Source organism: Streptomyces sp., assembly GCF_050698815.1.
In the GTDB taxonomy this organism is placed as follows: domain Bacteria; phylum Actinomycetota; class Actinomycetes; order Streptomycetales; family Streptomycetaceae; genus Streptomyces.
On record NZ_JBOHCV010000385.1, the window covers coordinates 1 to 41,820 of the forward strand.

The 41,820-nt window shown below is 69.1% G+C and carries 29 protein-coding genes and 3 pseudogenes; 19 read left to right on the forward strand and 13 right to left on the reverse strand.

Annotation, left to right across the window (positions count from 1 at the left end):
• The 3 genes and pseudogenes from ACRDP3_RS14090 to ACRDP3_RS14100 form a co-directional block, all read right to left on the reverse strand.
• Positions 1 to 986, reverse strand: a 986-nt coding sequence (locus ACRDP3_RS14090; RefSeq protein ID WP_431517292.1) for a maltokinase N-terminal cap-like domain-containing protein, incomplete at its 3' end; no start/stop codon positions are given.
• 46 nt (positions 987 to 1,032) lie between these two features.
• A complete protein-coding gene (gene treS, locus ACRDP3_RS14095; protein ID WP_431517266.1) occupies positions 1,033 to 2,763 on the reverse strand; it encodes a maltose alpha-D-glucosyltransferase in 1,731 nt (576 codons plus the stop codon).
• A 1-nt stretch (position 2,764) separates the two neighbouring features.
• Positions 2,765 to 4,826: pseudogene (locus ACRDP3_RS14100) on the reverse strand (alpha-1,4-glucan--maltose-1-phosphate maltosyltransferase); the annotation flags it as partial.
• 290 nt (positions 4,827 to 5,116) lie between these two features.
• Between ACRDP3_RS14100 and glgP the strand changes: the two are divergent.
• A complete protein-coding gene (gene glgP, locus ACRDP3_RS14105) occupies positions 5,117 to 7,699 on the forward strand; it encodes an alpha-glucan family phosphorylase (RefSeq protein WP_431517267.1) in 2,583 nt (860 codons plus the stop codon).
• A gap of 122 nt (positions 7,700 to 7,821) precedes the next feature.
• Here the strand turns inward: glgP and ACRDP3_RS14110 are convergent, their stop codons facing one another.
• From ACRDP3_RS14110 to ACRDP3_RS14120, 3 genes are all read right to left on the reverse strand, one after another.
• The gene (locus ACRDP3_RS14110; RefSeq protein WP_431517268.1) at positions 7,822 to 9,423 is read right to left on the reverse strand and encodes a M4 family metallopeptidase; all 1,602 of its coding nucleotides are present in this window, start codon (positions 9,421 to 9,423) and stop codon (positions 7,822 to 7,824) included.
• Positions 9,424 to 9,651: 228 nt separating this feature from the next.
• A complete protein-coding gene (locus ACRDP3_RS14115; RefSeq protein ID WP_431517269.1) occupies positions 9,652 to 11,586 on the reverse strand; it encodes an ABC transporter ATP-binding protein in 1,935 nt (644 codons plus the stop codon).
• On the reverse strand, positions 11,583 to 13,469 hold the full coding sequence (locus tag ACRDP3_RS14120) for an ABC transporter ATP-binding protein (RefSeq protein WP_431517270.1): 1,887 nt from the start codon (positions 13,467 to 13,469) through the stop codon (positions 11,583 to 11,585). Before ACRDP3_RS14120 ends, ACRDP3_RS14115 begins: the two co-directional genes overlap by 4 nt.
• Positions 13,470 to 13,633: 164 nt before the next feature.
• On the opposite strand from ACRDP3_RS14120, the gene ACRDP3_RS14125 reads away from it, so the two are divergent.
• The 5 genes from ACRDP3_RS14125 to ACRDP3_RS14145 all read left to right on the forward strand — a co-directional run bounded on the left by ACRDP3_RS14125 (position 13,634) and on the right by ACRDP3_RS14145 (position 18,591).
• On the forward strand, positions 13,634 to 14,833 hold the full coding sequence (locus ACRDP3_RS14125) for an Ig-like domain-containing protein (protein WP_431517271.1): 1,200 nt from the start codon (positions 13,634 to 13,636) through the stop codon (positions 14,831 to 14,833).
• A gap of 193 nt (positions 14,834 to 15,026) precedes the next feature.
• A complete protein-coding gene (locus tag ACRDP3_RS14130; protein ID WP_431517272.1) occupies positions 15,027 to 16,331 on the forward strand; it encodes a L,D-transpeptidase in 1,305 nt (434 codons plus the stop codon).
• A 62-nt stretch (positions 16,332 to 16,393) separates the two neighbouring features.
• Positions 16,394 to 17,161, forward strand: a complete 768-nt coding sequence (locus ACRDP3_RS14135) for an enoyl-CoA hydratase/isomerase family protein (RefSeq protein WP_431517273.1) — start codon at positions 16,394 to 16,396, stop codon at positions 17,159 to 17,161.
• 297 nt (positions 17,162 to 17,458) lie between these two features.
• A complete protein-coding gene (locus tag ACRDP3_RS14140) occupies positions 17,459 to 17,965 on the forward strand; it encodes an ATP-binding protein (protein ID WP_431517274.1) in 507 nt (168 codons plus the stop codon).
• A gap of 44 nt (positions 17,966 to 18,009) precedes the next feature.
• Positions 18,010 to 18,591 (forward strand): hypothetical protein, encoded by a 582-nt coding sequence (locus ACRDP3_RS14145; protein ID WP_431517275.1) that lies wholly within the window; start codon positions 18,010 to 18,012, stop codon positions 18,589 to 18,591.
• Positions 18,592 to 18,644: 53 nt separating this feature from the next.
• On the opposite strand, the gene ACRDP3_RS14150 is transcribed toward ACRDP3_RS14145, so the two are convergent.
• Together ACRDP3_RS14150 and ACRDP3_RS14155 are read right to left on the reverse strand one after the other, a co-directional pair.
• On the reverse strand, positions 18,645 to 20,015 hold the full coding sequence (locus ACRDP3_RS14150; protein WP_431517276.1) for an ABC transporter substrate-binding protein: 1,371 nt from the start codon (positions 20,013 to 20,015) through the stop codon (positions 18,645 to 18,647).
• A 397-nt stretch (positions 20,016 to 20,412) separates the two neighbouring features.
• The gene (locus tag ACRDP3_RS14155; protein WP_431517277.1) at positions 20,413 to 21,105 is read right to left on the reverse strand and encodes a class I SAM-dependent methyltransferase; all 693 of its coding nucleotides are present in this window, start codon (positions 21,103 to 21,105) and stop codon (positions 20,413 to 20,415) included.
• A 438-nt stretch (positions 21,106 to 21,543) separates the two neighbouring features.
• On the opposite strand from ACRDP3_RS14155, the gene ACRDP3_RS14160 reads away from it, so the two are divergent.
• Positions 21,544 to 22,269, forward strand: a complete 726-nt coding sequence (locus ACRDP3_RS14160; RefSeq protein ID WP_431517278.1) for a DUF899 family protein — start codon at positions 21,544 to 21,546, stop codon at positions 22,267 to 22,269.
• Between the two features lie 214 nt (positions 22,270 to 22,483).
• Here ACRDP3_RS14160 and ACRDP3_RS14165 read toward each other — a convergent pair.
• Positions 22,484 to 22,842 (reverse strand): annotated as a pseudogene (locus tag ACRDP3_RS14165) (tyrosine-type recombinase/integrase); the annotation flags it as partial.
• 934 nt (positions 22,843 to 23,776) lie between these two features.
• Positions 23,777 to 24,541, reverse strand: a complete 765-nt coding sequence (locus ACRDP3_RS14170; protein WP_431517279.1) for an IS5 family transposase — start codon at positions 24,539 to 24,541, stop codon at positions 23,777 to 23,779.
• A gap of 460 nt (positions 24,542 to 25,001) precedes the next feature.
• Here ACRDP3_RS14170 and ACRDP3_RS14175 point away from each other — a divergent pair, with 460 nt between their 5' ends.
• The 12 genes from ACRDP3_RS14175 (at position 25,002) to ACRDP3_RS14230 (ending at position 38,327) form a co-directional block, all read left to right on the forward strand.
• Entirely contained in the window at positions 25,002 to 25,799 is a 798-nt protein-coding gene (locus tag ACRDP3_RS14175; RefSeq protein ID WP_431517280.1) for an SDR family NAD(P)-dependent oxidoreductase, read from the forward strand.
• Positions 25,796 to 26,848, forward strand: a complete 1,053-nt coding sequence (locus ACRDP3_RS14180) for a LacI family DNA-binding transcriptional regulator (RefSeq protein ID WP_431517281.1) — start codon at positions 25,796 to 25,798, stop codon at positions 26,846 to 26,848. Before ACRDP3_RS14175 ends, ACRDP3_RS14180 begins: the two co-directional genes overlap by 4 nt.
• Positions 26,849 to 26,882: 34 nt before the next feature.
• Positions 26,883 to 28,496, forward strand: a complete 1,614-nt coding sequence (locus ACRDP3_RS14185; RefSeq protein WP_431517282.1) for an FAD-dependent oxidoreductase — start codon at positions 26,883 to 26,885, stop codon at positions 28,494 to 28,496.
• A gap of 369 nt (positions 28,497 to 28,865) precedes the next feature.
• Positions 28,866 to 29,204 (forward strand): hypothetical protein, encoded by a 339-nt coding sequence (locus ACRDP3_RS14190; protein WP_431517283.1) that lies wholly within the window; start codon positions 28,866 to 28,868, stop codon positions 29,202 to 29,204.
• A 141-nt stretch (positions 29,205 to 29,345) separates the two neighbouring features.
• On the forward strand, positions 29,346 to 30,272 hold the full coding sequence (locus tag ACRDP3_RS14195) for an ABC transporter permease (protein WP_431517284.1): 927 nt from the start codon (positions 29,346 to 29,348) through the stop codon (positions 30,270 to 30,272).
• A 119-nt stretch (positions 30,273 to 30,391) separates the two neighbouring features.
• The gene (locus tag ACRDP3_RS14200) at positions 30,392 to 31,168 is read left to right on the forward strand and encodes an ABC transporter permease (protein ID WP_431517285.1); all 777 of its coding nucleotides are present in this window, start codon (positions 30,392 to 30,394) and stop codon (positions 31,166 to 31,168) included.
• Between the two features lie 34 nt (positions 31,169 to 31,202).
• Positions 31,203 to 32,774, forward strand: a complete 1,572-nt coding sequence (locus ACRDP3_RS14205) for an ABC transporter substrate-binding protein (RefSeq protein ID WP_431517286.1) — start codon at positions 31,203 to 31,205, stop codon at positions 32,772 to 32,774.
• 41 nt (positions 32,775 to 32,815) lie between these two features.
• Positions 32,816 to 33,853, forward strand: a complete 1,038-nt coding sequence (locus tag ACRDP3_RS14210; RefSeq protein WP_431517293.1) for an ABC transporter ATP-binding protein — start codon at positions 32,816 to 32,818, stop codon at positions 33,851 to 33,853.
• On the forward strand, positions 33,843 to 34,877 hold the full coding sequence (locus tag ACRDP3_RS14215) for an ABC transporter ATP-binding protein (protein WP_431517294.1): 1,035 nt from the start codon (positions 33,843 to 33,845) through the stop codon (positions 34,875 to 34,877). Before ACRDP3_RS14210 ends, ACRDP3_RS14215 begins: the two co-directional genes overlap by 11 nt.
• Positions 34,874 to 35,524, forward strand: coding sequence for an SDR family NAD(P)-dependent oxidoreductase (locus ACRDP3_RS14220; RefSeq protein WP_431517287.1), 651 nt, complete (start codon positions 34,874 to 34,876; stop codon positions 35,522 to 35,524). Before ACRDP3_RS14215 ends, ACRDP3_RS14220 begins: the two co-directional genes overlap by 4 nt.
• Complete coding sequence (locus ACRDP3_RS14225; RefSeq protein ID WP_431517288.1) at positions 35,521 to 36,579, forward strand: LacI family DNA-binding transcriptional regulator; 1,059 nt, start codon at positions 35,521 to 35,523, stop codon at positions 36,577 to 36,579. The genes ACRDP3_RS14220 and ACRDP3_RS14225 overlap by 4 nt, the downstream gene beginning before the upstream one ends.
• Before the next feature lie 368 nt (positions 36,580 to 36,947).
• Positions 36,948 to 38,327, forward strand: a complete 1,380-nt coding sequence (locus ACRDP3_RS14230) for an FAD-dependent oxidoreductase (protein WP_431517289.1) — start codon at positions 36,948 to 36,950, stop codon at positions 38,325 to 38,327.
• 66 nt (positions 38,328 to 38,393) lie between these two features.
• Here the strand turns inward: ACRDP3_RS14230 and ACRDP3_RS14235 are convergent.
• The 3 genes and pseudogenes from ACRDP3_RS14235 to glyA form a co-directional block, all read right to left on the reverse strand.
• Positions 38,394 to 38,929: pseudogene (locus ACRDP3_RS14235) on the reverse strand (DUF4913 domain-containing protein); the annotation flags it as partial.
• Positions 38,930 to 39,531: 602 nt separating this feature from the next.
• Positions 39,532 to 40,914 (reverse strand): L-serine ammonia-lyase, encoded by a 1,383-nt coding sequence (locus tag ACRDP3_RS14240; RefSeq protein ID WP_431517290.1) that lies wholly within the window; start codon positions 40,912 to 40,914, stop codon positions 39,532 to 39,534.
• A gap of 132 nt (positions 40,915 to 41,046) precedes the next feature.
• The coding region (glyA, locus tag ACRDP3_RS14245; RefSeq protein WP_431517291.1) for a serine hydroxymethyltransferase at positions 41,047 to 41,820 on the reverse strand (774 nt) is incomplete at its 5' end.

Below are 41,820 nucleotides of genomic sequence, written 5' to 3' on the forward strand. Positions count from 1 at the left end.
GCCTCGGCCGCCGCCGCCAGCCGCCCGGCCATGTCCGCGGCCGTCCGCTCCAGTTCGCGGCGGCCGAGCACGGCGGTGGGCAGCGCGTCGGCGAGACCCGTGTGCACCTCGGCGGTGGCGCGGCCCAGACCGCGCGCCTCGTCGGTGAAGTCGCGCCGGCCGGCGAGGGCGTTCAGGGCGAGCTGCCAGCCGTCCCGGCAGCCGTCAAGGAACGGCTGCAGGACGCCGAGCGTCAGCGGAGCCGACGCGTCGCCAGCCCCCGTCTCCGCCTCGAAGCACGCCGTCGCCTCGAACCACGCCGTTGGCGCCGGCACCCGGTCGGAGCCAAGCCGGGCGAGCGCGAGCGGCAGCTCGAGATCGGGGTTGATCCCGCGCTCCACGCGGCGGAAGAGCTTGAGGATGCACGTACTGCCGTAGACCACCGAGGAGTTCGACTGCTCCGCGGCCAGCGGGCGGGCCGGCAGCCCGGCCGGGATGACGGTCTCCTCGTCCGGCCCGTGCCGGAAGCGGAGCGTGCCGAGCCGTCCGGGGACGCGCAGCCGCTCCAGCAGCACCCCGGCCAGTCGCGGGTCGTGCAGCGCCTCGTAGACGGTACGGCCGCGCAGCGGACCCGCGGACGGGCGGCCGATCAGCGAGGGCGCCAGCTCGGGCGGCAGGACGTCCCGTACCCCGAGCAGGAGTTGATAGCAGTCGGCCGCATCGTCGGCACGGGCCTCCGGGGGCTCCGTCGCGGCGGCCGGCACCACTGCCGCGCCGGCACCGGGCTGCCGCGCCCGTACCAGCAGGTGCAGCAGCCCCGCTGTCGCTCCGTCGGCCGGGCAGGGCAGCAGCTCGGCCGCCGCGACGAGGCCGAACCCGCTGACCGGACGGCCCTTGCCGGCGAACCAGCGCTGCCGGGGAAGCCAGTCGGCCAGCAGCGGCGCGAGGGAGTCGAGCAGGTCGGCACCGTAGGGGCGGGGAACCGGCAGGACCGGCCGGACCGGCAGGACCGGCGGGCCCGCCGCGGGGGACAAGGCGCTTTCCGGCACGCCGTCACCCGGCGGCCGCGGAGGCCGGCTGTTGGCGCAGCCGGAACCAGTAGAAGCCGTGCCCCGCCAGCGTCAGCAGGTACGGCCACTCGCCGATCGGCGGGAAGCGCACACCGCCGATGAGTTCCACCGGCGCCCGTCCCGCGAAGGTCCGCAGGTCCAGCTCGGTGGGCTGCGGGAAGCGGGAGAAGTTGTTCACGCACATCACCAGGTCGTCGCCGCCGTCCGGCAGTTTCACCTCGCGCAGGTAGGCGAGCACGGCCGGGTTGGAGGAGGGCAGTTCGGTGTACGTGCCGAGTCCGAAGGCCGGGTTCTGCTTACGGATCTCCACCATCCGCCGCGTCCAGTGCAGCAGCGAACTCGGCGAGCTCATCGCCGCCTCCACGTTGGTGACCTGGTAGCCGTGCACCGGGTCCATGATCGCGGGCAGGAAGAGCCGGCCGGGATCGCAGGAGGAGAAGCCCGCGTTGCGGTCCGGCGTCCACTGCATCGGCGTCCGTACCGCGTCCCGGTCGCCGAGCCAGATGTTGTCGCCCATCCCGATCTCGTCCCCGTAATAGAGGATCGGCGAGCCGGGCAGCGAGAGCAGCAGCGCGGTGAACAGCTCGATCTGGTCGCGGTCGTTGTCCAGCAGGGTCGCCAGCCGCCGCCGGATGCCGATGTTGGCGCGCATCCGCGGGTCCTTGGCGTACTCCGCGTACATGTAGTCGCGCTCTTCGTCGGTGACCATCTCCAGCGTCAGCTCGTCGTGGTTGCGCAGGAAGATGCCCCACTGGCAGCCGGACGGGATCTGCGGGGTCTTGGCGAGGATCTCCGAGACCGGGTAGCGCGACTCGCGGCGTACGGCCATGAAGATCCGCGGCATCACCGGGAAGTGGAACGCCATGTGGCACTCGTCGCCGCCCTTGGCGTAGTCGCCGAAGTAGTCGACGACGTCCTCCGGCCACTGGTTGGCCTCGGCGAGCAGGACCGTGTCGGGGTAGTGGGCGTCGACCTCGGCGCGTACCCGCTTGAGGAAGCCGTGCGAGCGCGGCAGGTTCTCGCAGTTGGTGCCCTCCTCGGCGAAGAGGTAGGGGACCGCGTCCAGCCGGAAGCCGTCGATGCCCAGGTCCAGCCAGAAGCGCAGGGCGGCGATCATCTCCTCCTGCACGACCGGGTTCTCGTAGTTCAGGTCGGGCTGGTGGGAGAAGAACCGGTGGAAGTAGTACTGCTTGCGCACCGGGTCGAAGGTCCAGTTGGACGCCTCGGTGTCGACGAAGATGATCCGGGCGTCCGGGTACCGGGTGTCCTTCTCGTCCCAGACGTAGTAGTCGCCGTAGGGACCCTCGGGGTCGCTGCGGGACTCCTGGAACCAGTGGTGCTGGTCGCTGGTGTGGTTCATCACCATGTCGATGATGATCCGCATGCCCCGCTGGTGCGCGGCGTCGACGAACTCGACGAAGTCCGCCAGGTCCCCGAACTCCGGCAGCACCGCGGTGTAGTCGGCGACGTCGTAACCGCCGTCACGCAGAGGTGAGGTGAAGAAGGGCGGCAGCCACAGGCAGTCGACGCCCAGCCACTGGAGATAGTCCAGTTTGGAGGTGAGGCCCTTCAGGTCTCCGACGCCGTCACCGTTGCTGTCCTGGAACGAGCGGACCAGGACCTCGTAGAAGACCGCACGCTTGAACCATTCCGGGTCGCGGTCCCGTGCGGGGGTGTCCTCGAAGGTGTCGGGGACGGGATCGTTGACGCTCATGAGTGGGTGACCCTCCGCTCTGCTCGGTGAGGTCGCAGGGTGAGGATGTGCGCGGCGGTGGCGGGGGGGCCGGAGCCGGTGCCGGGGTCACCGCCCGGCGTGAGGCGCACGTAGTTGGCCCTGCCCCAGTGATAGGTCTCGCCGGTGAGCTCGTCGCGCACCGGGAAGGACTCGGCCCCGCTCGTCACGGCGGCGGAGAGACCGAATCTCACAAGATCCGACGGATCCAGCGACACCGTCGCCTCGTGGGTGTGATGCGGGTCGAGGTTGACCACGACCACGACCGTGTCCGTACCGGTGTCCGGCTGGACGCAGGTCTTGGAGTACGCGATCACCTGGTCGTTGTCGGTGTGGTGGAAGGTGAGCGAGCGCAGCTGCCGGAGCGCCGGGTGGCTGCGGCGCAGCCGGTTGAGGTCGCCGATCAACGGCGCGATCGAGGCGCCGGAGCGCTCGGCGGCGGCCCAGTCGCGGGGGCGCAGCTGGTACTTCTCCGAGTCCAGGTACTCCTCGCCGTCCGGCCGCAGCGCGTCGGCTTCGCACAGCTCGTAGCCGGCGTACACGCCCCAGGTCGGGGAGAGCGTCGCGGCCAGCACGGCGCGCGTCTGGAAGGCGGCCCGCCCGCCCCGCTGGAGGCCGGCGGGCAGGATGTCGGGGGTGTTGACGAAGAAGTTCGGACGCATGTACGCGGCGGCCTCGCCCGTCAGCTCCGTCAGATAGCCGGTCAGCTCCTCCTTGGAATCGCGCCAGGTGAAGTAGGTGTAGGACTGCTGGAAACCGGCCTTGGCCAGGGTGTGCATCATCGCGGGCCGGGTGAAGGCCTCGGCGAGGAAGAGCACATCGGGGTCGGTGCGGTTGATCTCCGCGATGACCTTCTCCCAGAACACCACCGGCTTGGTGTGCGGGTTGTCGACACGGAAGATCCGCACGCCGCGCGCCATCCACAGGCGCAGCAGGCGCAGCGTCTCGCGCAGCAGGCTCCAGTACGCGGACGGGTCGCCGTCGAAGTCGAGCGGATGGATGTCCTGGTACTTCTTCGGCGGGTTCTCCGCGTGGGCGATGCTGCCGTCGGCGCGCTGCCGGAACCACTCCGGGTGCTCCTTGATCCATGGGTGGTCGGGCGAGCACTGCAACGCGAAGTCGAGCGCCACCTCCAGCCCCAGCGACCGCGCGCGCCGCACGAAGTAGCCGAAGTCCTCCGGGGTGCCCAGATCCGGATGGAGCGCGTCGTGACCGCCCGCCGCCGAGCCGATCGCCCAGGGGGAGCCGACGTCGTGCGGGCCGGCGGACAGCGCGTTGTTCGGACCTTTGCGGAAGGTGTCCCCGATGGGGTGCACCGGCGGCAGGTAGACGACGTCGAAACCCATCGCCGCTACCGCATCCAGCCGCGCGGCGGCGGTGCGGAAGGTGCCGGAGACGGGCGGCTCGCCCTCGGTGACCACGGCGCCCTCGGAGCGCGGGAACATCTCGTACCAGGACCCGAACAGGGCGCGCTCCCGCTCCACTTGGAGCGTCAGCGGGCGGGTCGCGGAGACCAGCTCGCGCAGCGGGTGCCGGTTCAGCACGGCAGTGACCTCCGGGGTCAGGGCCGCCGACAGCCGCGCCGCGATGGTGCGGGTCGTGTCGCGGAGCCCGGCCACCGCGCCCAGCACCACCGTACGGTCCACGCTCCTGGGCACCCCGGCCGCCGCCCGCTCGTGCAGGACCGCGCCCTCCTCCAGCGTCAGTTCGGTGTCGACGCCGGCCGGAATCCTGGCCTTCGCCTGCTGCCGCCAGGTGCCGACCGGATCGCCCCACGCCTCCACGGCGTAGGTCCATCTGCCCTCGCTGTCCGGCGTGACCTCGGCTCCCCAGCGATCGGTGCCGGGGGCCAGTTCGGACATGGGCGTCCAGGGGCCGGAGCGTCCGGTGGGGTCACGCAGTACGACGTTGGCGCCGACCGCGTCATGGCCCTCGCGGAAGACGGTGGCCGAGACGAGGAAGGTCTCGCCCGGCACGGCCTTGGCCGGGTGACGTCCGCAGTCGACGAGCGGCTGGACGTCGAGGACGGGGATGCGTCCGATCATGGGCTCACCTGTGTGCGTTGCGGGAGAGGCGGGCGTTTTGCGGGCTTCCGCCCGTTCTATCTGCTCCGCCTGCCGCATCCGTGTTGCGCACACGGGGCCCCGGTGCGCGTCACCCGCCCGGGGGCGTGCGACGCGCATCCGGGCCGGGCCGTCGGCCGCATGCCCCAGGCCTCGGGGAGCACCGGGAGGACTGCGGTGGAGGCCGGGACGATTAGCCCAGATCGGGGTGGACATCACACGGAAGGCGGGTGAATCTCCGCAATGTGTCCGGGCGTCGATACGGTCGCAGCGTGAAGGCCATTCGTCGTTTCTCCGTGCATCCCGTCCTTCCCGAACCCCTACGTCCGCTCAGTGAACTGGCCCGCAATCTGCGCTGGTCCTGGCACCCCGAGACCCGTCAGCTCTTCCGGTCGGCCGACCCGGACGGCTGGCAGGCGGCGGACGGCGACCCCGTCCGGCTGCTCGGCTCCGTCGCGCCGGAGCGGCTCGCGCAGCTGGCGGCCGACAGAGGCTTCCTGCGGCGGCTCGCCGTCGTCAGCGGCGACCTGCACGACTATCTGGCGGAGCCGCGCTGGTACCAGGAGGAGTCCGGGAGCGGCGACCTGCCGCAGGCGGTCGCCTACTTCTCCCCGGAGTTCGGGCTCACCGGTGCGCTGCCCCAGTACTCCGGCGGCCTCGGCATCCTCGCCGGCGACCACCTCAAGGCGGCCAGTGACCTGGGCGTTCCGCTGATCGGGGTGGGACTGCTCTACCGGCACGGGTACTTCCGGCAGAGCCTGTCCCGGGACGGCTGGCAGCAGGAGCACTACCCCGTACTGGACCCCAACGAGCTGCCGCTGCAACTGCTGCGTGAGGACGACGGCACGCCCGTGGTGGTCGCGCTCCGGCTGCCCGCCGGGCGTTCGCTGCGCGCGCACGTCTGGCAGGCGCGGGTGGGGCGGGTGCCGCTGCTGCTGCTCGACTCCGACATGGAGGACAACGCCCAGCGGGAACGCGACGTCACCGACCGGCTCTACGGCGGCGGCAGTGAGCACCGGCTGCTGCAGGAGATGCTGCTCGGCATCGGCGGGGTGCGGGCGCTGCGCGCGTACTGCCGGCTGACGGGCCATCCCGAGCCGGAGGTCTTCCACACCAACGAGGGACATGCCGGCTTCCTCGGGCTGGAGCGCATCCGCGAACTGGGGGATCAGGGGCTCGAATTCGCGAGCGCGCTGGAGGCGGTGCGGGCCGGCAACGTCTTCACGACACACACGCCCGTGCCGGCCGGCATCGACCGGTTCGACCGCGAGCTCGTCGCCCGGCACTTCGGCGAGGACGGCGAACTGGCCGGGATCGCCACGGACGACCTGCTGGCGCTGGGCACCGAGAACTACCCGGGCGGTGAGCCCGGCCTGTTCAACATGGCCGTGATGGGGCTGCGGCTGGCGCAGCGCGCCAACGGCGTGAGCACCCTGCACGGCTCCGTCAGCCGCGAGATGTTCGCGGGCCTGTGGCCGGGCTTCGACCCGGCCGAGGTCCCCATCACCTCGGTCACCAACGGCGTGCACGCCGCGACCTGGCAGGCCCCCGAGGTGCCGGCCGACGCCGCCCGGCTGCCGGACGCCGGGCTGTGGGAGCTGCGGCGCACCCTGCGCGAGCAGCTGGTGCAGCAGGTACGGACGCGGCTGCACGCCTCCTGGCGTGAGCGCGGCGCCGCGCAGGCCGAACTCGGCTGGGTGGACGGGGTGTTCGACCCGGATGTGCTGACGATCGGCTTCGCCCGCAGAGTGCCCTCCTACAAGCGGCTCACTCTCATGCTGCGCGACCGGGACCGGCTGCGGGACCTGCTGCTCAACCCGGACCGCCCGGTCCAGATCGTGGTGGCGGGCAAGGCGCACCCGGCCGACGACGGCGGCAAGCGGCTGATCCAGGAGCTGGTGCGCTTCGCCGACGATCCGCGTGTGCGCCACCGCATCGTCTTCCTGCCCGACTACGGCATGGGGATGGCGCAGAAGCTCTACCCCGGGTGCGACGTCTGGCTCAACAACCCGCTGCGGCCACTGGAGGCGTGCGGTACGAGCGGCATGAAGGCAGCGCTCAACGGCTGCCTCAACCTCTCCGTACGGGACGGCTGGTGGGACGAGTGGTTCGAGCCGGACTTCGGCTGGGCGATCCCCACGGCGGACGGCGAGGCCGCCGAGGACGAGACGCGGCGCGACGACATCGAGGCGGCGGCGCTCTACGAACTGCTCGAGGATCACGTCGCGCCCTGCTTCTACGACCGGGGTGCGGGCGGCAACGGCGTGCCTGAGCGGTGGGTCGAGATGGTGCGGCAGACCCTCAACCGGCTCTGCCCCAAGGTGCTGGCCGGCCGGATGGTGCGCGAGTACACCCACCGGCTGTACGCTCCCGCCGCCCGCGCCCAGCGCGAGCTGACCCCCGAGGCTGCCCGCGACCTGGCGGCCTGGAAGGCGCGGGTGCGTGCGGAGTGGCCACGGGTGGCGGTCGACCACGTCGAGGCGGCCGGTGATGTGGGTGACGCGCTGGAGATGGGTTCCTGTCTGGCGCTGCGGGTGCGGGTGGCGCTGGGGGCACTGGAACCCGGTGATGTGGAGGTGCAGGCCGTGGCGGGCCGGGTCGACGCGGCGGACCGGATCGCGGGCGCCGACGCGGTGCGCGTACCGCTGAAGCCGACGGGCGGTCCGGACATGGAGGGGCGCTGGCTCTACGAGGGGCCGCTGGCGCTCGACCGTACCGGCGCCTTCGGGTACACCGTGCGGGTGCTGGCCGCGCATCGGCAGCCGGCCGCCGGGGGCGCCGAACTCGGCCTGGTCGCCGCCCCGCCGGAGGACGGCCCGGCCGCCGGGACGGCGGCGGGAGTGCTGACGCGGTGAGAACGACGAGGGGGCGGGTGCCGCGGCGCCTGAGTGCGCGCGGTGCCCGCCCCGCCGTCCTTCAGCGGTGAGCTGCCTGAGCCGGCTGAGCTGCTTGATCCGGCTCAGCCGGCTCGGTCACCTCACTTGACTGCGACGGCCGTCCAGGCGGCCTCGACGGCCTTGGACTCGGCGCCGCCGGCGCCGTAGAGGTCGTCGGCGGCCTTGACCGTCGCCTTACGCGCCTTCGCGTAGTCGGTGTTGGGGTTCATGTTCTCGGTGAGAGCCTTGAACCAGATCGCCTGCGCCTTCTCGATGCCGATGCCGGTGAGCGTGGAGCCGTCGGCCGTCGGCGAGTCGTACTGCACGCCGTTGATCTCCTTCGCGCCGCTGCCCTCGGCCAGCAGGTAGAAGAAGTGGTTGGCGATGCCGGACGAGTAGTGGACGTCGGTGTTCCCGGCGTTGGAGTCCCAGGAGTCGAGCGAGTTGCCGTCCTTGCTCGGCTTGTCCATGTACCGCAGCGGCGAGCCGTCGCCCCTGATGTCGATGAGCTCGCCGACGAAGTAGTCGGCGACATCGGTGGAGCCGTTGGCGTGGAACTCGGTGGCTGCGGCGAAGATGTCCGAGGTGGCCTCGTTCAGGCCGCCGGACTCACCGGCGTAGATCAGGCCGGCGGTGGTGGAGGTGACGCCGTGCGTCATCTCGTGGGCCGCCACGTCGAGGGAGGTGAGCGGCTTCTGGTTGCCCTCACCGTCGCCGTAGGTCATGCAGAAGCAGCTGTCGTCCCAGAAGGCGTTGACGTAGCTGTTGCCGTAGTGGACGCGGCTGACCGCACCCTTGCCGTCGCCGGCGATGCCCTCGCGGCCGAGGACGTTCTTGTAGAAGTCCCAGGTCGTGGCCGAGCCGAAGTGCGCGTCGACGCCCGCGGTCTGCGGGTTGCCGGGCTTACCGTCGCCCCACTTGTCGTCGTCGTCGGTGAACTCCTGGCCGCCGCCGCTCTGACCGCCGTTGAGGTTGGTGGTCTTGTTGCCGCCGCGGGAGGCGTCGGTCAGCGTGAAGGCGCCGGCCGAGCCGGAGGTGCCCAGCTCGACGGAGCCGCTGTACATGCTCTCGCCGGTGCCTTCCTGGATGCCCTGGAACTCGAAGATCTTCTTGCCGCTGGTGGCGTCGGTGATGACGTGCATCCGGTTCGGGGCGCCGGACTTCTGCGTGCCGCCCTCGACCGTCTCCCAGGCCAGTACGGGCTTGCCTTCCATGGCCCAGACGACCTTGCGCGGGGCGACGCTGCCCTTGGCCTTGGGAGTGGCCGGCTTGGCGGCCTTGCTCGCCTTGGTGCCGACGGCGATGTCGGCCTTGGTGGCCTTGGTGACGCCGGTGTGCTTGCCGGACTTGGACTTGTGCACGATCAGGTCGCCGCCGAGGACGGGCAGGCCGTCGAAGGTCCGCACGTAACGGACGTGCGTGGCGCCGTTCTTGTTCTTGACGACGTCCTTGACCCGCAGCTCTTCCTTCGAGCCCAGGCCGAGCTTCTTGGCGTCCGCCGCCTTGGCGTCGGCCGAGTCGGCCGCCTTGACGAGCTTGGTGTGCTGAGCGGCGGTCAGCTTGACGGGCATGGCGCCCGAGCCGGCCCCGGAACCCTGCGGGGCGGGGCCGGCGCCGGCCGTCCCCGCGGTGACGCCGGCCACGACGAGGGCGGCGGTGGCGGCGAGGGCGGATATCCGCTGCTTCTTGGTAATGGATCTCACGCGGTGGCTCCTTCTGCCGTGGGGGCCGGACGGCGACGTGGGGCGACCGTCCGGGCAGAACTGTGGAACGGGAATGCGAATTGACGCGCAACTGTGCGATTGTGCGGATGCGTAAAGCTCGACCAGCCTGCCACTGAGAGCGTGTGCATGTCACCGTTGGGGCAACAGGTCTTCACAGCTTGGCCGGTTTTTGTTCGTTGACACGAAGTGCGGGTCCGGATAGCGGACTCAGGTCTTGTCGTCCGGGAGACTTCCCTGGACCAGGCTGTCCCGCCATGCCTGATGCAGAGACGCGAACCGGCCGGTCCCGGCGATGAGCCGGCCTGGCGCACCGTCCTCCACCAGCCGCCCGTCCTCCATCACCAGCACCCGGTCGGCGATGCGAACCGTCGAGAGCCGGTGCGCGATGACCACGGCCGTACGGCCCCGCAGCACCGTCGACATCGCCTGCTGCACGGCCCGTTCGCCCGGCACGTCGAGTGACGAGGTCGCCTCGTCCAGGATCAGTACGGCCGGATCGGCGAGCAGCGCACGGGCGAACCCCACCAACTGCCGCTGTCCGGCCGAGATGCGGCCGCCCCGCTTGCGCACGTCCGTGTCGTACCCGTCGGGCAGGGCGGCGATGAAGTCGTGGGCGCCGATCGACTTCGCGGCCTGCTCGATCTCCGCGCGGGTGGCGTCGGGACGGCCGATGGCGATGTTCTCCGCGACCGAGCCGGAGAAGAGGAACGCCTCCTGGGTGACCATCACGACGTCGCGCCGCAGGGTGGGGCCGTCCAGGTCGCGCAGGTCGACGCCGTCGAGGAGAACGCGCCCCGAGGTCGGGTCGTAGAAGCGGGAGAGCAGCTTGGCGAGGGTGGACTTGCCCGCTCCGGTCGCTCCGACGACGGCCACGGTCTGCCCGGCGGGCAGCGTCAGGCCGAAGGCGGGCAGCACCTCGCCGCCGGTGCGGTAGCCGAAGGAGACACCCTCGAAGACGACCTCCCTGCCCTGCCCGTCGCCGCGGCGGGCGGGCAGGGCGCGGGGTGCGCGGGGCTCGGGCACCGCGGGCCGCTGGGCCAGCAGCCCGGCGACCTTCTCCAGTGAAGCCGCCGCCGACTGGTAATAGTTGAGGAACATGCCGAGCCGGTCGATCGGCTCGTAGAGCCGGCGCAGGTACAGCGCCGCGGCGGCGAGCACACCCAGCGCGAGCTCCTCCGAAGCGACGCGGTAGGCGCCCCACAGCACGATGGCGGCGAGGGCGGTGTTCGCGGTGAGCCGGGAGCAGACCACGTACCGCGCCATCTCCAGGAGCGTGTCGCCGTTCACCTTCAGATGGCGGCCGTTGAGGCGGGCGAAGGCCGCGTCGTTGGCCCGCTCGCGGCGGAAGGTCTGCACCGGGCGGATGCCGTTGACGGTCTCCGCGAACTTGACGATGACGTCCGCGATCGCTGTGGACCGGGTGCGGAAGACACGCATGGAGCGGTTGCGGAAGTTCCGCAGCAGCAGCGCCAGCGGAACGAAACTGAGCAGCGCCACACCGCCGAGCCCGAGATCCAGCCAGAGCAGCGTCGTCACGATGTAGAGCACGGAGACGATGACGGCGAGCAGCTCCTGCAGCCCCTCGTCGAGGAGTTCGCGCAGCGCCTCGATGTCGGTGGTCGAGCGGGAGATGAGGCGGCCGGAGGTGTAGCGGTCGTGGAAGTCGACGTCGAGGGCCTGCGCGTGCCGGTAGATCCGCCCGCGCAGCTCCATCAGCACCCGCTGGTTGACCCGGGCGGCCGCGATGATGAACGCGTGCTGGAACCAGCCGGAGGCGACCGCGCAGCAGATGTAGGCGGCGCCGACGGCCAGGAGCGGGCCGTGATCGGGCGAGCCGCTCTCGCCGCGCAGCGCGGGGACGGCGCGGTCGATGGCGAACCCGACCAGGAGCGGGCCCGCCTGGGCGGCGACCTGCTGGAGCAGCAGCAGTACGGCCGCGGCGCCGACGCGGCCACGCTGCGGCCGCAGCAGCGAACCGAGCAGTGCGCGCGAGGCGTTGGCGGGTGCGGGCAGGGCGTCGCTGCTGAACGGGTCGGCCTCCGGCCCGGGGGCGACGGGCGAGCCGCCCGGTCTCCCTTTGACCGGCGGGTCGTCGCTCTCTGGGTCGTCCTCGCGCCTGGACGGCCGTACGGTACTGGTCAACTCCGCGTCCCCCCATCGTGGTCGTCGCTATCGCCGGACATCAGGTGGCGGTACTCCGCGCTGTCGCACAGCAGTTCGTGATGCGTGCCGACCGCCGCGATCCGGCCGGCCGAGAGGAGCGCCACCCGGTCCGCGAGCAGCACGGTCGAGGGACGGTGCGCGACGACCAGGGCGGTCGTCGTCGCCAGCACCTCCCGCAGTGCGGCCTCGACGGCGGCCTCCGTGTGCACGTCGAGCGCCGAGAGCGGGTCGTCCAGTACGAGGAAGCGGGGGCGCCCGACCACGGCGCGGGCGAGCGCGAGCCGCTGCCGCTGCCCACCGGAGAGGCTGTGCCCCTGTTCGCCGACCTGGGTGGCCGGGCCGTGCGGCAGGACGGCGACGAAGCCGGCGGCCTGGGAGACCCGCAGGGCCCTCTCGAGGTGCTCGGGCGGTGGCGCGTCCTCGGCTTCCGCTTCTGAACGGTCCGCGCCCATCAGCACGTTCTCCGCGACGCTGGCGGAGAAGAGCGTCGGCTCCTCGAAGGCGAGCGCGACCCGGGCCCGTAGCTCACCACGGCTCAGCGTCGCGATGTCGGCGCCGTCCAGGGTGATACGGCCGGCGCTCACCTCGTGCAGCCGCGGAACCAGCGCGGTCAGCGTCGTCTTGCCGCTGCCGGTCGCGCCGACGAGAGCCATCGTCTCGCCGGGCCGTACGTGCAGATCGATCCCGTCCAGCACGGGCGGGGTGTCCGCGGGCGCGTCGGGATAGCGGAAGCGGACCCCCGCGAAGCGCAGCCCGCCGCCGGCCTCGTCATCCCTGGGCTCGTCATCCTCGCCGTCGTCGCCGGGCTCGTCGGGAGCCGCCTCCCGCAGCACCTCCGGCGGCACCGGCTCGTCCATGACCTCGAAGAAGCGGTCGGTCGCCGTCGCCGCCTCGTTGCTCATCGCCAGCAGGAAGCCGATCGACTCCACCGGCCAGCGCAGCGTCAGCGCCGTCGAGAGAAAGGCGACGAGGGTGCCCGCCGACAGCTCACCGTCGGCCACCTGCAGCGTGCCCAGCACCAGCGCCGCGCCGATGGCGATCTCCGGCAGCGCCATGATCAGCGCCCAGATCCCGGCCAGCAGCCGCGCCTTGCGCAGCTCCGTGCCCAGCAGCCGCTCCGACAGTTCGTGGAAGGCCCGCGCCTGGCTGCGGTGCCGGCCGAACCCCTTGATGACGCGGATGCCCAGCACGGCCTCCTCGACCACGGTCGTCAGGTCGCCGATCTGGTCCTGCGCCCTGCGCGCCGCCAGCGCGTACCGCTGCTCGAAGACCGCGCAGAACAGCACCAGCGGGATGGTGGGGATCATGATCACCAGGCCCAGCGTCCACTGCTGGGTCAGCAGGATGATGCAACCCACGGCGATGGTCGCCCCGTTGACCAGCAGGAAGGTCACGCCGAAAGCGAGGAACATCCGCAGCAGCTGAAGGTCGGTCGTCGCCCGGGACAGTAACTGCCCACTGGGCCAGCGGTCGTGGAAGGAGACCGGCAGCCGCTGAAGATGCCGGAAGATGTCGGCCCGCATAGCCGCTTCCACCCCTGCCAGCGGGCGGGCGGCCAGCCATCGGCGCAGCCCGAACAGCCCCGCTTCCAGCACCCCGACGCCCAGCAGCAGCGCCCCGCCGAGCCACACCCCGCCCGTATCGCGTGCCGCCACCGGGCCGTCCACCAGCCACTTCAGAACGAGCGGGATCACCAGCCCCATGCACGAGGCGACGATCGCCACGAAGGCGGCAGCGAACATCCGCACCCGCACCGGCCGTACGTAGGGCCACAGCCGCAGCAGTGAGCGGACCGCCGACCGCTCGCCGCCGCCCGGCTCATCGGCGCGGCTCTCCCCACTGGTCCCCATCGTGGCAGTCATCAGGAGTGAGACTACGGTTCACCCCTGACATCCCTCATCTGCTTTTCCCGCGGGAGGGACGCACGGGGACGCACGGCCCCCGCGGTCGGCCCACGTGAGGCGTTTCCCCTGCGGCGGCGGGTCGTTGGTCTCCGCGTACGGGCGATCTCTGCGGGGTGACGGGCATGGAACGGGCGGGGCGGGCAGGCCGGACGGCGGCGCTGCGGGCAGGTGCGCTGTGTCTTCTCGGCGCGCTCCTGACGGGCTGCGGCGTGGTGGGCGCCGCGAAGGCACCCGCGCAGGCGATCGAGGTGACACCCCGGGACGGGGTCTCGGGTGTGGGGGCGCACGACAGGCTCCGCGTTTCGGTGCCGGAGGGCAGACTGGAGCGGGTGCGGGTGGCGCGTACCGGCGGGGCGGCCGGGCGGCCGCTGCCCGGACGCGTCTCGTCCGACGGCCACACCTGGGAGCCCACCGGCACCAGCCGCAAGCTCAAGCTCAGCAGCGAGTACACGGTCCACGTGGTCGCCCGCGACAGGCGGGGGCGGCGCGTGGCCCGGCACACCACCTTCGCCACCAAGGTGCCCGACCGGCACTTCATCGGCTTCTTCACCCCCGAACACCGGCAGACGGTCGGCACCGCGATGATCCTCTCGATCAAGTTCAGCCGGCCGATCGCCCGGCGCGCCGCGGTCGAGCGCGCCATCCGCGTGACGGCCGACCCGGAAGCGCGGGTCGCGCCGCACTGGTTCGGCCGCTCCCGGCTCGACTTCCGTCCCAGGACGTACTGGAAGCCCGGCACCCGCGTCACCCTCGATCTGCGGCTGCGTCATGTGCGGGCCGCCCGGGGGGTGTACGGGGTGCAGCGCAAGCGGGTCCACTTCACCGTCGGCCGTGACCAGCGCTCCGTCGTGGACGCCCGCACCCACACGATGACGGTGCGGCGGGGCGGCGTCGTCGTGAACACCGTGCCGGTCACCGCGGGCTCGGCCGAGAACCCCACGTACACCGGCCGCATGGTGATCAGCCAGAAGTTCCGGGTGACCCGGATGAACGCCAGCACCGTCGGGTTCGGCGGCGAGTACGACATCGAGGACGTGCCGCACGCCATGCGGCTCACCGACAGCGGCACCTTCCTGCACGGCAACTACTGGGCCTCGAGGAGCACCTTCGGCACCGCCAACGTCAGCCACGGCTGCGTCGGACTGCGGGACAGGAAGGGCGGCGACGACAACAGCCCGGCCGGGTCCTTCTACCACCGCTCGCTGATCGGGGACCTGGTCAAGGTCAAGGGCTCGGGCGAACGCACCCTCGGCGCGGACAACGGGCTGGGCGGCTGGAACATGTCCTGGCGGGCCTGGCGGGCGGGCTCCGCGCTGAACTGAGGCCGGCCGGGCCGCGGACCCCAGGAGGGCGGGGCCGCCCAGCATCGCGCGCCGCGAAATCGCGACGGAACGGTGACACGCGTGGGGGTCCCCACGTCACTACCGTGTGATTATCTAGCGGCGAAGAGACGTGTTGGCGCGTCGGGGGCGCACCCGTGGTGCGCGACCACGCGTGGGAGGGGAGCAGCCCGCAGTGGATCTGAAGTCCGTCGCCGCAGGAGCAGTGAAGCAGGCCCGGGAGAAACTGAACCCGGAGGCGATACGGGGGGACAGCCGGGCCCAGCTCATAGGCGGGTCCGCGGTGGGTCTCGTCGTACTGGCCGTGGTGATGGTGCTGGTGCTGACCACCTGCGGCAGCGGTGCGGGCGCCGGCGGCGAGCAGGGCGCGGGCAAGGACGACGCCCCGAAGAAGTCGCAGGCCCGCGTCACGGTCACTCCTGAGAACGGGGCGGACAAGGTCAGGACGTCCGGGGCGCTGAAGGTGACGGCGGCCAAGGGCAAGCTGGTCAGCGTCGAGGTCAAGGACTCCAAGGGCAAGCAGGTCGAGGGGAAGTTCGCCGAGGGCAGGACGGCCTGGGAGCCGGACACCCACCTGGCGACCCGCACGAAGTACTCCGTGCGCGCCCTCGCGCGGGACTCCGAGGGGCGTACGAAGAAGAAGAACACCGACTTCACCACGTTCACGCCCGACAGCACCTTCATAGGCCGGTTCACCCCGGAGGACGGCGACAAGGTGGGCGTCGGAATGCCCGTCTCCCTCAACTTCGATCACGCCGTCACCGACCGCGCGGCCGTCGAGAAGGCGATCTCGGTCAGCGCCGAACCCGAAGTCGATGTCCAGGGCCACTGGTTCGGCGACAGCCGCCTCGACTTCCGGCCGGAGGAGTACTGGGACGCGGGCACCAAGGTCACCCTCGACCTGAACCTCGACGGTGTCGAGGGCTACGACGGGGTGTACGGGACGCAGGACAAGAGCGTGAGCTTCACCGTCGGACGGCGTCAGGTCAGCGTCGTGGACGCGAAGAAGAAGACGATGACGGTGAAGCGGGACGGCAAGAAGATCAAGAAGTACGGGATCTCCTCGGGCAGCCCCGAGAACCCCACGTACAACGGCCGCATGGTGATCAGCGAGCGGCACAAGGTGACGCGGATGGACGGCGACACCGTGGGCTTCGGCCGCAAGGAGGAAGCGGGCGGCTACGACATCAAGGACGTGCCGCACGCCATGCGGCTGTCCACCTCGGGCACCTTCATCCACGGCAACTACTGGCTCGCTCAGTCCTCCTTCGGCCAGGTCAACGCCAGCCACGGCTGTGTCGGCCTGTTCGACAAGAAGGGCGGCGGCGACAAGGGGACGCCGGGGGCGTGGTTCTTCAGGGAGTCGATCGTCGGCGACGTCGTGGAGATCAAGAACTCCAAGGACAAGACGATCCAGCCGGACAACGGATTCAGCGGCTGGAACATGGACTGGGACAAGTGGACGGCTGAACAGAAGTAGCCGCGCGCCAGGGGGCGGTCCTCCGCCTGCCCCCTGGCGCGAACGGGCGTTAACCTTCCCCCATGACTGTGAATCTCGAAGTCGCCGACGGTGTCGCCACGATCCGCCTGGACCGTCCGCCCATGAACGCCCTGGACATCGCCACGCAGGACCGGCTGCGTGAGCTCGCCGAAGAGGCCACCCTGCGCGACGATGTGCGCGCCGTCGTGATCTACGGTGGCGAGAAGGTGTTCGCGGCGGGCGCGGACATCAAGGAGATGCAGGTCATGGACCACGCCGCCATGGTCGTGCGGTCCAAGGCCCTGCAGGACTCCTTCACCGCCGTGGCCCGCATCCCCAAGCCCGTTGTCGCCGCCGTCACCGGCTACGCGCTGGGCGGCGGCTGTGAGTTGGCACTCTGCGCCGACATCCGGATCGCCGGCGAGCGGGCCAAGCTGGGGCAGCCGGAGATCCTCCTTGGCCTCATTCCCGGCGCCGGCGGCACGCAGCGGCTCGCCCGGCTGGTGGGACCCGCCAAGGCCAAGGACCTCATCTTCACCGGGCGGCAGGTCAAGGCGCCGGAGGCGCTGCAGATGGGACTCGTGGACCGGGTGGTGCCGGACGAAGAGGTCTACGAGCGGGCCAAGGCGTGGGCCGCCTCCCTGGCCCAGGGCCCCGCGATGGCGCTGCGCGCCGCCAAGGAGTCCGTCGACGCGGGTCTGGAGACGGACATCGACACCGGGTTGACGATCGAGCGCAACTGGTTCGCCGGGCTGTTCGCGACCGAGGACCGCGCGACCGGGATGCGCAGCTTCGTGGAGGAGGGGCCCGGCAAGGCCAAGTTCCGCTGACGTAGCCCCGGTAACCCCCGGTACGGGGTGGGGTGGTGGGGGGTGGCGCACCGGATGTCCGGAGTGCGCCCCACCGTGTGGGGGAACCGGTTTTCCGTTGAATGACCGCGCGCGGCGGCCCGGCCGTGGCTGATCGTGATCACGTACGTACACGGTGTCACGCCTGGTCAGGGTCGCCCGCGCCGGGCCTCGCCGCTCGGCACCTTCCCAACCGCCCCTGCGGAAGGGCCCGTTCCGTATGATCCGATCCCCCCGAACCGCCCCACAATTCCCCCTGCCGCCGCCATGATGGTGGCCATGGCGGGACAGCGAGAAGTGGTGAGCGTGGCCAACTGGGTACCGGAGATCCCGGAGGAGCCGCCGACGGCCGACGACTTCGGGAACGGGGTGCTCGACCTCGTGGGCGACCCGACGATCGACGAGGTACGCCTCCCCAACCGCCCCGAGTCGGCGCGCACCGCACGCCAACTCGCCCGCACCGTTCTGCGACTGCACTGGGGCCTTCCCCGCCAGACCACGGACGACGCCGTCCTGCTCGTCTCCGAACTCGTCGGCAACGCCGTGCGCCACACCGGCGCGCACGTCTTCGGCCTGCGGATGCTGCGCCGCCGCGGCTGGATCCGCGCCGAGGTGCGCGACCCGTCCCGCGGCCTGCCCTGCCTCCTCCCGGTGCAGGCTCTCGACACCAGCGGCCGCGGCGTCTTCCTCGTCGACACCCTCTCCGACCGCTGGGGGGTCGACCTGCTGCCCCGCGGCAAGACCACGTGGTTCGAAATGCGGATTATCGACAGCAGGGCGGAGTAGTTTCGACGCGACCGCACAACAGCACAGCACAGAGACGGGGAAGCATGACGCGTCGGGTTCGGTATGGACGATCGAGGATTCCGCTGCGCTGCGCACCGCTGCTGGTGCTCGCACTGCTGGCCGGATGTGGTGGGGGAGCGGACGGCGCGGCCGGCGACGGCTCGGACAAGGGCGGCGTGCAGACGTCGTCCCAGGCCTCCCAGACCTCCCAGGCCTCCCAGGCCTCTCTCGCGTCCTCCCCTTGGGATTCGGGGTCGCCAGCGCCGCGGCAGCTGACCGCGCTGCCCCAAGCCGCGGACGGCAAGGACACCGGCTCCTGCGCCGACGGGAACTGCGAGGTCGAGCTGGCCGCGGGCGACGAGCTGTTCCCGAGCACCGCCTACGGGGTGCAGCGGTTCACCGTCGAGTCCATCAAGGACCGAATGATCTCCTGGCGGGCGGTCATCAAAGGCGGGTCCTCGATGCGGACGAGCGCCTCGGAGGTCTCCCGGATGAGCTGTGCGGGCGGCGAGTGCCACGGCCTCCTCGGCCGGACCACCGGCGAGCTCACGATGAACGATCTCACCGTCTCCTTCACCGCCATCGTCGAGGACCGCGCCATCGCCCAGGTCACCAGCGGCACGTAGCGCGGCCGGGGCCCCGGCTCCCGGACCCGGGCTCGCGGACGCCCGGGCCCGGGTCAGCGCCTCTTGTACGTGTCGCCGACCTCCTGGGCGTCCTTCTGCGCTTTGCGCAGGGCCGTCTTGACGGACTGTTCGCCCTCGATTGCCGCGCTGAGCTCGCGGGAGACCTTGCCGCCCAGCTCGCTGAATTCGGGGATGGCGACGAACTGGATGCCGAGGGTGGGCCGCTGCTGCACGCCCGGGTCCCGCGGGTCGGCATTGCGGATCGCGTCCCTGGAGACCTTGTGGAAGGCCTTCGCGGCCCGCTTGTACTCGGGGTTCTCGTACGTCGACGCTCGCTTGCCGGCGGGAACGTCCGCCCAGCCGGACGTCTCGCCGACCAGCCGCTCGTAGTCCTTGCCGGAGGCCCAGGATATGAACTTCCAGGCGGAGCGGGTGTTCTGGGACGCCTTCTGCATGCTCCACGCCCAGGTGTGGAGCCAGCCGGCGGACTCGGTCTTCTCCACCGGGGCCGGTACGTACCCGACCTTGCCCTTGACGGGCGAGGTGTCCGCCTCCAGGGAACCGGCACCCGCGGTCGTGTCGTACCACATGGCCGACTTGCCGTCGCGCATGGTGCTGAGGCACTCGGCGTAACCGGCCTGTGCCGCGCGGGACTCGCCGTGCTCGCGCACCAGCCCGACGTAGAACTCGGCCGCCTGGGTGAAGCCGGGAGAGGTGAGCCGGGCGTTCCAGTCCTTGTCGAACCAGGTGCCGCCGAAGGTGTTCACGAGTGTGGTCAGCGGGGCGATCATCTCGCTCCAGCCGGGCAGTCCGCGCAGGCAGATGCCCCGCATGCCCGCCTCCGCGCCGTCCGTCCGCTGCGCGAGCCTCGACACCTGCCGCCAGCTGGGATTGGCGGGCATCTCCAGGCCGAGCCTCGCGAAGACGTCCTTCCTGTACATCAGCATGGAGGACTCGCCGTAGAAAGGCTCCGCGTACACCTTGCCGTTCGCCCCGCTGAGGGAGAGCTGCATGGGCAGCAGGATGTCGCTCTGGTCGAAGGACTCGTCCTTGCTGATGTAGGAGTCCAGCGGGCGCAGCCAGCCTTTGCCGGCGTAGTTCCGCGCCTCGTAATTGCTGATCGTGGCGACGTCGTAGCGGCCGGTCTGGTTGGCGAAGTCCTGGGAGATCAGGCCGCGGACCTCGTTCTCCGGCAGGGTGGTGAAGTCGACCTCGATGCCGGTCCGGCCGGTGAAGTGTTTGGCGGTCAGCTTCTGCAGCCGGAGCATCTGAGGGTTGTCGACCATCAGGACCGTGATGGCCTTGTCGTCCCGCGGCGTTTCGCCGCCGCCCGGTCCGCCGGATCCGCCGCAGGCCGCGAGCACCCCCGCGGCGAGGACCGCGGCCGCGGCGATCCGTACTGTCCTTCCCCTGGGTATGGACATGAACGCAGCGCACTCCTCGTGGTGGTCCTCAATGGCCCAACGAGGGTTGTCCGTCGGCACCCCGGCGCCTGATGCGGAACCGTGCGGAGAGTTTTACAAGCCATCCAGCGCCGGGAACAGGCCCGAATGGCCGTCAATCGTGACTGTTCCTGCCCGCATTGCGCGTGCGCCCTCGCGCTGTGACCAGCAGTCATGTGAACGGCGACTGGCCGGTGTTGCCCGTTTGCCGTGTCACGTCTGCCCGTTTCATGCCCGAAGACGGCTGGAAACCGGAATACGTCGGGGCCCGGGAAGCACACCGTCCTGGCCGGACCCGCTTCCCGCGCCGACATCACGGCGACGGGTACACGGGCCGCAGGTTCGCGAGGGGTCGTCGCGTACTCCTCCGCGAGTGACGCTAGGCCCGCTCGGAGGTCTGTCCGGACACGGATGTCTGTCCGGAGAGCGTGAAACCTTCCAGGTGCGGGTCCACGCGCCGTGCGGAGCGCCCGGGCGGGGTGCCGGTCCGCGGGCGCCGGCCGTGATAGACGAAGGCCGGCGGCAGGTTGCCCCACACCGTGCGGCCCTCCACCACTTCTTCGAAGCTCATGCGGAGCATCTCGCGGAAACGCAGCGCGGAGGAGAGCCGCATCGCGTGGACGTAGCCGAACGTCGTGAACGCGCCGTCGGGCGCCAGCACACGGCTGACGGCCGAGAGTATGTCGTGCTGGACCTCGGGGGAGAAGGACGCCCAGGGCAGGCCGCTGACGACCACGTCCGCCTTGTCGTGGCCGCGCTCGGCGAGGAGTTGCGGCAGCTTCGACGCGTCGGCGTTGAGGACGTCGACACGCTGGAAGCGCCAGCTCAGATCGTCGGCCAGCCGCGGGTTCGTCTCCACCGCCAGCTGATGGCCGCGGCCGCCCAGCTGCTCTTCGATGGTGCTGGTGAACGCACCGGTACCGGGGCCGAGTTCCACCACCACGGGATCGCCGAGTTCGGGCACGGGAGCGGTCACGGCTTCGGCGAGTCTGCGGGAGCTGGGTGCCACGGCGCCGGTGCGGACGGGCGCCCGCAGGAACTCACGGAGCATGGTGCCGGTCTCGCTCGTCAAAGCTCATGCCTCTCGGGGTCGTCACGTGCTGCGACCGGCCGGGTGTGCGGGCACCCTCGGCAGCGGGGCTCGAGGGCCGCAGCCGTGGCCGGTACGGCCCTTGCGGCGACCACCGTACCTACGGTCCCCCGGGGCCCGACAGCGGGTGCCCGTATGATCGCCCGGCGACGGACCCGCACGCTCCTGTCCTGCGGAGATGACCGAAACGGTGCCGTCGGGGCAGCCGCCGGGCCGGGTGTACGTGGCGAGGATCTCTCCGTGACCGTCACTTCACCGTGGGCGAAATCAAGCCGCCGCTGTCCGGTCACGGCGGGACTCGGACCGGCCCGTTCCGGGCCCGGTGCCCGGCGACCCGCCGGGCACCGGTGATCCTTGCCGGTTGCCGTTGCCGGGCGCACGCTGACGGCCAGTCGCCGAATCCCAGGAGGGTCCGTGAGCATGACGTTTCCAGGCGAGTCACCGGAGTACCGGGCGGCCCGCGACCGGTTGCTCGGCCAGGAGATCGAGCTGCGCAGGGCCACCGAGGCGGTAGCCGCCGCGAGACGTGAGCTGCCACCGGGCGGCGTGGTCACGGAGGACTACGTCTTCCAGGGCGCCGGAGCCGACGGGGCCCCCGTCGACGTACGGCTGTCGGAGCTCTTCGCGCCGGGCAAGGACTCCCTGGTGATCTACAGCTTCATGTTCCCCCGGCACGCCGGTGACGACCGGCCGGGGCCCGCGAGCGGGCAGACGGCGCGGCTGAAGCGCGAAGAGGGTCCGTGTCCTTCGTGCACGACCTTGCTCGATCAGTTCGACGGCGCCATGGAGCACGTCACCCAGCGCGTCAACTTCGCGGTCGTCGCCAAGGCGCCGCTGCCGCGACTCCTCACCTTCGCCGAGGAGCGCGGCTGGCGGCACCTGCGCCTGCTGTCCTCGGCCGCGAACACCTACGGCCGTGACTACCTCGCCCAGACGGCGGACGGGTCGAACATGCCGATGCTGAACGTCTTCCGGCGCGACGGCGGCAAGATCCGCCACTTCTGGGGTTCGGAGATGCTCTACGCGCCCACCGACAACGGACAGGACCCCCGCCACGTCGGCACGCTCGAGCCGCTCTGGAACATCTTCGACCTCACACCGGAGGGCCGCGGAGCGGACTGGCAGGAGCAGCTGACCTACGCCTGAACAAGTCCGCCCTGGCGCGTGTACCTCCGGGGCCGCGGGTTGTCCTGCGGGTGGCCGTGGCGGTCCGAACCCCGGCGGGCCCTCGATGAGGGAGAGTCGCCGGAGTGCCGGGCGGCGCGCGACGGATGCGTCAACCAGCGCGTCAGCTTCGCAGTCGTCGCGAAGGCGCCGCCGCCGCGCTGAATGTGTTCCGGCGTGACGGCGATCAGCGTCCTCAGCACTCGATGACGTTGACCGCGAGCCCGCCCCGCGCCGTCTCCTTGTACTTGACCTTCAATGCGGCAGACTCCTGGAGGACCTTCTTGACCTGCGGTTTCAAAGCCCGCTTGGTGATTGGCCGCGTCGCCAGGGATTTCTCAGAGACTCTCTGCGCCTCGGCCTGAGGGGCGAGCCAGAAGTCCGTGGCGGCCAGGCCGCGCCTGCCAGCCTCCGGCATGAAGTGAGCGTAGTGGTCAAGCGTGATCTTCGGTGTGAAGTGTCCCAGCCACACGGCGAGACTGACGACAGACTCGCCTGCTTCGAGCTGCACCTGGCATATGTGTGGCGCAGCACGTGGAACATGTCCTCGCGGGACAGGTCGAACACCGGGTGGCGACGTACGCGGTCGCCGTGCTTCTGCTCCTTGTGACCGATGACCGTCAGGAGCCCGGCAGCGGCAAGCGCAGGCTTCCAGCTGCGTTCGTTCCATGTGCGGTAGTTGATGCGGTTGCCCTGGCCGGTGGTGAGGACAAGCCGGACGGTCACTGGCTTCCGCTGGCGCTCCTCCAGTGCCGACTCCGGGGCTTCTGGGTTGCGCCAGGGCAGGGTGCACTCGATAGACGGGAACTCGCGGAGGTACTCCTTCGCGCGACGCGCGAGGTTGGGGGAGAGGGGGACGGTGCGCGTCTTGTGCCCTTTTGGCAGGCAGAAGTAGGGGCGTCCCTTGATGTCCCAGCGCATCTGCCGCCGGACATGCAGCACCCCAGCCTCGGAGTCGAGGTCGTTTTCAGCCAGCCCGAACGCTTCGCCTTGGCGTAGCCCGGCGCCGAGCCCCAGATCGACCGCGGACTGATAGCGGCGGTGGAGCGTCGCGGACGGCTTCGACTGTGGAACGACCCCATGCCTTGGCCTTCTTCTTCGTGCGCCTCGGGGCCTTGACCGTCCGATACGCCTTACAGGGGCTCTTCGCGAGCCGCATGTCGTCAACGGCGGTGTTGAAGATGGTCGTCAGGTGGATCCATAGAGTCTCCGCTGTTGATGTCTCGACTCGCGAGAGCAGCTTGCTCTTGAACGTGCGAAGGGTGGTGGCGTCGATATCCCGCAGCGGGTACGCGCCCAGCAGGGGGACGATGTGGTTCCAAATCCGGCTGCCCATCGGCCCGGAGGTGGACGGCTCATCGGATCGACTTGGCCACCAGTGGTCTTCTATGTAGTCGACAAGGAGGATCTCCCCATCTCGGGGGTCTACGCCCCCCCCCACGCCGCCCGTCAGTTTGCGCGGCCGCCAGCCACTGAGCCTTTTCCAACCTCAGTTTGAGCAGGTCAGATGCAGGGTGAGGACGGCCTGAACGAGGTTGGTGATGCGGGTGGTGCTGCTGCGGATCTTGCGCAGGAGTCGCCAGGTCTTGAGGGTGGCCATGGCCTGCTCGACGAGCGCGCGGATCCTCGCGTGCGAGCGGTTGACAGCTTGCTGCCCTGCGGAGAGCGTCTCCCAGCGACCCCAGTAGGGCAGTCGTACGGTGCCGCCGGCGCCCCGGTAGCTCTTGTCGGCCCAGCATTCCACGCCGGCTTCCTCCAGTGCGTCGATGATGTCGTGGGTTCGCGCGGCCTTGATGTCGTGGACTGCTCCAGGCAGCGCGGGAGATGCCCACAGCAGCCGCCCCGCCGGATCGGTGATCACCTGCACGTTCATGCCGTGCTTCTTGTGCTTCCCGGAGTAGAAGGGCCGGTCGGCGGCGATTCGGTCGATCGGCAGCAGCGTGCCGTCCAGCATCACGAATGCCTTGGTGGAGGCGGTCTTCATCGCTTCGGCGAGTGTCGGTGCGAGGGCGGCCAGGACATCGATGGCCTCGGCGATGTACCGGTAGGCGGTCGTGGTGCCAACGCCGAAACCGGCGGCCAGCTGGGCGTAGGTATGGCCGGAGCGCAGGTGCGCGAGAACGAGCAGGGCCTGGCGGCCCGCGCTCACGCGGCGCCATCGTGTTCCACGTTCCTGGCGGCGGGCCCGCAGGAGAGCGGACAGGTAGCGCAAGGTCGAGGTGGACACAGAGATGCCGGACGGGTAGACGAGCACGCGGAAGCTCTTCCCGGGGTGCTCGCGTCGATGGCACGGTCATCCAAGGACGGGACTTCTCCGGCTCCATCCACTTCGGCAAGTAGCGTCGCCACCCAATGGATGGCGCACCGCCGGTGAGGTCGGCGGCGTGGCGTGTGGGCAGGTCATACGGCGGGGGCTTCGGGCGGGAGCTCGGCGTCGAGCCAAGAGATGAAGAACATTACTGAGCCGCCGAAGTGCTCGCGTACCCGTGCCTGGATGGCTCGCAGCTCGGGCCCGGGGACGAAGTCGTGCGTGGTGCTTCCCCCGCATCTCCATAGGCACGGACGTGTGCGGTGGGGGCCCGCGCACGCGTTTGAGTTTCCGTCCAGGGGATTGACAACCGCAGTGTGCGTGATCAAGCTCGTGTCCAGTCTCCTATTAATACGTATTAATAGGAGACTGGAGCCAAGCGACACCATCTGTGAGTGAGGTTGGTATGGGCACGGCGACCGACGAGGCCGTACAGGCGCGGGCCTGGGAAGTGTTCTCCCCGTCTGCTTTCGACGGTGAGGTTGTATTCGTCACCGGGGCGGCTGGCGGCATGGGCTTCGAGACCGCGCGGGCGTTCGCGGCCTGCGGTGCCAGCGTGGTCCTCGCCGACCGGGATGCAGACGGTGTGCAGAGGGCTGCCGCGCAGATTCCCGGCTCCTGCGGCGTGGTGCTGGATATCACCGACGAGGAGTCGGTCGTGCAAGTGATGGAGCAGGTCGCGCAGGATTTCGGGCGCATTGACCACGTCGCGCACTGCGCTGCGGTGATCACCTCACAGCACACTCGGGAGGCCGACGCCGGGCACTGGCGTCGGGTGCTTGACGTGAATCTCGTGGGTACCTTTGCCGTGGCCCAGCAGGCCTTGCACCACATGGAATCGGCCGGCCGTGGCTCAGTAGTGCTGGTTGCCTCGGACGCTGGGTTCCGCGGCGGTGGCGGTCTGATCTGCGATTCAGCCTATGCGGCGAGCAAGGCCGGCGTGCTGTCCCTAGTGAAGTCCCTGGCCCGCGAGTTCGCCTCTTCGGGCGTGCGCGTCAACGCCGTCGTGCCCGGGCCCAGTGACACTCCCATGCACACCGGAGTTGCCGACGAACTCAAGCAACGTATCGCTTCGAATATCCCGGTTGGCCGGATGGGCCGGGCTGAGGACATGGCCGCCGCGATCCTGTTCCTGTGCTCGCCGGGCGCCGCCTTTGTGCAGGGCGCCGCCTTCGACGTCGACGGCGGGTTGATGCTGCGATGAGCTCCCAGGGCGGAGGGCAGCGATCCGGGAGGCCCCGACAGGCGGACATCGCCCGCATCGCCGGGGTCTCGCAGGCGACGGTCTCGCTGGTACTCAACGGCAACGAGGCGGGCCTCGCGTTGGCGCAGTCAACCCGGGCGCGGGTGCTGGGCGCTGCCCGACAGCTGGGCTATGTCGCGGATCCCGCAGCGCGCCGGCTGGTGGCGCGCAGCAACCGGCTGCTCGGCGTTTACACCTTCATGGCCACCTTCCCGGTAGATTTCCGCAACTCCTACTACCCCTTCCTGGTGGGAGTGGAGGAGGAGGCGGCCGCGCAGGGCTACGACCTGTTGCTGTTCACCGGTTCCGGGTCGACCAGGCCAGAGAAACAGGCGGACGGACTGAACCGGCTGCGCTTGGCCGATGGTTGCGTGCTGATAGGCCGTCATGCACCGACGGAGGAGCTGCTGCGTCTCCTCGACGACGGGTTCCCCTTGGTCTACGTGGGTCGCAACGACACCGTGGGTTCCCAACTGCCCTACATCGGCGCTGATTACGTACGGGCGTCGGCCGATGTCGTGACGGAGCTGGCCCGGCTGGGGCACCGGAGGCTGGCTTACGTCCGCGAACCCGACCAGGCGGTCGCCTCATTGGATCGGGAGGAGGGCTTTCGGCTCGGACTACAGGAGAACGGGGTCCATGGCGAGGTCGTGTACACGGACGGCTCCGACCTGAACGAGGCACGGCTGCGCGGCTGGCTGGAGGCGGGCACCACCGCGTTCGTGGCGGAGTCCACCGATACCCAGGCGGCGGCCGACGCCCTGCGCGCCTGCGCCGCCTCAGCCGGGCTTAAGTACCCGCAGGATTTCTCGCTCGCCATGCTCGGCGAGGAGGTCAATCCCCAGCCCGGCGCCCCGGTGGTGACCGGATTCGCCGTGCCGCGCCCAGAAATGGGCCGCCGGGCGGCACGCATGCTGATCGAACTGCTCTCGGGAGACGGCGCCGCAGCGCACCAGGAACTGCTCGCCTGCCCGCCGGTGGCCGGCGAGACCACTGGACCGCCGCGCTGACGCAGAGCTAACTCCCACCCAAGAAAGGAACTTCGTGTCAGAGATCCGAACCGAGGTGCTCGTTGTCGGTGGCGGGCTCGGCGGGGTCGCCGCTGCCCACGCCGCCTGCCGTGCGGGCCGCAAGGTCGTCCTCACCGAGTCCACCGACTGGCTGGGCGGTCAGCTCACGAGCCAGGCGGTGCCGCCGGACGAGCACCCCTGGATCGAACAGTTCGGCTGCACAGCGTCCTACCGGCAACTGCGTGACGACATCCGGGACTACTACCGCACGCACTACCCCCTCAACTCCGCCGCTCGGGCGGACCGCCGGCTCAACCCGGGCGCCGGACGGGTGAGCAAGCTGTGCCACGAACCGCGGGTCGCCCTGGCCGTCATCGAGGCGATGCTCGCCCCGCACCGTGCCTCGGGCCGGCTGACCTTCCTGCTCGAGCACTCCCCGATCGAAGCCCACACTGACGGCGATAGCGTCCGCGCGGTCACGCTGCGAGACGACGAGACCGGTCAGACGGTCACCGTCTCGGCCGACTACGTCCTGGACGCGACCGAGTGCGGCGACCTCCTGACGTTGGCCGGTGCGGAGTACGTAACCGGTGCGGAGAGCCGAGACCGGCACGGCGAGCCCAGCGCCCCCGAGGTCGCGGACCCGGCCAACATGCAGGGCATCACGTTCTGCTTCGCGATCGAGCACCGCGCGGTCGAGAACCACGTGATCGACCGACCACGCGACTACGACTTCTGGCGCAGCTATCAGCCGGACTTCTGGCCGGGCCCGCTGCTGGGATTGAAGGCCCCCGACCCGCGCACGCTCGAGGTGGAGGAGCGGATCTTCAACCCGGAGCCCGGCGACGACCCGACCGCCGTCTTCGCCGACCAGAGCAAGGACCAGGGTGACAAGGACCTGTGGCGTTTCCGCCGGATCATCGCCCGCGGCAACCACCTGCCCGGCGCATTCGGTTCGGACGTCACTCTGGTCAACTGGCCGATGAACGACTATTGGTTGGGCAACATCCTCGAGGTCGACCCGGAGACCGCGGCCCGCAACATCGATCAGGCCAAACAGCTGTCGCTGAGCCTGCTGTACTGGCTGCAGACCGAGGCGCCGCGGCCCGACGGCGGCACCGGGTTCCCGGGCCTGCGCCTGCGCCCCGACATCGCCGGCACGCGCGACGGCCTGGCCAAGGCGCCGTACGTGCGCGAGTCCCGCCGCATCGAGGCGGTCACCACGGTGACCGAGAACGACGTGTCGCTGGCCGTCCGCGGCGAGCGCGGCGCCACCCGCTACCCCGACTCGGTCGGCATCGGCAGCTACCGGATCGACCTGCACCCCTCCACGGGCGGAGACAACTACATCGACGTGGGCAGCCTGCCGTTCCAGATCCCGCTCGGCGCGCTGCTCCCGGTGCGGGTGGGCAACCTGCTGCCCGCCGCCAAGAACATCGGCACCACACACATCACCAACGGCTGCTACCGGCTGCACCCCGTGGAGTGGAACATCGGCGAGGCCGCTGGCGCGCTGGCTGCGCACTGTCTGGAGCGTGGCCTCCAGCCGCACCAGATACAGGCGGATCCGAAGCTGCTGGCGGCCTTTCAGGCCGTTCTGGTCCAGCAGGGTTTCGAGCTCGCCTGGCCCGATGTGAGGGGGTACTGAGCCACCACCGCAGCAAGCGGCGAGTCCAGCGTGGGCTACGCCCGCCGTATCCCGGTGGCCGAGCTCGTGGACGTTGCTGGTCGTAGCCGACGGACCCGCGCGCATCGCGGCCGCGATCTGCGCCGCCAGGACCGGTGCGCGCACCATTCTGGTGGAGCGATCACGGCTACCTCGGTGGCAACCTGACCGCCGGCCTGGTAGGCGTGCATGACCTCTTACTCCCTGGACGGCTCCGAGCAGCTCATCCGGGGCGTCTTCGACGAGCTGGTCCGGCGGATGGCCGCCGACGGGCACGCCCGCCACCCCCGCAGATCCCGGCATCCAGCCCGTACTGCGGGTTCACGATCGGCCACGACAAGGTCACGCCGATTGAGCCGAGGCGTCCTCGAGGCCGGGGTGGCGCTGCACTACCGCACCCTCGTCGCGGACTTCGGCAAGCGCAACGGTGGCGCGCTGGCCGACACCGAGCCGTTGCGATCGGCTCCGGCGCCGTTCCCGGCGATGCCAGACATCGAACGCGCCGTCAAAGACCAGCCATGGGTTGCCTTCCGCGCCAACCTGTCCTCGGTGCCGCCCGTGGATGGCCGACCGTGCTGGCCTGGCTGCTCATCGTCGAGAAGGCTCCGCCTCCAGCGAGTTCGATGCCGCGCTGCCGATGCGCGGATCATGCTGCTACGCCCGCCGTTCGAGCGCAAGAAGCCCCCGTAAGAGAGCTGGAAGCAGTCCCACATGCGTAACTTCCTTTCGCGCACCAGGTATTGACATCCGCCGGCGCCCTCTGCACTCTTACTCGAAATCACCGAAGCTAATACGCATTAGTAAGCGCATCTGATTCAGGGAGGCGAGGACATGGCTGGGTATGTCGCGCGTCGGCTCATGCAGTCGATCTTCGTCGTGTGGGGTGCGGTGACAGTCACCTTCCTGGTGGTGCGTCTGGTACCCGGAGACCCGGCAGCCCTTCTTCTCGGTCCGTTCTCCACCGATACCGAGCGGGCGGCGTTGCGAGCACAGCTCGGTCTCGACCGGCCGTTTCTGCTCCAGTACGCGAGCTACCTCATCGATGTGTTGAAGCTCGACTTCGGCCGGTCCTTCCGCCTCGACGCAGAGGCAATGCCTCACGTCCTGGCGACCTTCCCAGCGACATGCACCCTTGCTGTGGGAGCGATGTTCGTGACCCTGCTGCTCAGTTTCCCGATGGGAATCGTGGCGGCGCGACGCCCCCATGGACTCGTGGATCAGATGATCTCGACGGCTTCTCTGGTGGGTCAGTCCCTTCCCCAATTCTGGGTTGGGATCATGCTTATTCTGATCTTCGCTGCTGGTCTGGGCCTTTTCCCGAGCTCAGGAGCCGGCTCACTGCACAGTCTCGTGCTGCCTGCGTTCGCGCTTGCCCTGCCGTACGTGGGTTGGCTCGCACGGCTAGTCCGAGCCGGACTGCTGGAAGAACTCAGTGCCGATTACGTCAGGACGGCGCGTGCCAAGGGGCTCAGCGAACGGGTCGTCTTCTCCTCTCATGCATTGCGCAACGCGCTTGTCCCGGTCGTCACCGCCGCGGCACTCGTCCTGGGAACGTTCCTTGGCGGCGCCGTGATCGTCGAGGTGGTCTTCGCCTGGCCGGGCGTGGGCAAGCTCCTCATCGATTCCATCTCCTTCCGCGACTACGCGGTCGTGCAGGCGGCTGTCGTTCTCATCGCGGTGGTCTACGCGGGCCTCAACCTCATCGTCGACCTTCTCTACGGCTCTCTCGATCCGCGCATACGCCTGGCAGGTGACTAGCGATGACTTTCCTTGCGACATCCACGCCGTCGGCTAGCACGACGGAAGCAGTACGTCCACGACGCCGTCGAAGGCACGGAATCTTCCTTCTCCTGGCATCCGGCTTCACGTCGTTGTACGTGCTGGTCGCCGTGTTCGGGCCGATGCTCGTCCCGTACAACCACGTCAAGGCTGGCATCGTCGACCGGCTCAGGCCGCCGGGAGCGATATTGAGCACCGGCCACATGGCGTTGCTGGGCACCGACCAGGTGGGGCGTGACATCTTTGCGCAGGTCGTTCAAGGTGCGCGCGTGTCGCTGCTGGTTGCCGTCGGAACCATCGTCATCGGTGGCGGTATCGGGCTCATCCTCGGCATGGTCGCCGGCTACTTCGGCGGCCTTCTCGACACGGCAATCATGCGTTTCGCCGATGTGCAACTCTCGTTCCCCGGCATCCTGCTCGCGATTCTTCTCGCATCCGTCCTGGGACCGAGTCTGCTCAACGTGATCATCGTGCTCGCGGTGTTGCGCTGGGTAATCTTCGCGCGCCTGGTCCGCGGATCGACGCTCGCGACGCGTGGCCGGGAATTCGTCGACTCCGCTCGCGTCCTCGGGTTGGGTACGCCACGGATCCTGCGCAAGTACATCTTTCCTTCAGTGCTCACGCCATTCCTGGTAACGGCAACCGTGCAGGTCGGGCTCATGATCGTCGCCGAAGCGTCACTCAGCTTCCTCGGTCTGGGGGTTCCGCCGTCGACACCCTCGTGGGGAACCACGATCGCCAACGGCCGACAGTACCTGGCGTCTGCCTGGTGGATTGCCACCATCCCGGGGATCGTCCTCGCCCTCGTCGTGCTCAGCCTGGGCGTCCTCGGCGATCATCTGCGTGACCGTCTCGACCCGAAGCTCAACGGCTAACGCAGCGCCCGGATCCAACCGGAAGGAGACCGACATGAAAGATGCCCGTAACACCCCCAGCCACCACCTCGCAGACCGATTGGGGCGCCGCGATTTCCTTCGGCTCGGCGGCTACGGAATCACCGGTGCCATGCTCGCCGGAACCTCAGGCTGCGGAGTCCTGAGCGGCGGCGAATCCAGTGGCGGCGGAGGCAAGGCCGGATCGCTCACCGCCGCCTACGGCCGTTCGTTGGACAACCTCGACCCCCATGGAGCGTTCGCTGCTGCGGAGCCAACCCGGCTCGCCAGTGAGCAGATCTTTGACTCCCTGCTCGGCCGAGTCGACGGAAAGATCGTCCCGAGGCTCGCGGCAAAATGGGACAATCCCCACCCGAAGACCTGGGTGTTCACGCTCAGGGACGACGTCACCTTCCATGACGGCAGTCCGTTGACGGCCCGGGACGTAGCAGCTTCGATCGAGCGTCAAGCGAAGACTGACTCGCCACTCGCCGACTTGTGGGAGCTGCTCGACCGGGCGCAAGCGGAGGACGACCGGACCGTAGTCGTGCAGAGCAAGGAGCCCCTGGGCACGGTCCTGGCCAATATGACGCTCATGCGCGTGCTGCCAGCAGACAAGATGGACAAGCCTGACTTCTTCCAGAAGCCCATCGGCAGCGGGCCGTACAAGGTGACCCAGTTCGCACCGGGTAGTCAGCTCTCGCTCGAAGCCAACACCCACTACTGGGACGGAAAACCCGACACCCCCCGCGTGGTGCTTCGGATCGTCACCGAGGAAGCCAGCCGGATCACCGGGCTGGAAACCGGCGAGACCCAGCTCACCTGGCCCATCCCCGGAGATCAGCTCAAGCGACTCGAGGACAGCGAGGACGTCACCATCCTCGACACAGCCAGCTACCAGTACTGGTTCAACTGGTTCAACTGCAGCCGCAAGCCGTTCACCGATCCCGACGTGCGGCGCGCACTGTGGCATGCGATCGATGCCAAGGCACTCGCGAAGAACATCTTCCCTGGGTCAGCACAGGTCGCCCGAGCGCCCATCTCATCGTCGGTCTTCGGGTACGCCGCCCAGGAGCCCTACGCCTACGACCCCAAGAAGGCCAAATCGCTGCTTGCGAAGGCGGGATTCCCCAACGGCTTCTCGACCTCGGTGATGTGGAACCAGAGCCAGGCACCGCAAATCCGCCAGGTCGCCGAAACCATGATCTCGTACTGGCGAGAGATCGGCGTGAAAGTCCAGCCGCAGGAATTGGAGGAAGCCCAGTGGACGGAACGCCTACTCGCACTCGACTGGGATATGGATCTGCAGACCAACGTCACCGCGACCGGTGACGCGGACTACTCGCTGGGCCGGTTGTACCTGTCGTCTGCCAATCGCCTCGGTTACAAGAACCCGAAACTCGACAAGGTCCTCAACGCTGCCCGGCAGTCGCAGGACCAGAACAAGCGGAAGCAGCTCTACTCCGAGGCCTGCCGCATCATCTGGCAGGAAGCGCCTGGCATCTTCCCGATCGAGATGCGGCTCAACTTTGCCACTCGCAAGAACGTCCGGGGTTTCGAGGCCACACCTGACGAGTCACCAAGCCTGCGACAGGTACGGCTCACCTGACGCCGGCCTGGCAGCGATCACGAGAAGGAAAGACGCCGATGATGCCTAGGGCGACTCACGACCGGAACGACACGAGAACGCACAGCGCGCCACTCCTGGAGGTCAGCGATCTCGTCGTGGAGTTCGAGACCCGTCGGGGCACGGTGCGTGCGGTCGACGAGGTGTCCTGGAGCCTGCACGAGGGGGAGACGCTCGCGATTCTTGGTGAGTCGGGCAGCGGCAAGAGCCAGACCTGTCTGGCAGTCCTCGGCCTGCTGCCCAAGCCAACCGGACGGATTGCCTCTGGCGAGGTGCGGTTCAGGGGAGACGACCTGGCTCAGCTCCCTGACAGGGAGTTGCGCAAGGTCCGGGGTGAAGCAATCTCGATGATCTTCCAAGATCCTTTGAGCGCCCTCAATCCAGTGCTCACCGTCGGATACCAGATCGGGGAGGCCTTGCGGCGGCGTCGCGGTCTGCGCCGCGCCGCCTCGCGCGCCAAGGCGGTGGAACTCATGCAACTGGTGCGCATCCCCGATGCAGAACAACGAGTGGACCAGTATCCGCACCAATTCTCCGGCGGCATGCGGCAGCGAGTCGTCATCGCCATGGCACTAGCCCTGGACCCGGATCTGATCATCGCCGACGAGCCGACTACAGCGCTCGATGTCACCGTCCAGAAGCAGATCCTGAGGCTGTTGCAGCAGCTTCAGCAGCATCGGCGCATGAGCCTTGTCCTGATCTCACACGATCTCGCCGCCGTCGCTGATACCGCCGAGCGCGTGCTCGTCATGTACGCAGGGCGGGTCGTCGAGACGGGCGCGCTGCGCCCCGTGTATGAGGCACCCGCACACCCGTACACGCTGGGGCTCATGAAGTCGGTCCCCTCCCTGGACGGAGCGGAGGAGGACCTCGTCCCGATCGAGGGGGCACCGCCCGACCCACAAGCCCTGCCTACCGGATGTGCTTTTCATCCACGGTGTCCGTACGCGCGCGAGCGGTGCCATGGTGAACGTCCGGTGCTGCGTGAGATCGCCCCCGGGCGCGCAAGCGCGTGCCACTTCGCCGAGGAGGTGATCACCCGTGGTTGCAGTGCAGGCTGAACCTCTTCTGGAGGTCATCGACCTCACCACCACGTTCCCGATCAAGGGGGGGATACTGCGTCGGCCAGTCGGCCATGTGCAGGCGGTTTCGGGTGTGAACTTCGAAATTCGGCCTGGTGAGACTCTCGGCCTCGTAGGCGAGTCGGGCTGCGGCAAGTCCACCGTTGCCCGGACACTGGTCGGTCTCACCCGGCCGGCCAGTGGCCAAGTGCGGTTCCGCGGCCAAGATCTCATCGGGCTCACGAGCCTCCAGCTAAGAGCCCTGCGCCGTGACATCCAGCTGGTGTTCCAGGACCCGTTCGCCTCGTTGAATCCGCACATGACCGTGCGAGAGCTCGTCGCCGAAGGATGGGAGGTCTACCCCGACATCGTTCCGCGCGGACAACGGAAGCAGGAACTGCACGACCTGCTCGAACGCGTCGGGCTCAACCCAGGACAAGCGGACCGTTATCCGCACCAGTTTTCCGGGGGCCAGCGGCAGCGGATCTGCATCGCTCGGGCACTCGCGCTGCGGCCAAAGCTTCTCATCTGCGACGAGGCCGTCTCTGCGCTGGACGTCTCGATCCAGGCGCAGATTCTCAACCTCCTCCAAGAGCTCCAGCGCGACCTCGGTCTGGCCTATCTGTTCATCTCTCACGACCTTGCCGTCGTCCGGCACGTCAGCCATCGCGTCGCGGTGATGTATCTGGGCAAAATCGTCGAGACCGGCCCACGGGAGCAGCTGTTCGCGCGGCCGTCGCATCCGTACACGCAGGCGTTGCTGTCCGCCGCTCCCGTGCTCCAACCATGGGCGGCATCTGACGACCCAGCACCCCTCCTCGAGGGAGACCTGCCCTCTCCAGCAAATCCCCCGAGCGGCTGCCGCTTTCGGACCCGTTGCTGGCAGGTACAGGAGCGGTGCGCGGTAGAGGAACCGGTACTGGTGCAGCGCGGGGAACACGCAACCGCTTGCCACTTCGCCGAGCCGAGCCCTGCGGCCGCTGTCCAACAGACCGTTGGCCGCACGAGAGTTGACCAGACATGATCGAGACTGCGCACGAATCATCCGCTCCTTGGTTCGTCTTCGGGCATGACCAATTCCAGGGCCACGTGGCTGTGGTCACGAGAGCGGCAAGCAGGGGGGGACATGCGTTCGCCGCGCTCGAGGCGCGGATCGCCCGGGTCGACCATGTTGCCCACTGTGCAGCCGTCATCACATCCACCCCCACCCCCACACTCGATGCCGACGCCGCGCACTGGCGCCGTGTGCTCGACAACCTCATCAGGGCGTTCCTCGTCGCGCAGGAGTCCCTTCGCCGGATGGCCGAGGTTCAGCGCGGGACCATGGCGCTCGTGGCCAGCGACGCCGGTTACCGCGACGGTGGCGGTCTGATCGCCGATGCGCCGTACGCTGCCAGCAATGCCGGAGTTCTGTCGCTCGTGAAGTCGTTGGTGCGGGAGTTCGAGGGCTCGGGAGCGCGTGTGAATGCCTTGGTCCCGGGCCCCACAGATACTCCGATGCACGAAGGAATCGCTCACCGGATGAAGGAGCGCATCGCCGCCGGCATCCCTCTCGGATGCATGGGGCGACCGGAGGATATGGCTGCGGCGATCGTTTTCCTCTCTTCCGCCGCCGGTTCCTTCATCCATGGTGCAGCGCCCCACGTGGACGGAGGCGCGATGCTGCGATGAGCGCTCGACCACAGTCACGCCGTATCAGGCAGGCGGACATCGCCCGGTTGGCCGGGGTCTCCCAGACCACGGTGTCGCTGGTCCTGGCGGGCAAGGCCGACGCTGCCGCGCTCGCCCAAGAAACGCGAAGCGCAGTCCTCAAGGCGGCTCGGCAGCTCGGCTACGTCGCCGATCCGGCGGCCCGCAGACTTGCGGCGGGTCGCAACAACCTCCTCGGGCTGCACACATTCATGCCGGCGTTCCCGGTGGACCAGCGGAACCCGTACTATCCCTTCCTCGTCGGCGTCGAGGAGGAAGCAGCAGCCCAAGGCTACGACCTTCTCCTCTTCACCAGCGCTCCCGCCACAGGCACCGGACACCGGGAAGACCCGCTGCATCGGCTGCGGCTCGCGGACGGATGCGTGCTCATCGGACGCCACGCGCCCGTCGCGGAGGTCTCGGCGCTGCTCGACAGCGAGTTCCCGCTTGTCTACATCGGTCGCCGCGAGGAGTTTGGCGACCGGTTGCCCTATGTCGGCGCTGACTATGTCACCGCGACCGCCGAGCTCGTCCGCCACCTGCACATGCTCGGACACCGTCAGATCGTGTACGTGCGGGAGACCGACGACGCAGTTGCCTCCCTCGACCGCGAGCGCGGATTCCGAGAAGCCATCCGGGAACTGGATGCGGCTCCAGCCGGAGGCAGTGTCGTCCGCACCAACGGCTCCGACCTAACGGCCGATCTCCTGCGGGGTTGGCTTGACGGCGGCGTCACCGCAGTCATCGCCGAAAGCACCGACACCCTAGCCGCAGAACGCGCTGTGCAATCCGTCGCTGCGACGCTGGGGGCGCGCTATCCCACCGATTTCTCATTCGCCCTTGCGGGTTCACAGGTCGCCCGTGAGGTGGGCGAGCCGATCATCACCGGCTACCGCTCGCTCAAACGGGAGATGGGGCACGAGGCCGTCCGAGTACTCGCCGACCTCCTGTCCGGAGAACACGTGTCACAGACACGGCGTCAACAGCTCCTCGCATGCACCTTCATCGAGGGAGAGACCACAGGCCCGCCTCCGTGATCCCAAGGGACATGCCGCGGGAGCCACAGTCGTCACCTATGTCTCAGCGATAAAGGCGAACGGAGTCCCCAGCGTGCGTGAAATCCATGCAAACCGCGTCATCGTCGGCGACATCCTCGGAGGCCCAGCTCACTTCCCAGGCACTCCCATCGGACGAGAACCCGTGGATCGAGCAGTTCAGATGCACAGCGTCCTACCGACAGCTGCGCGAGCTAAGCGAGTCGCTGAACCACATCAGACACAAGAGGCCGAGGTCCCTGCGTGATGAGTTCGCCCACCTGCTTGAACGTGCCGGGGGCCAGCAGTACTGGCTGGACGTACGTGGCTACTGAACTACCCCAATCGAGCCTCCAACGAGGAGTGGAATCATGACCAGCTGGACCTATTCGCGTGAGCTCCCAGTATCGGAGCCGGTCGACGTTTTGGTAGCAGGAGCAGGGCCTGCGGGTATCGCCGCTGCCGTGGCCGCAGCCCGTCGCGGGGCGAGGACGACACTCGTCGAGCGGTTCGGCTTCCTCGGCGGCAACCTCACCGCCGGGCTGGTCGGCCCGTGCATGACGTCGTACTCGCTTGACGGATCCCGTCAACTCATCCGTGGCGTCTTCGAAGAATTCGTCCAGCGAATGGAAGCTCTGGGGGGAGCGATCCACCCCTCGAAGACGCAGGCCGGCGATCCCTACGCAGGCTTCATCACCTACGGGCACGACAAGGTCACACCGTTCGAGCCCGAAACGGCCAAGAGCGTGGCGATGGAGATGTGCCTGGACGCGGGCGTCACGCTCCTGCTGCACACCTTCATCGCGGACGTGATCAGCGAGGACGGGCGGGTGAACGGGGTCGTGTGCGCGAGCAAGAGTGGTCTCCACGTTCAGCCAGCCCAGATATTCGTGGACTGCACCGCGGACGGTGATGTCGCTGCGCGCGGTGGTGCGGACACGGTCTTCGGGCGCGAAGGCGACGGCCTGGTCCAGCCCATGACGGTCTTCTTCCGGATCTCCGATGTCGACGACGAGCGCGTTGAGCAGTACGTCCGTTCTCATCCCGACGACATTCGGCCATTTGCCTCGATAGTCGAGAAGGCTCGCGCCCAGGGACGGTTTCCTGCCCCGCGACGCGGCGTCGGAATGTACAAGACGCTGCGCTCAGGGGTGTGGCGGATCAACACCACGCGAGTACTGGGCCGGGACGGCACCAACGCACAGGACCTCACGTCAGCCGAGATCGAAGGCCGCCGTCAGGTGGATGAGCTCATGCGGTTCTTCCGTGAGAATCTTCCCGGGTTCGAGCGGTGCGAGCTGTTGGACACCGCGTCGACCGTGGGGGTGCGCGAGACGCGACGTGTCGTCGGTGACTACGTGCTGAGTCTCGAGGACCTTCAGGAAGGTCGCCACTTCGACGACGTCATCGCGCTGTGTGCGTACCCGGTTGACATCCATGACCCCGCTGGCGCGGGCGGGGGTGTTGACGACTCCTTCGGCACAGCGAACTACTATGAGATCCCGTACCGCTGTCTGCTACCGAGTGAAGTCGAGAACCTGTTGGTCGCTGGGCGCTGCGTCTCGGCGACCCACGAGGCACTCGCCGCGATCCGGGTCATGCCTCCCTCGTTCGCCATGGGCGAGGCAGCTGGAACCGCCGCTGCCCTCGCGTGCGCGGATAACCTCACGCTCAGGCAGCTTCCTGTTCCAGATCTCCAGCATGCGCTGGTCGACCAGGGCGGCTACCTCGGCGAGGTGCTGCGGCCATGAGCGTGGTACTGCCCGATCCGGCGTGTGCTGACCACCGTCTCCAGGGCTGTGCCCAGCTTGACTGAGGGCGGGGCTGGTGGGGCACGCGCTGAAAGGACCGTCCGGCGAACGCAGTTGCAGCAGTGCCGGTCGAGATGGTCGCGGTGCCACAGCGAGGGCCCGGCGAGCCCGGCCCCGGTGTCTGTGAACTGCTGCCAGGCCAGCCACAAAGCGTGCAGGCGGGCGACGGCCTCGGGGTGCTCCGTCCACTGCTGGCACCACGGGCGAGTGGAGGTGACCTCGCGCCCGTAGACCGGCAGCAGCAGGTCGTCCACCCAGACCTTCAGCGCTGCCAACTCCTCCGCGTACGCCCTGCCGGCCAGCGCCAGGATGAAGAGGGAAGCAGCCTCGGCCTGGCCGTCGCCGCCTGAAGCTGTATCGGTTTCCCGTCCGGGCTCTTCCTCCCCGCTGTCAGGCGGGGACGGCCGCTCGTCGGTGAGCCGGGTGAGGGTCTCGCCCTGCTTGCGGGTCTCGGCGACCAGACCGCTGACCGTGGAGACGAGGTCATCCAGGTTGTGGTCCGGTCGCCGTACCGGCTCGTTCTCGTCGACGGACTCCGACATGGATATTCCCTTCCTTGCCCGGGTGTTGGGGCGTCGAGGATCCGGAGAAAGGAGGGTTTGCCCCGGCCGGGAACTGGGTGTAGAAGGGCGGCTCAACTGCCGGAGCAATGACGGCAGGTGGCCGTGGGCGGAGCGAGGATCCGCAACGCCTGGATGGCTTGGTGCGGTACGACACCGGCACAGAGCTGTGAGTTGGGTGTCCGTTGCCAATGAAGTGAGCTGGCCATGAGGTGATGAGCTGCGACGACAAGTTCATTGAGCTCACTGACAATCCGACTTGGGTGCCACCGCGGCCGAAGTAGGGTGCCTTCTCCGGGATCAGCAGTGAATGAAAGCCGGGCATGATGCGCGAAAAACTGCAGGCCAGGAAGTGGATCGTCCGATCGAGGATGCGGCGGGAGACATGGCGGCAGCGTCGTCCCCGTATGCGCGGGGAACTGCCGGAAGCCCCAGCACAGCCCTCCATGCACAGGAACACACCAGGGACTTTTCAGGGACTTTCAGCTCCGTCACAGGGACTTCTGAGGGACGCTCCGCCGTACAGAAGAGTAAGCCTGTGACAGAGCTGAAAGAGACGAATTACCTGCTCAGAGGCGGTGTCCTCAGCACTCGATGACGTTGACCGCGAGGCCGCCCCGCGCCGTCTCCTTGTACTTGACCTTCATGTCGGCGCCGGTGTCCTTCATCGTCTTGATCGCCTTGTCCAGCGAGACGTGGTGGCGGCCGTCTCCGCGCAGGGACATGCGGGCGGCGGTGACCGCCTTGACCGCGGCCATGCCGTTGCGTTCGATGCAGGGGATCTGGACGAGGCCGCCGATGGGGTCGCAGGTGAGGCCGAGGTTGTGCTCGATGCCGATCTCGGCGGCGTTCTCCACCTTCTCGGGGCCGCCGCCCAGCACCTCCGCCAGGCCGCCCGCCGCCATCGAGCAGGCGGAGCCGACCTCGCCCTGGCAGCCGACCTCGGCGCCGGAGATGGACGCGTTCTCCTTGAAGAGCAGGCCGATGGCACCGGCGGCCAGCAGGAAGCGGACGATGCCGTCCTCGTCGGCGCCCGGCACGAACTCGGTGTAGTAGTGCAGGACGGCGGGGATGATGCCGGCCGCGCCGTTGGTGGGGGCGGTCACCACGCGGCCGCCCGCCGCGTTCTCCTCGTTGACCGCCATCGCGTAGAGCGTCAGCCACTCCATGGCGTGCGTCTCGCGGTCGCCCTCGGCGCGCAGCTGGCGGGCCGCGGTCGCCGCCCGGCGGCGTACCTTCAGGCCGCCCGGCAGGATGCCTTCCTGGCTCAGACCACGGGCGACGCACGCCCGCATCGCCTCCCAGATCTCCAGCAGCCCGGCGCGGATCTCCGCCTCCGTCCGCCACGCCTTCTCGTTCTCCAGCATCAGGCCCGAGATCGACAGGCCGGTCTCGCGGGTGAGCCGCAGCAGTTCGTCGCCGCTGCGGAAGGAGTGGGTCAGCGCCGTGTCGTCGAGCTTGACGCGGTCCTCACCCACGGCGTCCTCGTCGACGACGAAGCCGCCGCCCACCGAGTAGTAGGTCTTCTCCAGCAGCGGGGTGCCGGCGGCGTCGTAGGCGAAGAGGGTCATGCCGTTCGCGTGGTACGGGAGGGAGCGGCGCCGGTGCAGGATCAGTTGGGCCGGCTCGTCGAAGTCGATCTCGTGGGCGTCCCCTATCTCCGTGGCCAGCAGCCGCAGCCGCTTGGCCGAGCGGATGGCGGCCACCCGGTCGTCTGCGGCCGCCGCGTCGACGGTGCGCGGGGACTCGCCCTCCAGCCCGAGCAGCACGGCCTTGGCGGTGCCGTGCCCGTGGCCCGTCGCGCCGAGGGAGCCGTACAGCTCCGCCCGTACGGACGCGGTGTGCGCCAGCATGCCCTCGTTCTTGAGCCGGCCGACGAACATCCGGGCAGCGCGCATCGGGCCGACCGTGTGCGAACTGGACGGGCCGATGCCGATCGAGAAGAGGTCGAAGACGGAGATCGCCATGGCGGGCGGCTCCTTTCCGTGCGGTTCCCGGGGTGCCGGCGCGGTGTCCGGGCGGGGAGTGCGGAGGAGGCGGGGTCCCGTGGCGCCGCGACCACGGCTGCGGAGGCGGCTGCGGCGCCACGGGGGTGCGCGCTACTTGTTGAGACCGGAGTAGAGCGGGTGCTTCTCGGCGAGCGCGTTGACGCGGGCGGCCAGCGCCTTCGCCTTGTCCTCGTCGAAGGCGGGCAGCAGTGCCTCGGCGATGATGTCGGCGACCTCCCGGAAATCCTCCTCCTGGAACCCGCGGGTGGCCAGCGCCGGCGTGCCGATGCGCAGGCCCGAGGTGACCATGGGCGGGCGCGGGTCGTTGGGGATCGCGTTGCGGTTGACCGTGATGCCGATCCCGTGCAGCCGGTCCTCGGCCTGCTGGCCGTCGAGTGCGCTGTCGCGCAGGTCGACCAGGACCAGGTGCACGTCCGTACCGCCCGACAGCACAGAGACGCCCGCGTCCACCGAGTCCTGCTGGAGCAGCCGCTCGGCCAGCAGCCGGGCGCCGGTCAGGGTGCGCCGCTGGCGCTCCTTGAACTCCTCGGACGCCGCGATCTTGAAGGACACCGCCTTCGCCGCGATGACGTGCTCCAGCGGGCCGCCCTGCTGACCGGGGAAGACCGCGCTGTTGATCTTCTTCGCATACTCCTGCTTGGAGAGGATCACGCCGCCGCGCGGGCCGCCGAGGGTCTTGTGCGTGGTGGTGGTCACCACGTCCGCGTAGGGGACCGGGGACGGATGCAGCCCGGCCGCCACCAGACCGGCGAAGTGCGCCATGTCGACCATCAGCAGGGCGCCGACCTCGTCCGCGATGCGGCGGAAGGCGGCGAAGTCCAGCTGGCGCGGGTACGCCGACCAGCCCGCGATGATCATCTGCGG

What these genes read in the sequence shown, in the direction of transcription:
- treS (WP_431517266.1), bottom strand. Translation starts at nt 2,763, where the DNA reads ATGAGCGTCAACGATCCCGTCCCCGACACCTTCGAGGACACCCCCGCA.
- ACRDP3_RS14120 (WP_431517270.1), bottom strand. Translation starts at nt 13,469, where the DNA reads ATGACTGCCACGATGGGGACCAGTGGGGAGAGCCGCGCCGATGAGCCG.
- ACRDP3_RS14125 (WP_431517271.1), top strand. Translation starts at nt 13,634, where the DNA reads ATGGAACGGGCGGGGCGGGCAGGCCGGACGGCGGCGCTGCGGGCAGGT.
- ACRDP3_RS14135 (WP_431517273.1), top strand. Translation starts at nt 16,394, where the DNA reads ATGACTGTGAATCTCGAAGTCGCCGACGGTGTCGCCACGATCCGCCTG.
- ACRDP3_RS14140 (WP_431517274.1), top strand. Translation starts at nt 17,459, where the DNA reads ATGGCGGGACAGCGAGAAGTGGTGAGCGTGGCCAACTGGGTACCGGAG.
- ACRDP3_RS14145 (WP_431517275.1), top strand. Translation starts at nt 18,010, where the DNA reads ATGACGCGTCGGGTTCGGTATGGACGATCGAGGATTCCGCTGCGCTGC.
- ACRDP3_RS14150 (WP_431517276.1), bottom strand. Translation starts at nt 20,015, where the DNA reads ATGTCCATACCCAGGGGAAGGACAGTACGGATCGCCGCGGCCGCGGTC.
- ACRDP3_RS14160 (WP_431517278.1), top strand. Translation starts at nt 21,544, where the DNA reads ATGACGTTTCCAGGCGAGTCACCGGAGTACCGGGCGGCCCGCGACCGG.
- ACRDP3_RS14175 (WP_431517280.1), top strand. Translation starts at nt 25,002, where the DNA reads ATGGGCACGGCGACCGACGAGGCCGTACAGGCGCGGGCCTGGGAAGTG.
- ACRDP3_RS14180 (WP_431517281.1), top strand. Translation starts at nt 25,796, where the DNA reads ATGAGCTCCCAGGGCGGAGGGCAGCGATCCGGGAGGCCCCGACAGGCG.
- ACRDP3_RS14195 (WP_431517284.1), top strand. Translation starts at nt 29,346, where the DNA reads ATGGCTGGGTATGTCGCGCGTCGGCTCATGCAGTCGATCTTCGTCGTG.
- ACRDP3_RS14205 (WP_431517286.1), top strand. Translation starts at nt 31,203, where the DNA reads ATGAAAGATGCCCGTAACACCCCCAGCCACCACCTCGCAGACCGATTG.
- ACRDP3_RS14210 (WP_431517293.1), top strand. Translation starts at nt 32,816, where the DNA reads ATGCCTAGGGCGACTCACGACCGGAACGACACGAGAACGCACAGCGCG.
- ACRDP3_RS14220 (WP_431517287.1), top strand. Translation starts at nt 34,874, where the DNA reads ATGATCGAGACTGCGCACGAATCATCCGCTCCTTGGTTCGTCTTCGGG.
- ACRDP3_RS14225 (WP_431517288.1), top strand. Translation starts at nt 35,521, where the DNA reads ATGAGCGCTCGACCACAGTCACGCCGTATCAGGCAGGCGGACATCGCC.
- ACRDP3_RS14230 (WP_431517289.1), top strand. Translation starts at nt 36,948, where the DNA reads ATGACCAGCTGGACCTATTCGCGTGAGCTCCCAGTATCGGAGCCGGTC.
- ACRDP3_RS14240 (WP_431517290.1), bottom strand. Translation starts at nt 40,914, where the DNA reads ATGGCGATCTCCGTCTTCGACCTCTTCTCGATCGGCATCGGCCCGTCC.